Origin of the sequence: Thermococcus sp. CX2 (assembly GCF_012027555.1) — an archaeon.
Lineage (GTDB): Archaea > Methanobacteriota_B > Thermococci > Thermococcales > Thermococcaceae > Thermococcus.
The window spans coordinates 162,974-216,625 of sequence record NZ_SNUQ01000003.1; the positions used below are offsets into that span (position 1 = coordinate 162,974).

Annotated in this window: 63 protein-coding genes, 3 tRNA genes and 1 CRISPR repeat array (2 of these 67 only partly in view); of the genes, 32 read left to right on the plus strand and 34 right to left on the minus strand. The window is 52.1% G+C overall.

The genetic code is table 11. The features are described from left to right. Both E3E23_RS07890 and E3E23_RS07895 read right to left on the minus strand, forming a co-directional pair. A protein-coding gene (locus E3E23_RS07890) for a hypothetical protein (protein WP_167907775.1) crosses the window boundary here: on the minus strand, positions 1-205 show its 5' portion. The gene continues 68 nt to the left of window position 1, outside the view; 205 of the gene's 273 nt are visible here — the first part of the coding sequence; it begins with the start codon at positions 203-205; its stop codon lies beyond the left edge, outside the window. A gap of 158 nt (positions 206-363) precedes the next feature. Further along, entirely contained in the window at positions 364-1,206 is an 843-nt protein-coding gene (locus E3E23_RS07895; RefSeq protein WP_167907900.1) for a M55 family metallopeptidase, read from the minus strand. A gap of 152 nt (positions 1,207-1,358) precedes the next feature. Between E3E23_RS07895 and E3E23_RS07900 the strand changes: the two genes are divergently transcribed. Further along, the gene (locus E3E23_RS07900; RefSeq protein ID WP_167711904.1) at positions 1,359-1,598 is read left to right on the plus strand and encodes a hypothetical protein; all 240 of its coding nucleotides are present in this window, start codon (positions 1,359-1,361) and stop codon (positions 1,596-1,598) included. A gap of 2 nt (positions 1,599-1,600) precedes the next feature. Here E3E23_RS07900 and E3E23_RS07905 read toward each other — a convergent pair whose 3' ends face one another. Further along, positions 1,601-2,362, minus strand: coding sequence for a geranylgeranylglyceryl/heptaprenylglyceryl phosphate synthase (locus E3E23_RS07905; protein WP_167907901.1), 762 nt, complete (start codon positions 2,360-2,362; stop codon positions 1,601-1,603). Then, entirely contained in the window at positions 2,337-2,801 is a 465-nt protein-coding gene (locus E3E23_RS07910) for a DUF123 domain-containing protein (RefSeq protein WP_167907777.1), read from the minus strand. Before E3E23_RS07910 ends, E3E23_RS07905 begins: the two co-directional genes overlap by 26 nt. A 60-nt stretch (positions 2,802-2,861) precedes the next feature. Here E3E23_RS07910 and E3E23_RS07915 point away from each other — a divergent pair, with 60 nt between their 5' ends. Next, positions 2,862-3,254, plus strand: a complete 393-nt coding sequence (locus tag E3E23_RS07915) for a DUF2095 family protein (protein WP_167907778.1) — start codon at positions 2,862-2,864, stop codon at positions 3,252-3,254. Positions 3,255-3,259: 5 nt separating this feature from the next. After that, a CRISPR array of direct repeats spans positions 3,260-4,499; the repeat unit is 30 nt; unit sequence CTTTCAATTCTCCTAGAGTCTTATTGCAAC. 484 nt (positions 4,500-4,983) lie between these two features. Here the strand turns inward: E3E23_RS07915 and E3E23_RS07920 are convergent. The 6 genes from E3E23_RS07920 to E3E23_RS07945 all read right to left on the minus strand — a co-directional run bounded on the left by E3E23_RS07920 (position 4,984) and on the right by E3E23_RS07945 (position 10,300). Continuing rightward, positions 4,984-6,495, minus strand: a complete 1,512-nt coding sequence (locus E3E23_RS07920; RefSeq protein WP_167907779.1) for an AMP phosphorylase — start codon at positions 6,493-6,495, stop codon at positions 4,984-4,986. A gap of 129 nt (positions 6,496-6,624) precedes the next feature. Beyond that, the gene (locus tag E3E23_RS07925) at positions 6,625-6,873 is read right to left on the minus strand and encodes a hypothetical protein (RefSeq protein ID WP_167907780.1); all 249 of its coding nucleotides are present in this window, start codon (positions 6,871-6,873) and stop codon (positions 6,625-6,627) included. A 90-nt stretch (positions 6,874-6,963) separates the two neighbouring features. Continuing rightward, positions 6,964-7,212, minus strand: coding sequence for a hypothetical protein (locus E3E23_RS07930; RefSeq protein ID WP_371807534.1), 249 nt, complete (start codon positions 7,210-7,212; stop codon positions 6,964-6,966). Next, positions 7,212-7,991: a cell division ATPase MinD gene (minD, locus tag E3E23_RS07935; protein WP_167907782.1), complete on the minus strand. Its 780-nt coding sequence runs from the start codon at positions 7,989-7,991 to the stop codon at positions 7,212-7,214. The genes E3E23_RS07930 and minD overlap by 1 nt, the downstream gene beginning before the upstream one ends. Before the next feature lie 175 nt (positions 7,992-8,166). Then, complete coding sequence (locus tag E3E23_RS07940; protein ID WP_167907783.1) at positions 8,167-8,973, minus strand: slipin family protein; 807 nt, start codon at positions 8,971-8,973, stop codon at positions 8,167-8,169. Beyond that, the gene (locus E3E23_RS07945) at positions 8,960-10,300 is read right to left on the minus strand and encodes a nodulation protein NfeD (RefSeq protein ID WP_167907784.1); all 1,341 of its coding nucleotides are present in this window, start codon (positions 10,298-10,300) and stop codon (positions 8,960-8,962) included. Before E3E23_RS07945 ends, E3E23_RS07940 begins: the two co-directional genes overlap by 14 nt. Before the next feature lie 91 nt (positions 10,301-10,391). On the opposite strand from E3E23_RS07945, the gene E3E23_RS07950 reads away from it, so the two are divergent. From E3E23_RS07950 to E3E23_RS07965, 4 genes are read left to right on the plus strand one after another with little or no spacing between them, the layout of a single operon-like run. Then, a complete protein-coding gene (locus E3E23_RS07950; RefSeq protein ID WP_167907785.1) occupies positions 10,392-10,700 on the plus strand; it encodes a hypothetical protein in 309 nt (102 codons plus the stop codon). After that, complete coding sequence (locus tag E3E23_RS07955) at positions 10,673-11,503, plus strand: DNA-3-methyladenine glycosylase (RefSeq protein WP_167907786.1); 831 nt, start codon at positions 10,673-10,675, stop codon at positions 11,501-11,503. Before E3E23_RS07950 ends, E3E23_RS07955 begins: the two co-directional genes overlap by 28 nt. Then, entirely contained in the window at positions 11,500-11,832 is a 333-nt protein-coding gene (locus E3E23_RS07960; protein WP_167907787.1) for a hypothetical protein, read from the plus strand. The genes E3E23_RS07955 and E3E23_RS07960 overlap by 4 nt, the downstream gene beginning before the upstream one ends. A 27-nt stretch (positions 11,833-11,859) precedes the next feature. After that, positions 11,860-12,255 (plus strand): hypothetical protein, encoded by a 396-nt coding sequence (locus tag E3E23_RS07965; RefSeq protein ID WP_167907902.1) that lies wholly within the window; start codon positions 11,860-11,862, stop codon positions 12,253-12,255. A 121-nt stretch (positions 12,256-12,376) separates the two neighbouring features. Here the strand turns inward: E3E23_RS07965 and E3E23_RS07970 are convergent, their stop codons facing one another. Next, entirely contained in the window at positions 12,377-12,868 is a 492-nt protein-coding gene (locus tag E3E23_RS07970) for a type II toxin-antitoxin system VapC family toxin (protein ID WP_167907788.1), read from the minus strand. 59 nt (positions 12,869-12,927) lie between these two features. On the opposite strand from E3E23_RS07970, the gene E3E23_RS07975 reads away from it, so the two are divergent. From E3E23_RS07975 to E3E23_RS07985, 3 genes are read left to right on the plus strand one after another with little or no spacing between them, the layout of a single operon-like run. Then, positions 12,928-13,695: a LamB/YcsF family protein gene (locus E3E23_RS07975; RefSeq protein WP_167907903.1), complete on the plus strand. Its 768-nt coding sequence runs from the start codon at positions 12,928-12,930 to the stop codon at positions 13,693-13,695. Positions 13,696-13,699: 4 nt separating this feature from the next. Then, positions 13,700-14,386 carry a 5-oxoprolinase subunit PxpB gene (gene pxpB / locus E3E23_RS07980; RefSeq protein WP_167907789.1) on the plus strand — a complete coding sequence of 229 codons (687 nt, stop codon included), beginning with the start codon at positions 13,700-13,702 and terminating at the stop codon, positions 14,384-14,386. Continuing rightward, positions 14,379-15,374, plus strand: a complete 996-nt coding sequence (locus E3E23_RS07985) for a biotin-dependent carboxyltransferase family protein (RefSeq protein ID WP_167907790.1) — start codon at positions 14,379-14,381, stop codon at positions 15,372-15,374. Before pxpB ends, E3E23_RS07985 begins: the two co-directional genes overlap by 8 nt. 7 nt (positions 15,375-15,381) lie before the next feature. Here E3E23_RS07985 and E3E23_RS07990 read toward each other — a convergent pair whose 3' ends face one another. Further along, a complete protein-coding gene (locus E3E23_RS07990; protein ID WP_167907791.1) occupies positions 15,382-15,816 on the minus strand; it encodes a UPF0179 family protein in 435 nt (144 codons plus the stop codon). Between the two features lie 27 nt (positions 15,817-15,843). Further along, a complete protein-coding gene (locus E3E23_RS07995) occupies positions 15,844-16,884 on the minus strand; it encodes an NAD(P)-dependent glycerol-1-phosphate dehydrogenase (protein ID WP_167907904.1) in 1,041 nt (346 codons plus the stop codon). Between the two features lie 72 nt (positions 16,885-16,956). Between E3E23_RS07995 and E3E23_RS08000 the strand changes: the two genes are divergently transcribed. The 5 genes from E3E23_RS08000 to E3E23_RS08020 all read left to right on the plus strand — a co-directional run bounded on the left by E3E23_RS08000 (position 16,957) and on the right by E3E23_RS08020 (position 20,601). Then, complete coding sequence (locus E3E23_RS08000; protein WP_167907792.1) at positions 16,957-17,769, plus strand: DUF63 family protein; 813 nt, start codon at positions 16,957-16,959, stop codon at positions 17,767-17,769. A 2-nt stretch (positions 17,770-17,771) separates the two neighbouring features. Then, a complete protein-coding gene (locus tag E3E23_RS08005; protein ID WP_167907793.1) occupies positions 17,772-18,536 on the plus strand; it encodes a bifunctional fructose-bisphosphatase/inositol-phosphate phosphatase in 765 nt (254 codons plus the stop codon). Further along, positions 18,526-19,137: a rhomboid family intramembrane serine protease gene (locus tag E3E23_RS08010; RefSeq protein ID WP_167907794.1), complete on the plus strand. Its 612-nt coding sequence runs from the start codon at positions 18,526-18,528 to the stop codon at positions 19,135-19,137. The genes E3E23_RS08005 and E3E23_RS08010 overlap by 11 nt, the downstream gene beginning before the upstream one ends. 48 nt (positions 19,138-19,185) lie before the next feature. Then, a tRNA-Met gene (locus E3E23_RS08015) sits at positions 19,186-19,293 on the plus strand. A gap of 126 nt (positions 19,294-19,419) precedes the next feature. Further along, complete coding sequence (locus E3E23_RS08020) at positions 19,420-20,601, plus strand: transglutaminase-like domain-containing protein (protein ID WP_167907795.1); 1,182 nt, start codon at positions 19,420-19,422, stop codon at positions 20,599-20,601. Here E3E23_RS08020 and E3E23_RS08025 read toward each other — a convergent pair. After that, complete coding sequence (locus E3E23_RS08025) at positions 20,598-21,815, minus strand: DEAD/DEAH box helicase (protein ID WP_167907796.1); 1,218 nt, start codon at positions 21,813-21,815, stop codon at positions 20,598-20,600. The genes E3E23_RS08020 and E3E23_RS08025 overlap by 4 nt on opposite strands. A 72-nt stretch (positions 21,816-21,887) precedes the next feature. After that, positions 21,888-21,965, minus strand: a tRNA-Lys gene (locus tag E3E23_RS08030). Positions 21,966-22,076: 111 nt separating this feature from the next. Between E3E23_RS08030 and E3E23_RS08035 the strand changes: the two genes are divergently transcribed. Further along, positions 22,077-22,164 (plus strand) — tRNA-Leu (locus E3E23_RS08035). 513 nt (positions 22,165-22,677) lie between these two features. Here the strand turns inward: E3E23_RS08035 and E3E23_RS08040 are convergent. Next, the gene (locus E3E23_RS08040; RefSeq protein ID WP_167907797.1) at positions 22,678-24,627 is read right to left on the minus strand and encodes a helicase C-terminal domain-containing protein; all 1,950 of its coding nucleotides are present in this window, start codon (positions 24,625-24,627) and stop codon (positions 22,678-22,680) included. A 50-nt stretch (positions 24,628-24,677) separates the two neighbouring features. On the opposite strand from E3E23_RS08040, the gene E3E23_RS09990 reads away from it, so the two are divergent. After that, positions 24,678-24,998 carry a hypothetical protein gene (locus E3E23_RS09990; RefSeq protein ID WP_206205681.1) on the plus strand — a complete coding sequence of 107 codons (321 nt, stop codon included), beginning with the start codon at positions 24,678-24,680 and terminating at the stop codon, positions 24,996-24,998. Between the two features lie 3 nt (positions 24,999-25,001). Here the strand turns inward: E3E23_RS09990 and E3E23_RS08050 are convergent, their stop codons facing one another. From E3E23_RS08050 to E3E23_RS08080, 7 genes are all read right to left on the minus strand, one after another. Then, the gene (locus E3E23_RS08050; protein WP_167907798.1) at positions 25,002-25,706 is read right to left on the minus strand and encodes a hypothetical protein; all 705 of its coding nucleotides are present in this window, start codon (positions 25,704-25,706) and stop codon (positions 25,002-25,004) included. Positions 25,707-25,902: 196 nt separating this feature from the next. Beyond that, positions 25,903-26,571 (minus strand): ABC transporter ATP-binding protein, encoded by a 669-nt coding sequence (locus tag E3E23_RS08055; protein WP_167729758.1) that lies wholly within the window; start codon positions 26,569-26,571, stop codon positions 25,903-25,905. Continuing rightward, positions 26,568-27,029: a hypothetical protein gene (locus E3E23_RS08060; protein WP_167729759.1), complete on the minus strand. Its 462-nt coding sequence runs from the start codon at positions 27,027-27,029 to the stop codon at positions 26,568-26,570. The genes E3E23_RS08055 and E3E23_RS08060 overlap by 4 nt, the downstream gene beginning before the upstream one ends. Further along, a complete protein-coding gene (locus E3E23_RS08065) occupies positions 27,026-27,784 on the minus strand; it encodes an ABC transporter permease (protein WP_167907799.1) in 759 nt (252 codons plus the stop codon). The genes E3E23_RS08060 and E3E23_RS08065 overlap by 4 nt, the downstream gene beginning before the upstream one ends. After that, positions 27,768-28,844, minus strand: coding sequence for a hypothetical protein (locus tag E3E23_RS08070; RefSeq protein ID WP_167907800.1), 1,077 nt, complete (start codon positions 28,842-28,844; stop codon positions 27,768-27,770). Before E3E23_RS08070 ends, E3E23_RS08065 begins: the two co-directional genes overlap by 17 nt. A 42-nt stretch (positions 28,845-28,886) precedes the next feature. Beyond that, complete coding sequence (locus E3E23_RS08075) at positions 28,887-29,261, minus strand: hypothetical protein (RefSeq protein ID WP_167907802.1); 375 nt, start codon at positions 29,259-29,261, stop codon at positions 28,887-28,889. Between the two features lie 197 nt (positions 29,262-29,458). Beyond that, complete coding sequence (locus E3E23_RS08080; RefSeq protein ID WP_167907804.1) at positions 29,459-30,505, minus strand: M42 family metallopeptidase; 1,047 nt, start codon at positions 30,503-30,505, stop codon at positions 29,459-29,461. A 196-nt stretch (positions 30,506-30,701) separates the two neighbouring features. Between E3E23_RS08080 and sfsA the strand changes: the two genes are divergently transcribed. The 3 genes from sfsA to xerA are packed head-to-tail and all read left to right on the plus strand — an operon-like array spanning position 30,702 to position 33,208. Next, positions 30,702-31,418, plus strand: coding sequence for a DNA/RNA nuclease SfsA (gene sfsA / locus E3E23_RS08085; RefSeq protein ID WP_167907806.1), 717 nt, complete (start codon positions 30,702-30,704; stop codon positions 31,416-31,418). Positions 31,419-31,467: 49 nt separating this feature from the next. Further along, positions 31,468-32,358, plus strand: coding sequence for a toprim domain-containing protein (locus E3E23_RS08090; protein ID WP_167907905.1), 891 nt, complete (start codon positions 31,468-31,470; stop codon positions 32,356-32,358). A gap of 1 nt (position 32,359) precedes the next feature. Continuing rightward, on the plus strand, positions 32,360-33,208 hold the full coding sequence (gene xerA / locus E3E23_RS08095) for a site-specific tyrosine recombinase/integron integrase (protein ID WP_167907808.1): 849 nt from the start codon (positions 32,360-32,362) through the stop codon (positions 33,206-33,208). Positions 33,209-33,212: 4 nt separating this feature from the next. Here the strand turns inward: xerA and pfkC are convergent, their stop codons facing one another. Then, on the minus strand, positions 33,213-34,592 hold the full coding sequence (gene pfkC, locus E3E23_RS08100; RefSeq protein ID WP_206205682.1) for an ADP-specific phosphofructokinase: 1,380 nt from the start codon (positions 34,590-34,592) through the stop codon (positions 33,213-33,215). 96 nt (positions 34,593-34,688) lie between these two features. After that, positions 34,689-35,402, minus strand: coding sequence for an aspartate/glutamate racemase family protein (locus E3E23_RS08105; protein ID WP_167907810.1), 714 nt, complete (start codon positions 35,400-35,402; stop codon positions 34,689-34,691). Positions 35,403-35,498: 96 nt separating this feature from the next. Here E3E23_RS08105 and E3E23_RS08110 point away from each other — a divergent pair, with 96 nt between their 5' ends. The 5 genes from E3E23_RS08110 to E3E23_RS08130 are packed head-to-tail and all read left to right on the plus strand — an operon-like array spanning position 35,499 to position 38,825. After that, positions 35,499-36,107, plus strand: coding sequence for a nitroreductase family protein (locus tag E3E23_RS08110; RefSeq protein ID WP_167907812.1), 609 nt, complete (start codon positions 35,499-35,501; stop codon positions 36,105-36,107). A gap of 43 nt (positions 36,108-36,150) precedes the next feature. Continuing rightward, positions 36,151-36,477 carry a hypothetical protein gene (locus tag E3E23_RS08115; RefSeq protein WP_167907814.1) on the plus strand — a complete coding sequence of 109 codons (327 nt, stop codon included), beginning with the start codon at positions 36,151-36,153 and terminating at the stop codon, positions 36,475-36,477. 5 nt (positions 36,478-36,482) lie between these two features. Then, on the plus strand, positions 36,483-37,628 hold the full coding sequence (gene thiI / locus E3E23_RS08120) for a tRNA uracil 4-sulfurtransferase ThiI (protein WP_167907907.1): 1,146 nt from the start codon (positions 36,483-36,485) through the stop codon (positions 37,626-37,628). A 9-nt stretch (positions 37,629-37,637) separates the two neighbouring features. Continuing rightward, positions 37,638-38,192: a DUF998 domain-containing protein gene (locus E3E23_RS08125; RefSeq protein ID WP_167907816.1), complete on the plus strand. Its 555-nt coding sequence runs from the start codon at positions 37,638-37,640 to the stop codon at positions 38,190-38,192. Between the two features lie 42 nt (positions 38,193-38,234). Further along, positions 38,235-38,825, plus strand: coding sequence for a 7-cyano-7-deazaguanine synthase (locus E3E23_RS08130; RefSeq protein WP_167900934.1), 591 nt, complete (start codon positions 38,235-38,237; stop codon positions 38,823-38,825). 91 nt (positions 38,826-38,916) lie between these two features. On the opposite strand, the gene E3E23_RS08135 is transcribed toward E3E23_RS08130, so the two are convergent. Beyond that, a complete protein-coding gene (locus E3E23_RS08135) occupies positions 38,917-39,609 on the minus strand; it encodes a hypothetical protein (RefSeq protein ID WP_167907818.1) in 693 nt (230 codons plus the stop codon). A gap of 307 nt (positions 39,610-39,916) precedes the next feature. Continuing rightward, positions 39,917-41,323 (minus strand): hypothetical protein, encoded by a 1,407-nt coding sequence (locus tag E3E23_RS08140; protein WP_167907820.1) that lies wholly within the window; start codon positions 41,321-41,323, stop codon positions 39,917-39,919. Between the two features lie 302 nt (positions 41,324-41,625). Here E3E23_RS08140 and E3E23_RS08145 point away from each other — a divergent pair, with 302 nt between their 5' ends. Next, positions 41,626-42,447, plus strand: a complete 822-nt coding sequence (locus E3E23_RS08145) for a cysteine synthase family protein (RefSeq protein ID WP_167907822.1) — start codon at positions 41,626-41,628, stop codon at positions 42,445-42,447. Next, on the plus strand, positions 42,444-42,773 hold the full coding sequence (locus E3E23_RS08150) for a hypothetical protein (RefSeq protein WP_167907824.1): 330 nt from the start codon (positions 42,444-42,446) through the stop codon (positions 42,771-42,773). The genes E3E23_RS08145 and E3E23_RS08150 overlap by 4 nt, the downstream gene beginning before the upstream one ends. Positions 42,774-42,809: 36 nt before the next feature. Here E3E23_RS08150 and E3E23_RS08155 read toward each other — a convergent pair whose 3' ends face one another. The 4 genes from E3E23_RS08155 to E3E23_RS08170 all read right to left on the minus strand — a co-directional run bounded on the left by E3E23_RS08155 (position 42,810) and on the right by E3E23_RS08170 (position 47,026). Next, positions 42,810-43,538: an acetate--CoA ligase family protein gene (locus E3E23_RS08155; protein WP_167907826.1), complete on the minus strand. Its 729-nt coding sequence runs from the start codon at positions 43,536-43,538 to the stop codon at positions 42,810-42,812. A gap of 30 nt (positions 43,539-43,568) precedes the next feature. After that, positions 43,569-44,987 (minus strand): acetate--CoA ligase family protein, encoded by a 1,419-nt coding sequence (locus E3E23_RS08160; protein WP_167907828.1) that lies wholly within the window; start codon positions 44,985-44,987, stop codon positions 43,569-43,571. 103 nt (positions 44,988-45,090) lie between these two features. Continuing rightward, entirely contained in the window at positions 45,091-45,846 is a 756-nt protein-coding gene (locus tag E3E23_RS08165; RefSeq protein WP_167907830.1) for a sugar phosphate isomerase/epimerase family protein, read from the minus strand. A gap of 1 nt (position 45,847) precedes the next feature. Then, complete coding sequence (locus E3E23_RS08170) at positions 45,848-47,026, minus strand: magnesium transporter (protein ID WP_167907832.1); 1,179 nt, start codon at positions 47,024-47,026, stop codon at positions 45,848-45,850. 109 nt (positions 47,027-47,135) lie between these two features. Here E3E23_RS08170 and E3E23_RS08175 point away from each other — a divergent pair, with 109 nt between their 5' ends. Together E3E23_RS08175 and E3E23_RS08180 are read left to right on the plus strand one after the other, a co-directional pair. Then, positions 47,136-47,744, plus strand: a complete 609-nt coding sequence (locus tag E3E23_RS08175; protein WP_167907834.1) for a potassium channel family protein — start codon at positions 47,136-47,138, stop codon at positions 47,742-47,744. After that, positions 47,737-48,312: a potassium channel family protein gene (locus E3E23_RS08180; protein WP_167907836.1), complete on the plus strand. Its 576-nt coding sequence runs from the start codon at positions 47,737-47,739 to the stop codon at positions 48,310-48,312. The genes E3E23_RS08175 and E3E23_RS08180 overlap by 8 nt, the downstream gene beginning before the upstream one ends. Positions 48,313-48,343: 31 nt before the next feature. On the opposite strand, the gene nth is transcribed toward E3E23_RS08180, so the two are convergent. Further along, complete coding sequence (gene nth, locus E3E23_RS08185; protein ID WP_167907838.1) at positions 48,344-49,087, minus strand: endonuclease III; 744 nt, start codon at positions 49,085-49,087, stop codon at positions 48,344-48,346. Next, the gene (locus tag E3E23_RS08190) at positions 49,053-49,490 is read right to left on the minus strand and encodes an ATPase (RefSeq protein ID WP_371807533.1); all 438 of its coding nucleotides are present in this window, start codon (positions 49,488-49,490) and stop codon (positions 49,053-49,055) included. The genes nth and E3E23_RS08190 overlap by 35 nt, the downstream gene beginning before the upstream one ends. 83 nt (positions 49,491-49,573) lie before the next feature. Between E3E23_RS08190 and E3E23_RS08195 the strand changes: the two genes are divergently transcribed. From E3E23_RS08195 to E3E23_RS08205, 3 genes are read left to right on the plus strand one after another with little or no spacing between them, the layout of a single operon-like run. Beyond that, entirely contained in the window at positions 49,574-50,035 is a 462-nt protein-coding gene (locus E3E23_RS08195) for a PadR family transcriptional regulator (protein ID WP_371807535.1), read from the plus strand. Position 50,036: 1 nt separating this feature from the next. Beyond that, positions 50,037-51,023 carry an ATP-binding cassette domain-containing protein gene (locus tag E3E23_RS08200; RefSeq protein WP_167907840.1) on the plus strand — a complete coding sequence of 329 codons (987 nt, stop codon included), beginning with the start codon at positions 50,037-50,039 and terminating at the stop codon, positions 51,021-51,023. Between the two features lie 4 nt (positions 51,024-51,027). Further along, complete coding sequence (locus tag E3E23_RS08205) at positions 51,028-51,795, plus strand: ABC transporter permease (RefSeq protein WP_167907842.1); 768 nt, start codon at positions 51,028-51,030, stop codon at positions 51,793-51,795. Positions 51,796-51,800: 5 nt separating this feature from the next. Here E3E23_RS08205 and E3E23_RS08210 read toward each other — a convergent pair whose 3' ends face one another. Then, entirely contained in the window at positions 51,801-53,036 is a 1,236-nt protein-coding gene (locus E3E23_RS08210) for a phosphoglycerate kinase (protein ID WP_167907844.1), read from the minus strand. 147 nt (positions 53,037-53,183) lie between these two features. On the opposite strand from E3E23_RS08210, the gene E3E23_RS08215 reads away from it, so the two are divergent. Beyond that, on the plus strand, positions 53,184-53,652 hold the beginning of the coding sequence (locus E3E23_RS08215; RefSeq protein WP_167907846.1) for a restriction endonuclease. Its footprint extends 1,670 nt past the window's final position; the window shows 469 of its 2,139 coding nt (coding positions 1-469); its start codon is at positions 53,184-53,186; the stop codon falls past the right edge of the window.

Sequence of the window (53,652 nt, forward strand, 5' to 3'; positions counted from 1 at the left end):
CTGGCATGTACCCATTGGTCCTGAAGACCAAAACGAGGTAGTTGTTCATCTTAAAGGTTGAAAAGCTCACTTTAATTGGGTTGCCATTCTCTATTTCCCCACTGCTCTCCCTGTAAACCAGCTCCCACTCCGCCGGTGGCTGGAAGCTCAGCCAGTTGATGTTGTTAAGCCCGTTGAGGTCAGATAGGCTTATGAAGAAAACCACCCATTAGAACAGTCAACAACATTCCGCCAGCGCTTGCCGAAGGCAAGGGCTGTTAGTGTGCCCCCGGGGAGCGAAGGGAGGTCACAGCTCGCCGAGGCGCTCTCCTCCCCGCGGTTTCCCGGGGGCGTTATGGTGTTAGCCATCCGGAAACTTAAGCTTTACCTCGTGACGATGGCGTTCACTCCAGCCGCCGCGAGGGTTAGTAGCTCGAAGACCTTGTAGGCTTCCTCCACGGTTTTTGCCTCGAACTCGACAGTCTTTCCGTCCAGTCTCTTGATGAACGGGAGAAGTTCAGCGGTATCTGCCATGTCGCTCCTCAGGAAGCGGACCCTAACGTTCACTGGCTCCTCCGTTTTCAGCGGCTTTGCCTCACCGTTCTTGAGCCTCTCAACGGCCCTGGCAATCCCCTCCTGGAGCTCCCCTCTGAGCCTCACCATGCTTGGACTTTTGGCTGCATAGCGTGAGGGCGATTCCTTGAATGCCACTCCCTCAACCCACGGGGTGAACCTCTTAACGTCCTCCTCGATGAGCCTCCTGTCACCGCCGACGAGGATTACGGGAACTCCCCAGCTCCCGAGGAGGTAGGCGTTCAGGAGGAACTCGCTGACCTCGACGCCGTTTATCTCGAGCCTGTCTATCGAAGCCCCGCTGTAGGTGTGGTCAAAGGTTGCGTAGCTCGTTCCGGCTTTGGCGTGGTAGCCGAGGAAGAGCGCTGCATCGCTTCCCTTGGCGAAGGCCACCATGCTCAGGGGCCTTGGAAAGCCCCTAACAAGCTCTACGTACTCGGGCATTTCCTCTGGGATGACGTTCACCATCGGGCCGTGGCTGTCGGCAACTACGACCTCATCGAAGCCGTTCCTGTGGAGGGCCTCTGCGGTTACCTTAACTATCTCGGTCGCTATCCTTCTGGCCTCGTTGTAGAGGGCCCCTTTAACGAAGAGGTGCTCCCTGCTGACGATGTAGGGGAGCCCCTCAAGATCGACGGAAATAAAAGCGCGCATGGGCATCACCAAGATAAAAATCGAAACGATAAAAGAAAAGTCTTGCGGTGGCTTTTCATAACCTCTGGGAATATTCCTGATAGGATTCGATAATCCACGCTCATGAAAAAGGTTATATAGACCTTCTTTCATAAAATAAAGCGGTGATGGGTATGCAAATTGTTGAACTTGACATAAGATTGCCCTATGAGGGCAGGGGAAAAATTTTAGGCCGGTTGTATGAAAAGGTTAGGGGCAAGATTCGCGACATACACTTCTTCCCGCCCGATGTGGAGGGTATAAGTGAAATTAGAATGGAGATAGTCGAGGACGACGCTCCCAAGCTTCTCTCGGAGCTCAGAAAGATAATTAAGAAAGGAACCGTCACTTTTAAGGTCCTCTCCGAGGCTTGACTTTATCCTTTGATTCCTCTTATTATGCTCTCCAGCCTCTTCTTAGCCTCTTCCAGCGAGCCGGCTTTCTCTATTGCAGTTCCCGTAACGATTATATCTGCCCCCGCCTTTACCGCAGTTCTGGCCTGCTCCCCGCTCCTTATTCCCCCGCCAACTATTAGCGGGACGTCTATAACCTTCTTGACGACGGCTATCATCTCCGGCGGAACTGGCTCGGGGGCACCGCTTCCTGCCTCGAGGTAAACGAGGCGCATCCCTAAGTACTGGCCGGCCAAAGCGTAGGCCGCAGCCAGTTTTGGCTTGTGCCTTGGGATAGGCTTTGCATCGCCGACCCATCCGACGGTTTCTCCAGGCTCGATTATGAGGTAGGCCATTGGAATCGGCTCTATTCCGTAGCGTTTCACCTGGAAGGCCCCAAGAGCCTGGGCACCGGTTATGAAGAAGGGATTCCTCGAGTTAAGCAAGCTCATGAAGAAGATAGCATCTGCGTACTTGTTTATGCCTCCGTGGGAGCCCGGAAAGAGTATGACCGGAAGGCTGGAGCTCTCCTTTATCGCCCTTACAACACCGTCGAGGACGTCCCCCTCGGCCCCAGTTGAGCCCCCTATCATAATCGCATCGACTCCAACTTCCTCGCTCATCTCTGCTATTTTTCCGGCCGTTTCTGGGCCAATGTCGTCTGGATCGAGGAGAACGAAGTGGAGCTTTTCCTTCTCAAGCTTCTCATGAATGTAAGATTCAACCTTTCCGAGTTTGAGATTCATTTTCCTCACCGAATTCCATAATCTCCTCCCCACTTTTAACCCTTTTCCACTTCAGGCCGAGCTTCCTTAGAATTTCCATCAAAATCTCGTCGGGCTCTCTCTCGAAGCGGTAGAGGTTTGTGCTGACCTTAACATCTCCAGCGCCGAAGCCCTCAACGGGTTCACCATGGAGCGAGACCTCCACAGAAAGCTTCTCTTCCAGTTTCTCATCACTCGGTATCAAGTATGCCCTCAGCAACTCGGCATCCTTCAGCAGGAAGTCTATGTGCCAGTGGAGCTTCTTCTCCCTTCTGAAGTGCCTCGCAACGCGTTTTTCCAGGGAGTTCATGGCCGAGCCGACGTAAACGTAGTAGCCCCCCTTCAGAGAAAACGTCCTGCCTTTCGTCGCTATTTCCTTATCCTTGTCGAGCAATATAACCAAAAAGTAAGAGCCCTTCATGTTAGGGGCTCCCACTCAGGGTTTATAAACCCTCGACCCGTAGTCCAGTTAGGTGTTGGTATGGACGAGCAGAAGAAGAAACGCCCCATTGACGAGTTCGCTTGGCAGGAGTACGATAAGGAGGAATTCAAGGAGACCTTTCCTAACCTCTATGAGGAGCTTGAGGGGGGAGGCGTTCCGATAGACGCTTACAGAACCGACGAAAGGGAGGCCATTGTCGAGGAAGACGAGCTCATGGATTTCACCGGCTACAACCCAACCATCATCGATTTTCTGAGGAGGTGCGAGACTGACGAGGAAGCGCTCGAAATCATCAATTGGATGGAGGAGCGCGGTGAGATAACCCACGAGATGGCCAAGGAGCTCAGGATAACCCTCGTCGAGAAGGGTGTTAGGGCCTTCGGTCCCAAGAAGGAGTGGGGTTGGTACGAGCGGCACAGGAAGCGGGAGTGAAGGGTCTTTTTAATTCTCTGGGGCCTTATTGCAACCTTCCACGGCCCCAAACCAGCCTTTGACCGCGGCCGTCTCTTTCAATTCTTCTGGGGTCTTATTGCAACAGGAAGGTGGGGGAATGAAAGGAGACACGCGCGGGTTTCAATTCTCCTAGAGTCTTATTGCAACAGACTATAGCCGGGAACGAAAGACAGCTTAAGAAATACTTTCAATTCTCCTAGAGTCTTATTGCAACACCCTGAAGCCTAAATACTTCAAGAGGCGTCAGCTTACTTTCAATTCTCCTGGAGTCTTATTGCAACGCTCACTGACGACGACCTCTTTGACATCATCAACTACCTCATCTTTCAATTCTCCTAGAGTCTTATTGCAACGTCAATGCCCACATCCGGATTAGCCATCGTAACAATCCTTTCAATTCTCCTAGAGTCTTATTGCAACTATAGCAAATGACGAACCACCACCCTACGCACTACTACTTTCAATTCTCCTAGAGTCTTATTGCAACTGTCATTGTGCATGATGTCAGGGGCCATGACTAGCTTCTTTCAATTCTCCTAGAGTCTTATTGCAACAAGGACTAGACTCTTGTCAGGGCTTTTAACGATCTGCTTTCAATTCTCCTAGAGTCTTATTGCAACTGTACGTCCCAGCCGTGTCGTAGACCCTGATGTAGTCCTTTCAATTCTCCTAGAGTCTTATTGCAACCTTATTTTATTTTTTCTCGTGGAACACTTACTATCACTTTCAATTCTCCTAGAGTCTTATTGCAACAATTATGTCTTGAAGGCGCTTTTTTATGCCCTCAATACTTTCAATTCTCCTAGAGTCTTATTGCAACCATCTACAGAGACAGGAGAGTGATACAATGATAACCGCTTTCAATTCTCCTAGAGTCTTATTGCAACTTGGTGTAGTTGGTTGTGATGTTCGAGACGACAGTCCCGCTTTCAATTCTCCTAGAGTCTTATTGCAACACATCGAAGTCGTTGAGGCCTTTGAGGTATTGGGTGCTTTCAATTCTCCTAGAGTCTTATTGCAACGTTGTTTTTGCGTTTTAGGAAGTCGTTAATGAACTCGACTTTCAATTCTCCTAGAGTCTTATTGCAACAGTTATCACAAGAATTCAACTGAGTCTTTTAAGGTGCTTTCAATTCTCCTAGAGTCTTATTGCAACCGACAAGAACGATGACCGCCTGTGGATCCACGTCCTTGCTTTCAATTCTCCTAGAGTCTTATTGCAACAGGGCGGCTTTTTCCCTCATTTGTCTCTAAAAGCTGTAAGCGACCTTGAATCTTATAAGTCTTTTGATAATGGTGCAGTTTCGGGGGTTGGAGATGCCTCCATTCGGGTACCATTCGTAGGTTAATTTCCGGTTCTCTCCAACGTTGCGACTCTAAAGACTTCATGCACACCCATGTCCATGAGACTTCCAACGGCTTGTGAGGTCTTGAAATTTGAAAACTGGCTCTCCTGCCGGTTTAATGCCTCAAATATTCGCTTTTGTTGGGGAACGGCGCTAAAGCCCTATCCAGATGCCCTTTTGCAGATTTTCGAAAAATATTAGTTACACTTTTCCTGGAAGTTGTTACATTTTGTTCGATTGTTATGAAATGCTCCTGGGGGCTTCCAGCGCTCTCTGATGAACTTAAATGGCAAAAAGCGGACTAAAAACACGGAACTCCAGAAATAGGGTGATAAAAACGAGAAACGAAAATTCTGCGGCCCTCAGATATTGCCGATCCGCTGGAGAACCATTCCCTCAATTCTTATTGGCTCGGCCCTCCTGGCAAAGACTATCGCCTGGTCGAGTCTCACCTCGCTCTCGGCGTAGATGGTGAAGAGCGGGTCTCCTTCCTTGACTTTCTCACCGACCTTGACGTAGAGCTCTATTCCAGCCCCCTTGTCCTCCGGTGCTCCGGCAGCTCTCGCTATACCCGTTATTGCCTTGTTGTCTATCGAGGTGATATAACCGCTCGTCGGCGCGGTAAAGGTGTAGGTCTTGTCACCGATTAGAATGTCGTCGGGCTTGATGTCTGGGTTTCCGCCCTGTTCCTCGATGATTTCACGCATCTTCTGGTATGCCTTACCGCTTTCGAGTATCTCACGTGCCATCTTCTTACCCATTCCCGCTGGTGCAACACCGCCCATCTCAAGGAGGATTCCTGCAAGCCCGGTGGCCTTCTCTATTAGGCTTCCGGGGCCTTTGCCGGTCATCAGAGCCTGAAGGGCCTCTCTTGCCTCAAGAGCCGGGCCGACCGTGTGGCCTATCGGCTGGCCTCCGTAGGTTATGGCAACCTCGACGTACTGGCCGAGCCTCTTTCCAAGCTCTATGAAGTCCCTCGCCAGTGAGCGGGCCTCATCAACGGTCTCGACCTTGACACCCTTGCCGGTGGGGATGTCTATAAGGACGTACTGGCTGCCCATGGCGTATTTCTTTGACATTATGCTCGCCAGCATGAGGCCAGTCGGGTCAATGCTGAGCGCGCGCTCGGACTTTATCGTGATGTCATCGGCTGGGGCGAGGTTCAGAGCCCCTCCCCAGACAAGGCAAGCCCCTATCTTCTCGACTATTCTCTTTATCTCGTCTAGGCTGAAGCTGACCTCCGCAAAGACCTCGACAACGTCGGCCGTCCCTGCAGCGCTGGTGATGGCCCTCGAAGAGGTCTTTGGTATGGTCAGGCCTGCTGCTGCCACTATCGGGACAACCAGGATGTTGGTCTTGTTTCCTGGGACACCACCGATGCTGTGAACGTCCATGATGGGCTTTCTGTCTATGTCGAGCATGTCTCCAGTTTCTGCCATCGCTATTGTTAGGGCAGCTATCTCATCCATGTCGAGGCCGTTTATCTCAAGTGAGGTAACAAACGAGCTTATCTCTATGTCCCTGAGCTTTCTGTCGACGATGTCCTTGACTATTGCCTCTATCTCGACCTTTCTGAGCTTCTCTCCCCTCATCTTTTTCTTTATGTAGCGGACACTCTCCGGGGTTCCCCCGGGCACTACAGTGACGATTTCACCATCGGAGAAGTTGTGGAGCTGAAGTATGTCCTTGCTGACTCCTATCTCCCCCTCTTTTACGAGGTTGCTGATAACAACACTACCATAGACGGTCTTCTTTCCGGCTTCAAGTTTGACGAGGTCATCTGGGTGGAGTTTTACCTTTTTTGCCTCCTTCTCGTTGATAAAGACCGAGTATCTACCGCTGTACATGTCCAATATCCTGACCTTTGCCTTCATTTTTATCCCTCCCGTCTGCTCACGAGTTTCCCATATTGGACAGAAGAGTACTTAAATGTTTTCAACGAAAAATGGGTTAAAATGTGCTCAGTCGTCCATAAAGCTAACAGACAAATGTAAAAAGATGGGTTAGCTGCTGAGGCCATGTCCGTACTCTGCAATAGAAGGAACTTCTCCATGGAATTCCCCAGTGTTCAGGAGAACTCTGATGATGTCCGGCACGAGAGCCTTAATGGCTGGAGGTAAGAGGCCCTCCCCTTTAAGATAGTAGTTCACGACCTCACTCAGTGGGGCGCTTACAAGCTTTCCATTGAAGACGTGAACTACTTTATCATCGATCTCGACTATTCTGTCTGAATAGCCGAGCCTAACCTTCATAGCGCCCCACCTCCACTATGGGATTAGTAGAAGAGGGTTTTTAAAATTTAACGCCACAGAAATGTTTAATAACAAAAGTACCAAAAAGGCTCAGAGGTTTCGAACTTCTTCGTCTATAGACTCCTCGAGGGTTCTTTCCCACTCCTCGATATCAAAGTCAACGAGCTCGCTTTCAAGGTCTTCCTTGAGGCTGGTAACACGTCTCTTGAGGGCGTTCTTGGTCTCTTCGTCGTAGACGACGTAGTATGGGTTGTTCTTGGCGGAGAAGTAGAGCATTGTCAGCACAATGTTGAGGACTATGAGTATGACCACTACCCCATAGAGGATAACATTATCCATCATCTCTTCCCTCCAAACAGTGCTTTGAACACCCTCTTAATAGGACTCTCTGGTTCTGGGGCCTGCCACCTAATGCCAGCAAGCTTTGCTGCGAGCTGTTTGATTGCTATTGCCGCTGGGCTGGTTGGGTTCTTGATAACGAGCGGGACGCCGTAGGCACTCGCCCTTTTGACCTCGGGGTCCTCTGGTATCATGGCCAGCACTGGAACCTCGAGGATCGCCTCTATCTCTTCCTGGGTGAGCTCCGTCTTCTCGTTGGTAACCCTGTTGAGGATGGCACCGAGCGGGAGGGTTCCGAGTTTCTCGGCTATGAGTTTTGTCTTGAGCGAGTCAGTGATAGCTGAGATTTCAGGGTTAGTAACGATTATGAGCTCCTTACCTATGAGGAGAGCCGTAACAGATGTCATCTCAAGTCCTGCCGGAGCATCGATGAGAACAAAATCCGCCATCTGGCCTATCTCTCTGATGAGCTGCCTGAGTTTCTCCGGCTTGGCCTTCTTTATCTTCTCAAGGCTGAGACCGCCGGGAATTACTTTAACACCAGCGGGGCCCTCATATATCGCGTCCTTAAGGTCCGCCTCTCCAGCCAAGACGTCGTGGAGCGTTATTGGAATGTCCTCCATGCCGAGGACGAGGCTCAGGTTTGCCATTGTGATATCCGCGTCCAGCAGGATAACCTCCTTCCCGAACTGAGCCAGTGCAACACCCAGATTTGCAACCGTCGTTGTTTTACCGGTTCCACCCTTTCCTGACGCAAAAACAATTGAACGGCCTTCCAAAGTTAACACCTCCAGTATAAGCGGTAACTGCGCCCGTTCCTATTAAGCCTTTCTGGGTTTCCAATTTTATATGGAGTACAGTTTTTGCGTGTATGGAGTAGGATAACAATACTTTTATTTTTTGCGGTTCATCCAGCCGAGGAAAAGAAAAGATGGAAGAAAAGCCATTCGTTCCTTACTCTTTCTCAGCTTCTTTTTCGAGTTTTGCTCTGGCAACATCTGCGGTCTCAGCTAGACTCCTGAAGAGCTTGAGCATCTCCATTGGCAGCGTTAGTACTATTATATTGCTCTTGTCACTGGAGACGTCGCTTATCGTCTGGAGCGTCCTGAGCTGGAGTGCCATCGGATGTTCGGAGATTATCTCGGCAGCTTCTCTAAGCTTCTCGGCGGCCTGCCTCTCGGCCTCTGCCAGAAGGATTCTTGCTCTCCTCTCCCTCTCGGCTTCTGCCTGCCTTGCCATGGCCCTCTGCATTCCACTCGGCAGTTCGACATCCTTGATCTCGACGGTGCTGACCTTTATTCCCCACGGATCAGTTGCCTCGTCGATGATCTTTTGGAGCTGAATGTTGAGCTTATCCCTCTCACTGAGGAGCTCGTCGAGGTGGGCCTGGCCGATCACGCTCCTCAGCGTCGTCTGGGCAATCTGGCTGGTGGCCATTATGTAGTTGCGGACCTGGGTGACGGCCTTGATCGGGTCAATAACACGGAAGTAAACGACCGCGTTGACCCTGACCGGGACGTTGTCCCTGGTTATGGTTTCCTGAACCGGAACGTCGAGGACGCGCGTTCTGAGGTCCACTATAATGGCCTTTTCGAATATTGGTATGATGAAGAACAGACCTGGGCCTCTTGCTCCGACGATCCTACCAAGCCTGAAGATAACGGCCCTTTCGTACTCCTTGACTATCTTTATGGCGGAGGCCACAATAATCAAAACAAACAATAAAACAACGCCCAAAACCATTGTACTAACTGCCACCATCTAAATCTCCCTCCTTCGATACTATAAGTGTGAGTCCTTTAACCTCAACAACCCTGACCTTCTCCCCCGCTGGAATCCTGCTTCCGTCCTTGCTGATGGCCTTCCAGATCTCCCCGTGGATCCTGACTAGGCCTTCGGGGTTAAGCTCCTGGATGACTTTCCCTTCGGCTCCAACTAGCTCCTCCTTGCCTGCTTCCGGTTTTTTCCTCTGGGCCCTCACAACTGCTGCAGCGCCAAAGGCAAAGAAAAGCCCCAGCAGTATTGCCATGACGATGATGATTATCCTGAGCGTTTCATAAAGGGCGCCGCTCACCAAGTACTCACCCCCTCCTTTGCCAAAGAGCATTGTACCTCCAAGGATGAACGTAATAGTCCCTGCCACAGTGAAAAGGCCAAAGGTTGGCGTCAGGGCTTCGGCTATGAAGAATATCATCGCGAGGGCTATCAGAAGAAGCCCGGCGCTACTGTAGCCGAAGTATCCGAGGCCTATCAACCCAAGCACCAGCATTATGGCACCGATGGTCTCGGGCACATGCCATCCTGGAGTAAGAAAGCCGAATATTAGTCCTATGAAGCCGAGGTTCAGCAGTACGTAAGCTATCGTCGGGTCGGTTATGTATTTGATAACAGTATCCTTGAAGGACGGCTCCAGGTATACGACACGGGCGTCCCTGAGGTGCAGAACCACCTTTCCTCTGTCTTTAACTGGAATCTTCGTCTCCATTCCATCCGCCTTCTGGAGAAGGTCGTTAACGTCCGTTGCTATGACCTCTATGACACCATACTTAAGGGCCTCTTGCGATGTAACACTTCTGTCTTCAGTTATGAACTGTTCTGCAAGGGTAGCGTTCCTTCCGCTCATCTCGGCCAGCTCGCGCAGGTACGCTATGTAGAAGTTGACTATCTTGGGGGGTGCCTCTACTATGCTTCCGTTTGCACCGTAGCCGAGTATTGGCCTGCAGGCCCCAATGACGGTTCCGGGAGCCATGGCTATCAGGTGAGAGCCCAGGGCTATATACGTCCCCGCGGAAGCGGCCATTCCCCCTGAGGGATAGACGTAGATTATAACTGGAACCTTGGCGTTCTGTATCCTCATCACTATCTCCTGCATGGCGTCGGCCCTTCCTCCGGGAGTGTTGAGCTCGATGATGATCGCCGATGCATTGGCCTTCTCCGCCTCGGTGATGTACCTGTCGAACTGATCCACGGTGTAGCCGGTTATCATGCCGTCTATTTTGGCAACATAAACCGTGTTGCCCTGAGCGTGTGCAGTGGGGAGAAGCATTGCAAACAAGATGAGTACTATCAGTGCAGTTTTGAACCTCATCCCAACCGCCTATTATTAATACCACTACATAGTTTAAATCTTTTGCCTATCTTCCAAAAGTGATTTATAGGTTCAAGGCCAACCCCAGACCATGAGCCTGAGAACGCTCGTCAAACTTTACAGGGTCTCCAAGGGCGGGGAGAAAATAAGGAAAGCCTGGGAGCTCGTCCGTGAAGCGGCCAAATACTCTCACAACGAGCCCTACTGGGACTTTCTGAGGGAGACCTTCGACGTCCGCGCCGAGGAAATTAAGGATGCGATGCGCTTTCTGGAAGAATCCGGCGAGCTTGAAATCAAACGCTCCGTCGACGGCAAGAGGCTCTATGTTTCGACGCTAAAGGATATAAAGGAGAATCCAGTAAGGCTCGACCGATGGCTGAGGTTGACCTCAAAAAAGTAACCCACGAGATGATAAGGAACGGCACGTGGAAGTACGAGAGTGGAGTATTTTGGCAGGCCTTAGAGATAGGCATGGTCGGCTTCGATGGGGAGAACGTCATATTTCCAGACGAGTGGGGTAGAAAAGAGCGGAAAGATGCAAGGAAAAAGCTGGTCTTCATCCTCGGCCTTGATACTGACTTGGACTCCTTCTACAATGAAATAGCCGACTCAAAGTTCGCCTTTCTCATCGAGGAATTTTATGGCCTAACCGTTCCGGCGGCGCCGAGCCCTTACCAGGCCTTGGTTGAGGTCATAGCCCAGCAGCAGGTTAACTTCGAATTTGCCCAAAGGACTATAGCGAACCTCGTTCAGCTGGCCGGCAAAAGGATTGGTGACCTTTACGCCTTCCCGAGCGCTGAAAAGATAACGTCGCTGAGTGAAGAGGAGCTTAAGAAGGCAAAGCTCGGCTACCGCGCGGGATACATAAAGTCCCTCACGGAGCTCTACCTCAATGGCGAGCTGAACCTCGAGCTGTGGGACTGGAGCGAGGAGGACGCTATTAAATACCTCACGAAGTTCCGCGGAATCGGGAGGTGGAGCGCCGAGCTGTTCTTAGCCTATGGGCTGAGGAAGAACACATATCCCGCGGGCGACCTGGGGCTGAGAAGGGGGATAGCAAAGATTTTTGGAATGAGGGTAAAAGAGGTCAAGGAGAAGGACGTGAGAGAGCTCATCGAACCCCACGGTAAGTGGAAAGGGTTGCTGGCTTTCTACGTTCTCTGCTACGACAGGAAGACGGAGATGGAGCGGAAGAGAAAATGAACGAAATTCGGATAGTCTTACCCCGTGAGAAGTTCAAATCTCTGAAGGGCAAAGACATTGAAGCCCTTATCAAAGAACACCTTCCAAAAGTTGAGGAAACGTTGAAAGCCGAGCGCGAAGAGATTTTGGGGGAGAAAGTTAAAGCGCTGGAGGAGAAGCTCCGCGAGATGGAGAGCGAGCTTGAGGAGCTGAGAGAGTTTTACGAGAAGGCTTTGAAGGACAAAGAGCTCATGATGGCCGAGAGGGACAAGCTAAGGAAGGAGAACAAGGAGCTGAGGAAGCAGCTTGAAGAGAAAAAGAAAGAACTGGAGAAAGTTCACAAATCGTGAACGATTCGTTTATGGAGTGTGAACGAGGTGAAGCTCGTCATTAAACCCGAGAAGGGCTTCGGCAAAATCGAAATCGAGCTTGGCGAGGAGCTCTGGAGTGGAATTAAGAAGCTGAGCGAGAAGTATGCTGTCCCGCCGGAGAGGGTAATTGAAATCGCTCTCCTTGGTGAGTTTAAGATGCCCAAAGGGGAGCTTGAGGAGCTTGAGAAGAAGGTTGAGGAGCTTGAGGAGAAGGTGTGGGAGCTGGAGAAGGAGTACGCTCCGCTGCGCTTCAAGGCTTACGGCGTGAGCGAGGACAACAAAATCCTGGCAATCGAGCTATCCGGCCTTATCGCCGAGAACAACCAGCTCAAGCGCTTTTTGAGGCTCAAGCCAGAGCGCAACCTCGAGCTGAGAAAGCTTATATCCTACTACCTCCAATGAACGACCGCGGATGATGACAGCGAATTGCACCGAGCTTAGTGATGACGAGGACTGGCCCTGACGCCGCCCGGGGAGGCGGGTGACGAATCCAAGACGGGATGAGGAGAACCGATGATATACCCTATGAGCGCCGACGCCTCCTCGGGCGCTTTCTTGGAATGAGCCTCACGGGGCTTCCGCAGTCTGGGCAGATTCCGTCAGGAGGCTCACTTGTGAACTTCCTCCCGCAGCCGATGCAGACGTAGCTCCATCTTATAACGCGCTTTATGCCCCTTTTGAGCGTTTTGAACTCGATGCCAAGCGTTTTGGCGATGTTCTGCAGGTTGTAGTCGTCGGTGAAGAGGACAGCCCTGAGCTCATAGGCCAAGGCGAGGATTTCTACATCTGCCTCGCTCAGCTCCCCGAGCTCGCCGGTTCTTTTGGCCGCTTCCTTAACTGCCTCGATGCTCTCACGCGAAGGCATCAGCACTCTAACCTTCCCCGCGTTGATCAGGCCCTCCAAGAAGAGCTTCGACTCGGGGTCTTTGACCTCCTCCACCACCTTGGGGGTAGTTACACCTTCGACGTCAATCCCCTGGATGAATATCGCGGCATCGATGACCTGAACCTTCATGGTCAAAACTCGGAGAAACCCTTTTTTAGATTTCTGTCGAAATGAACCCGGTGATGGAAATGAGGGTCGACCTTAACTCAGACCTGGGTGAGAGCTTCGGCCGCTACAAACTCGGCCTCGACGAGGAGGTCATGAACCACATAACCAGCGCCAACGTTGCCACCGGCTGGCACGCTGGAGACCCAATCGTCATGAGGAAGACCGTCAGACTTGCGAAGGAGAAAGGCATTGCCGTCGGTGCCCATCCGGGTTATCCAGACCTCATGGGCTTCGGGAGGAGGTACATGAAGCTTGCCCCCGAGGAGGCCAGGAACTATATCCTGTACCAGATCGGCGCGCTTTATGCCTTCATAAAGGCTGAAGGAATGGAACTCCAGCACGTCAAGCCCCACGGCGCGCTCTACAACGCCCTCGTGAAGGACGAGGAACTCGCTAGGGCGGTCATGGAGGGAATAGCGGACTTCGACAAAGGGCTGATCTTCGTAACGCTCTCGGGTTCAAGGGCGGCCGAAATAGCTGAAGAGATTGGACTAAAGGTTGCGCACGAGGTTTTCGCAGACAGGGCCTACAACCCGGACGGCACGCTTGTTCCAAGGGGGAAACCAGGGGCGGTGATACACGACAAAGAGCTCATAGCCGAGCGCGTTATCTCTATGGTGAAGGACGGCGGCGTTAAGGCCATCAACGGGGAGTGGATTGAGCTCAGAGCCGACACAATCTGCGTCCATGGGGACAACCCGAAGGCTGTGGAGATAGCAGCTTATATCAGGCGCATCCTCGAAGAGGAAGGCGTCAAGGTAGTACCGATGGGTGAGTTCATAAGGTGAGAGCATGGTGGAGTTTAAACCGGCCGGCGACTCAGCGCTCGTTATTTCCTTCGGCGAGGTCATAGATGAGGAAATAAACAAAAAAGCCCACGCCGTGGCGAGAGCCATTGAAAAGGCCAGTCCGGAGTGGCTCGTTGAGGTAGTCCCGACGTACTCAACCGTTTACGTATACTACGATCCGCTCATGGTGAGCTATACAGAGGTCGTCGAGGCAGTGAAACCTTTCCTCTCCGCTGAGCCGGATGATGAGAAGTCGAGAATAGTCGAGATTCCAACGGTTTACGGCGGTGACTTCGGGCCCGACATCGAGTTCGTCGCTCAATACAATGGCCTCAGCGTGGATGATGTCATCGAGATTCACTCGAGGCCACTCTACAGGGTCTACATGCTCGGCTTCACTCCGGGCTTTGCCTACCTGGGTGGAATGGACGAGAGGATAGCCACTCCCCGCCTAGAAAAACCGAGGCTGAAGGTTCCCGCCGGGAGCGTGGGCATAGCTGGAAAGCAGACGGGCATATATCCCCTCGAAAGTCCCGGCGGCTGGCGGCTTATCGGCAGAACTCCCCTGAAGCTTTTCGATCCGAGGAAAGACCCACCAACGCTTCTCCAGCCTGGCGACTACGTGAAGTTCGTACCGATAAGTGAGGAGGAGTTCTGGGAGCTATACAGCGGAGGGATGATAAATGATTGAGCTCCTTAATGTCCCATCACTCCTAACTATTCAGGATCTCGGTAGATTCGGCTATAGAAAGCTCGGTGTCTCCACGAGCGGCGTCATGGACGAGGTGAGCGCGAGGTTAGCTAACTACATAGTTGGTAATCCGGATAACGCCCCGGTTCTCGAGTTTCTTCTGGCCGGGCCGACCATCCGCTTCAACGCCTCAGCCGTCTTTGCCGTCGCTGGGGACGTGGAGGTTAAGCTCAACGGCGTTCCCATAGAACCCTGGAGGAGTTACTGGGCAAAGCGCGGCGACGTTCTGGAAGTTGGAACGCTGAGGAGCGGTCTATACGGCTATATCGCTTTCGCTGGAGGGATTAAGTGCGAAAGGCTCCTCGGCAGCTGCTCGACCTATACGCGGGCAGGCCTTGGCAGGCCTTTAAAGGCAGGCGATAGGCTAACGCTCGGATACGCCCTTCTAACGGGTAAGGAAGGTAGAGTTCTTCCCCGGGAGCTGAGGCCCGATTATTCGGCAAAGGAGAAAGTTATCCGAGTGATCCTCGGACCGAACCTCGACCACTTCACTGGGGAGGGAATAGAAACTTTCCTGAGCGGGTCCTACGCCGTAACGCCCGAATCGGATCGGATGGGTTACCGCCTCGACGGGCCTCAAATAGAGCACTCGGAGAAAGGCGCCGACATTGTGACAGACGCCGTTCCAATCGGCTCAATTCAGGTTCCAGCAAACGGAAAGCCGATAATCATGATGGCCGACTGCCAGACCACTGGCGGCTACGCGAAGATAGGGGTGGTTGCCCGCGTTGATGTCCCCCTCGTCGCCCAGAGCAGGCCAGGTGAGAGGCTGAGGTTCAAAGCGGTGAGCGTTGAGGAGGCACAGGAGCTCTTGAGGAGACGTGAGAGAACCATGAAGGCAATCAGAAAGGCCTTTGAAGGAGAGGCAAGGGTCTACAAAGTTTTGGCTGGTGGAAAAGAGTTCGTGGCTTTTGTGGAAAAAGATTAAAGGAGGGTTAGTCCTTTTTCCTCATGACCTTGACGATCTTGTAGTGCTTCCCATTGCACTCGATGTCGCCTAAGACTTCGATTATCTTGACGCTGTCCCCCTCAAAGAGCCCCTCTGGCCTGAAGAGATCCTGCTTTTCTGGGTCGTCGCAGTCGGCGAAGCCGAGCTTTATCACCGAGCCTGCTATGGCCAGCCTCGGCTCTATCGCTATCTCCACCGATGGTTCCACCACTTCAACGACCCTTACCTTGCCCTCGTGGAGCGGACAGGAGTGCGAGGGCATGCTCCTTACGCGCAGAATCTTGTAGCGCCTTCCTGGCTCAAGGTTTCCAACGCAGACCCCTGCGAGCTTACAGGTCCTGCACGGTTCTGCTGGGCCGTAATATATGAATTCAACACCAGGCCTTGCCAGCTTTTCTCCGACTAACGTGATTATTGCCATTCCAAACACCTCCGTGAGTGATGATCGTCAGATGACTCCAGTGATTTTAGCGGCTTTCTCGGCCGCCTCTCTGGTAAGACCCTCTTTTCCGAGTATCGTGTAGCGCTCGGGCCTTATGGTGTGTGCAATCGTGAGCGCCTCGATGATATACTCGGGGTCGATTCCCAACTCGTATGCGTTAGTTGGCGCCCCCACCTTCTTTAAGGTTTCCCTAATTGTCTCCCACTTGAGGCCGTGGAGGTAGGCCATTATTATCGTCCCGACGCCACACTGCTCGCCGTGGAGTGCTGGTTTAGGTGCTATCATGTCGAGCGCGTGGCTGAATAGGTGCTCGGCACCACTCGCTGGCCTTGAGGAGCCCGCTATGCTCATCGCAACGCCGCTTGAGATTAGCCCCTTTATGACCTTCCTCACGCTCTCCTCGTTGCCGAGCCTTATTATGTCGGCGTTTTTTATCACCATCTTGGCGCTCATCAAAGAGAGAGACGCCGCATACTCGCTGTAGTATTCCCCCCTGAGCCTGTGGGCCAGCTGCCAGTCCTTCACTGCGGTCAGGTTAGAGATTATGTCGCCAACCCCCGCGGCCAGGTAGCGGTAGGGGGCCGTTTTGATGACCTTCACGTCCGCTATGACCGCTACGGGCGGAACGGCCTTGATGGACGTCTTTGTCTCTAGGTCCTTTATTGATGCGTTCGCGCTCGCTATTCCGTCGTGGGAAGCGGTGGTCGGAAAGCTGATAAAGGGAATCCCAGCCTTGAAGGAGGCGAGCTTGGCGACGTCGATTATGCTTCCGCCGCCAACGGCTATGAGCCAGTCAATACCCTCATCCCTTATTCTATCCAGCGTCCTCTTGACTTCCTCCATGCTGGCCTCTTTCACCGTGAGCGCACACACCTCGAACTCTCCACGGAGGTTCTTCTCTACGTCCTTCCCCGCTATTTCCCTCGTCTTGGACCCATAAAGAACAAGGACTCTCCGCCCCAATTTGAGCCTTCTCGCGACGTTAACAACTTCTCCCTTGAGGTTCTCGCCCAGCAATACTTCCCTCGGCAGCTGCATCAGGTGCATCCTCATCACCGTCCGTAGAAATTATGTGGGAAAAGCTTTAAGGCTATCGGAACAACCGTCTATGGTGGTCAAATGGGTCTCTGGGAGTTCTTTTACAGGTACTTCATCGAACCCATCGTGAACAACGAGGGCTACAACGTAGTGAACACGCTCACCTACGCGGTAATCCTTGGTATAGGTGTGGTGGTCGTGTACAGGGCACTGAAGAGAGCTGGAATCAGTACCGACAGGCAGTTCTTCAAGGCGCTCCTTCCGTATATAGCACTTGGCGCGTTGATGAGGGCCATGACCGACGCGACCATCTATCCGAGAACTTATCTAACGGTAACTCCCGGCATCTATTTCGTGGTTACCGCCTTCACGTCGCTCGCCCTCTACGTGAGCCACAGGCATTGCAGGGGGTGTGACTGGCAGAGGGCTTTCTTCGGGTTCGGGATGGTGCTGCTGCTCTTCAACGTCTTCGTGCTTGGGATAAGCTACTCCAAAGTTTCTTTCAACTGGGAGGTTCTGAAGTACTTCATCCCTGCCCTGGTAGTGGCCGAGACTTCCATCTGGCTGCTCACGAAGAAGGTCAAGATTATAGCGGATAACAGCTGGCTTTTCTACGCCCACTTCTACGACGCGACAACGACCTTCGTCGGCGTTGACTTCATGGGTTACTGGGAGCAGCATGTCCTGCCCCGCTTCCTCATCGAGCATACTGGAACGGCGGCCACGATGTACCTCCTCAAGTTCGTCATGCTCCTGCTCGTCGTTTACCTAATTGACTACGTAGTTGAGAACGAGGATGAGCGGGACATGGGAGAGTTCGTGAAGCTTGTGATATTCCTCCTCGGGTTTGCTCCCGGAACGAGGAACCTGTTGAGAATGCTTATGGGGGTTTGACTATGGAATGGAACGAAGTGGCCATAGAGATGGCCAAGGAAGTTGAGAAGGTTGTGATGCCCCTCTTCGGGACCCCGAAGGCTGGAGAAACGGTTGGAACCAACGTGAGCGGCGACGTCACGAAATACGTCGATAAGGTGGCTGAGGAGATAGTGCTGAGCAGGCTCCAGCCGCTTGGCGTTAATATCGTCAGCGAGGAGATAGGCGTCATCGACAACGGGAGCGACTATACGGTGGTCATTGACCCGATAGACGGTTCCTACAACTTTGCCGCTGGAATACCCATCTTCGCCTTCAGCTTCGCTGTTTTCGAGGGTAAAAAGCCCCTCTACGGCGCAATATATGAGTTCGTCACGGGACACTTCTACGAGGGAATTCCAGGTACTGGAGCGTTCATGAACGGGAGGCAAATCCACGTCAGGAAGCCCGAGCGCGGGAAAGAAGCGCTGAGCTTCTACACGAGGGGAGAATATTCGGGGCTGATCAAAAAGGTAAAGCGTGTCCGCGTCCTCGGGGCTATAGCAGTTGAGCTCACCTATCTTGCCAAGGGCGCCCTTGATGGAGTGCTTGACATCAGGAACTACGTCCGCCCCACGGACATAGCGGCTGGGGTTATAATAGCGAGGGAAGCTGGGGCAATAGTCACGGACGAGAGGGGGAAGGAGCTCAAGCTTGACTTGAGTGCGACCAAAAAGACCAACATCATAGCCGTGAATGAACGCTACCTGCTCGAGTTAATCTTGGAGGAGCTGGCCAATGAGCCTTAAAGGCTTCACGATGAAATACGGCAGGGTAACGACTCTGCTCTTTGGCATCAACGTGCTCGTTTACATCTTCGAGGCCGTACTGAGCGGTAACCCGATAGACATAAGCATCGAGGTTCTTGCAAGGCTCGGCCAGTGGAACTACGCGGTCATAAACGGCGCCTGGTGGCAGCTCCTCACTGCCATGTTCGTTCACGTGGGAATACTCCACATAGCCTTCAACATGTACTTCCTCCTTATGCTCGGCAGTCAGCTCGAACGCCTCTTCGGTGGCAGGGTTCTCGTCTTTACTTACCTGGTCGCTGGTCTCGTCGGCAACCTGGTCACGCTCTTCCTCCTCCCGCCTAACTCCGTGAGCGCTGGGGCAAGTGGTGCCCTCTTTGGGATAGTGGGCCTTTTGATAATGACCTCTGGAATAATCGGGGGTAATATTGGAAGGGCCCTCACAAACGCTTTCGTCCTCTTCCTCATAAACAGCCTGTTCCCTGGTGTGAACGCCTTCGCCCACCTCGGCGGGCTTATAACAGGCATCCTGCTCGGTCTCTACTATGGCAAGAAGCTCAGAAGAAAGCTCATGGCAATGACCTATGGCTATGCCTGGTGAACGAAAGATTTAAAAATGGACTTTGGGAGGTATAACGCGGGCGCTTGTGCCGGGGTAGCTTAGCCTGGTCAGAGCGCTCGGCTCATAGGGCTGCTCCCCTTCGGGGGAGCCTGAGAAACCGAGAGGTCCGGGGTTCAAAGCCCCGCCCCGGCACCACATTCTAACAAACTTCGCCTTCTTGCAGTTGGAAAGCTTTGGTCAAACTTTGCCCTGCAAAATTTACTGGCGCAAAGGTTGCTCCATGGAGGTTTCCTTTATAACTCCCACTGACGATTTAATGTCATGATGAGAAGGGCAGTCTTCGCGCTGGTAATCGCACTCATGATGTTCGTCTCAGGATGTATCACTGTAGTTCAGCAAACTGAAACTTCATCCACTACTTCCCACTCAACGTACCCTTCAACGTCCCCAACACCACAGACTACAACTACCACAACAACCACAACCCCGCCCGCAACTTGGACAAACCCGGAGGTTCAGTGGAACAACTTGACGGTTTTCCTGCCCAGCCAGGATGCCCAGTTGAACTGCAGCGGCGTTCTATGGCGCTACATACTCAAGGACGCCCTTCCTTGCATGCTGAGCGGGCCGGAGCTTGAGGTCATCTCGCCCCTCGCCGCTGAGCTGAAGGGCGCGACTCTCGAAGAGAGCGCCTGGAACGTTCTTGACTGGGAAGGGCAGTGGGTAACATACGACCGGGAGAAGGCGAAAGAGCCTTTTGCCAAGATTATCATTTACCCCGACGGAAGACAGGAAGTAGTTGAGGGGCAGAACAACACGATACAGACGCCCTACGAGACTATTATGCGAGGAAAGGGCATATGCACCGACTACACGGTTCTCACCGACGCCCTGCTCTTGGCCATGAACTACTCGCCAGTTTACGCGATGGGGATAAACCTCACCGACCTTGGCCACGCAGCGGCACTCGTCAGGATAGACGGCTGGTTCTTCGTCCTCGACCAGCGCCTGCCTCCGATGGATCTCGGCTCCTACTACCGCTACTGGGAGAGGCAGGGGAGTAGGGTCATCAACGCGACTCTCTACGAGATTCGACCGGGCAACGATTTGGCCTCCGTGAAGACCCTCGGTATTTTAAGGGGAGAGGACTTCCTCAAGCAAGACTATAATATGACGGAGAACGACGCAACAGCGCTCGCCTACAGAATGGTTGGGCTGCTTTCCAAGGAGTTCAACCTGGCGGTTGACAATTCCCTCTCGCTGCTCTCCGACGGAAAGCTTCCCGAGGGCTACAAATCGGGCAAAGCCTGGGTCATAACCTACCAGAATCTTGCGGATTACTACCACCCAATATTCCACGAACAGTATGCAGAATGGCTTGTTGGGCGGATAACTTCCGACGAGGAACTCCTCGGCGATATTGAGAAGAGCGACGCAGTATGGATCGAGGTGAAAGCCGAGGGAAACGACCTGGCCGTAACCCTCTACCTCGGAGAACGCTAATAGCGCCTCGAATAGCCGCGGTGATACCTGCCGTTCCTTCTCCCGTTTTTCCTGTACTCCCTTTGCTTCTCCTCGCGTTCGTACCTTTCACGGTATTCCCTTGGTATCTCCTCGCTCAGCTCGGACTTCTTGATTTCGACACCTGCGACGCTTGCTATGTAGCGGAGCCTCCTGTACTCCCCAGGCATTATGAAGGTGACGGCCTTTCCTCGCTTACCCATCCTTCCGGTTCTGCCTATCCTGTGGACGTAGTCTTCGGCCGTCATGGGCAGGGAGTAGTTTACGATGTGGCTTATGTCCTGAACGTCCAGCCCCCTAGCGGCGACGTCCGTCGCCACTAAAATTCTTGTCCTCTTGGTCTTGAAGCGCCAGAAGGTTCTCTCCCTTGCGCTCTGGCTCATGTCCCCGTTGAGGGCTTCGGCGCTGTAGCCCTGCCTTCTGAGCTTCTCGCTCAGTTCCCTCGTTTCCCTCTTCGTCGCGCAGAAGACTATGCCGTAGAAGTCGTCGCTCAGGATTTTCTTCAGCATCGTGAACTTCCTCGCCGGAACGACCTCAACATATTCCTGCTCGACCATTTCAGGAACGAGCTCGTCGCTGCTTACCTTCACGACTTCATAGTTCCCCATGTAGCGCTGGGCAAGTCTGAGGATTTCACGCGGCATCGTTGCTGAGAACATCAGCACTCGCTTGTTCCTCGGCGTCTGCCTGAAAATGGCCTCTATGTCGTCTATGAAGCCCATGTCGAGCATTCTATCGGCCTCGTCGAGAATGAAGAACTTCACCCCGCTTAAATCGAGGGTCCCGCGCCTTATGTGGTCGAGCACCCTTCCCGGGGTTCCAACGACGACGTGAGTACCTCTCTCAAGGGCCCTTATCTGGGGCCCTATCGGCTGGCCACCGTAAACGGCATAGATATAGACCCTCTTCCTCCCTCTGAGGCTCTTCATCTCGTCCGCCACCTGAAGGGCGAGCTCCCTCGTGGGCGTCAGGACGATTGCTTGAACGCTCTTTTCCTTCTCATCAATTGCCTCGATTATGGGTAAGGCAAAAGCGGCCGTCTTTCCGGTTCCGGTCTGGGACTGCCCAATTATATCTGCATCGCCAGATAAAAGACGTGGAATGACCTCCCTCTGGATGTCAGTGGGCTGTGAGAAGCCCTTCCTTCTAACGGCAACTAACGTCGCCTCAGATAAGCCTAAGCTTTCAAAACTCATTTTTCTTGACTCCTTTTCAACGATTAACACGCGCTCCTTCAAGACTCGAACGCGTCGAGAAGAACCGCGATTTGGCGGGCCGGGGGGGATTCGAACCCCCGACCACGGGATTAAGAGTCCCGCGCTCTAACCATGCTGAGCTACCGGCCCTCAACCCGAAGACATAGACGGGAGGTGGCTTTATAAATTTTTTGGTCAGGGTCGGGAAGGGCTCCACAGAAAACTTTATAAAGTCCCCCTGAGCGTTATAGTTTGGCTTGCGCGGGGGTTGCCGAGCCTGGTCAAAGGCGCGGGATTGAGGGTCCCGTCCCGTAGGGGTTCCGGGGTTCAAATCCCCGCCCCCGCACCATAAGAAACTTTTCTGAGGAGAAGTTTCATCAAAAGTTTCTGACTGTTCTAACAGGCTGTTTTGAAGTTGCATTCGACACAATAATAGCTCTATTTTGCGGTGAATTCCTTTTAATCGGCCCTTTAAACAGTGAGTTCACCCAAAACTGATGTCCTTAGGGCGTCTAAAGGAAAAGGACTCGGACTGAGATTGCTTTTCTCATTAGTGAATTCCCTGCTAAATACTCAGGATAGCTAGGAATGCACTCTAAACTCGCCACTTCTGCAGTGTCTAACTTTTCGCCCGCCTTTCATAAAGGCTGTTTGCCGAGCAAAGGTTTGATCGGAGCTCGTCCATCTTCTTGAAGTGCCTCCTTTGAGAGTGAGCTCACCTTCAGTGGGCAGTTTTAGAGTGTTCAACTCCAAGTGAGCGCCCGAAGGACGTCAAAAAGAAAGGGAATCCACATTAAGCGCTTCTTCATTTAAGAAATCCTCTCTAGAAAGACCCCAGAGAGTCGCACACTGATAAAAGGGATCATCTAAAAGCAGTCCCTTCTTTGGTCGCTTTGCCTTGCAAAGGTTGCTGCCAGAACCGCCTCAGATACAGTCTCATTCTTCCCAGGTCAACGGGCCTCATCGTCTCCCGCATCCAGTCCGGCAGGTCCTTCTTTATGCTGTTCCACAGCAGGCGGTAGTCAAGGACTATTATCGACCCTTTCTCCTCGGTCGAGCGGTGCACCCTCCCCGCGGCCTGGACGAGCTTCCTGTGGGCGGGCAAATAATAACCGTAGTATCTGCCTTTGCCAGGGAACTTCCTCTCGAAATACCTTATCTGTGCCTGAACCCTTGGCGTGGGCCTCGCGTAGGGGATGCCAACTAAAACGACTCCGTTCATCTCGTCACCGCTGTAGTCCTGCCCCTCGCTGTTCCTACCTCCCATCACTCCAAGGAGAACCGCCCCCCTATCTCTCGCGTGGGCCTTGAACTTGGCAACGAGGAGGTCGTTCTCCTTCGAGCTTGCGCCCTGCTTCTCGATGAAGATGGCCTTTCCGGTCTCCTCCAAGCGAACTTCAAGGTTGGCCGAGAGCAGGCCCTGCAGAACCTCGTAGGAAGCTGCAAAAACTCCGACGTTTTTCGGTATGAGCTTGACGGCCTCGACTATGTAGTCCACCATCTTCCTGTAGGACTCCATCGAGCGCTCGTCTCCGCGCGTCGAGACGTCCCTTGCAACTAAAACCTGCGCGTTTTCCCTCTTGACCATGCGCGGGAACTTCTTCAGCCTGGCGTTCTCGATTCCCATGACGTCGTGGAAGGCTTCGAGAGGCGTTAATGTTCCAGACATGAATATCGCCGACTGCACATTCTTGATGAAGCTCAATGCCTTGGCCGGATCGAGGGCGACCAGCTCAAGGCTGAGGCCCTTCTCCCTGCTCATGAGGAAGAGATAGTCTTCCCGCCCGATGAGCGAGAGCCAGAAGAGGAGGAACTCGCCGACCCTTCCGACATAGCTCCTCGGCGGTTTGCCCTTCTCTATTCTGTCTTCCCTTATGGAATCGCCCACCTCGACCATCTCGTTGAGGGTCTTCACGAGGTAGCGGCCGTCGAGGTTGAGTATATCAACGACGTGGGCAAAGATTAGTTCGGGCTGAATCGGAACCTCCTGGACGTCCCTCTCCCTGAGCTTCTCCTCGTAGAGAATCTCCAGGCCCCTGGCAAAGATGCTCAGGAAGTTGGCTATCTCGTGCTCCCTGTACTCGTCGGCCTCCTTTATGGCCCTGCTGATGGTGTGTATACTCAGCCTGTCGCTGAGAGCGCTTATGGCCTGGTCTGGAAGGTTGTGGGCCTCGTCGAAGACCACTATCAAGTCCGAATACTCGATGTCGAGCGAGCTGAGGAAGTTTTCCCTTATCGTTGGGCTGAGAAGATAGAGGTAGCTCGCGACTATGACGTTAGCTTTCTCCGCTATCCTTCTCGTCATATCGTAAGGGCAGAGCTCCAGCGTTTGAGCGTAGTCGAGTATCTCCATTGGGTGACTCGGCTCCTGCAGAAAGAACCTCACTACCTCATTGAACTCCTCTCGCTTCTTCTTTTCGTTCTCGTAATAGGGGCACTTTCCGAGCTTCTTGAGGTTCTTGCAGACTACCATGGCGTTATAGGCGTCAGTGGTGTAGTTCACAAGGTATGTGTGGAGGCACAGATCCTTTCTGCTCCTCAGCTCGACGCCAGAAACGGGCGTTTTCCTGTTTATGGCCTTCAACTCCTCTATAACGCGGTCCATCTGCTTGTGAGTTCTGGCTAGGTAAATCACCTTGTAGCCCATTTCTATCGCGTGGGGCAGAATTCCAGCTAAAACGCTTACCGTCTTTCCAAAGCCTGTTGGGGCTTCAATTATAACGTTTTCACCCTTTCGGACGGCTTCATTAACGAGATTTATGAATTCCTGCTGATGAGGTCTGAGCTTATTGTAGGGGAAGTATTCACTCATGGGAAAGAGTTTTAACGGCTCGCTTTTAACCTTTCCCCAGGTGGAAAGGGATGGAAGATAAGGACAAGAGGCTCATTGAATACACCATTGAGGCAATGCTGATGGCCTGGCTCGGCTATCTGTTCTTCTACCAGAACTACCTCCTCTACACGTGGCACCGCGGTCTGCCGCTCCCATCCAAGTGGCCTTTCGTCCTGCTGGGCATCGGCCTCGGTGCGCTGTTTTTCTGGTACGAGTTGAGGAAATTAGAAAGAGAGCTTTTAGAAAAAGAGAAGAGAGAATCAGGGTTTGCTGGGGTTCCAGTCGTTGCCGAGAATGAGCCGCCGTCTAAAGAGGGCCTTGAAAAAGCCTCTGTGAACGAGGAGTCCTGACCCTCACAGCGCCTCGATTTTAATTATATACTCACCGTTCAAGTCCATCTCGGAGAAGTCCTCCTCCGAAACATCGAGGAGGTCTTTTTTGATCTCCAGTATAGAGGTTCCAGAGAACGTCTCGTATTCGATTTTCTCGACTATTCCATCTGTGACATCCGCAATGAACCCATCTTCCTTAGCTTTCCCTATCACCCTAAAGGAGCGCTTGGACGTCTTTAGCAGGATGTAGCGGAGCAGATGTGCCAGCAGTGGGCCTTCGAATCTCCTTAAGATGAACTCCTCCCCTGAACCGAAGATCAGCGGGGCCAGCACGTAATGGCTCTCAGCCATTCGAGCAAGAGCCTTTCCAGAGCCTTCTGCGAGCAACTGGAGCTTCTTCCCGAGCAACTTCTCCCCGGGGATATCCGCCGAAGCCCTCGCCACCAGGTTTCCATCTCCGGCCCTGAAGGAGAGAATCAGGAGGCCCCTTTGGCCTTTCATCACATAGGTGACGTGGGGCTCGTTGAATGCCATCTCCAAAAAGCCTTCGAACTCGAACTTCCAGGGAAAACGCCTGAGGGAAAGCCTTGCGACGGACCTTTCATTCATCCTGGTGACCTCTGCTCGATAGGGAAACGTTGGGAAGAGCTCCTCAGGATTCACCGCGACGCTTATTAGAGCTTCCCATCCTCCTGAGAAGGGCACCTCTGTCATCCTTGACTCCATGCCGAGCACCCTTGTACATTGTCCCTCTAAGAGATGCTCGGACCGGTTTTTAAAGTTGGCGGAAGAGAGGGGAGTATAAACTAGTTGCCCGCTGAGTGGACATACTTCTATATGAAGCCTGTCTGTTCCAACTTGGGGGTGCATGAGTATCGAACCATGTACGTTGCTGGTCTTTGTCTGAAAGTGGGGAAATTCACTATCCTTTGAGTCCATAGTAGAGCCGCCGAAGGGTCTCCTCTATCTCTCCTGCATCCCCCTGGGCCACAAGCCTGCCGTCGGCTATCACATAGACCCTATCCACCACTGGGAGCAGAGGCTCCCACATGTGGCTGATTATCAGAAAGCTTTTTTCTTCCCTCAGTTCCTTGATAGTTCCAATGATGTCCCTTATTCCACTGAAGTCTAAGTTTGCCAGTGGTTCGTCGAGCATCACCAGATCTGGATTTCCCACTAATGCCTGAGCCAAGCTGAGCCTCTTGAGCATTCCGGAGGAGTACGAAACTATCCTCCTGTCAAGGTAGTCTATCCCGAGTATTTCTGCAACCTCTTCCACGTCGTCTTTTCCACGCGCCCGTGCGAAGATAGAGAGCCATTCTCGTCCCGTGACGAATGTGGGAAACCTTGGTGGGTCAAAAGCGACGCCAATACGTTTTCTCACGGCGCCATCTGACCAAGGGTTCTTTCCGAAAACTTTGATGTCTCCTGAAGTAGGCCGATAGACTCCTGCTGCTATCTTCAAGAATGTGCTCTTTCCACCTCCGTTTGGACCTACGATAAGGTTGGTTCCTTTGGGGATCTTGACCGTGACGCCGTTGAGGGCCGTGATGCTCCTGAATCTCTTCGTCAGTTTTTCGGCGGTTATCACTTGGACCACCTCATCCTCATTAAGGTCATAGAAAGGATTACACTTACGAGAATTCCAAGGCCATAGTAAGCATCCTGGACCCTTTTGGGAGGGTGCAGATCTCTCATAAGGAGGGCACAGGTTGGCATTCCGGAGCCACTGAACTGCAGGAGGTAGTCCCCTTCATACGGAATTGGAAACTCGACCGTGAGCTGTTGGCTCATGTTTTCCTCGAAGATGATCGAGTTTGCAAAGACGTTCTTGATATAAACAATTCCAGTGCCTCCCGAACAGGTTAGTCTTGCTTTCATCCATCCAGGAACGTAGAAGACAAATGAATCGTATTCTCCATCTTCCGTGCTCTTTAGAGCGACAGGGGGCGTGTTTATTTCAACGTTTGATTTGATTGAATAAGCGGCCATTAACCCAAAGGAAGACATGAGCAGGGCAACAAGGAGTGTTATTATGAGTCTCTTCACAGCACATCCCTCCTGTCCATCATGACTATGCCGGCGAGGAGAAGGATCCCCGGCACAACTACTCCTGCAAAGAACTCCATTCTGACAATGTCTAGCGTACTGGGGCCAATCAGCGCCAACATTGTCATTCTGTTAACAAACCTAAATGGGGGAACGCTCAGACCAATGAAATTGGGAACGGCAAGGAGGAAAAAGGAAACAAGGAAGTCTAGGAAGGCGTTTCTGAAGGCAAGGGACACCACTATGGAAACAGCCACGGAGTAGAGAACGAAGTAAAGGACAAGAATCATAGCCGAAGCGAAATTCCCACTGCCCAATATTATGGGAAGGGCAGTCCAGTTATCGGCCTGGGTTATCAGGATGACAAGAAAGATTGAAATGTAAGTAACCAGCAAAGAGAGCAGATAAACGGTAGCAGTCTTCACGAAGAAAAACTCCCTCTTTGACAGTGGAAGTGTGTAGAGAGAAAGCGCATATCCCATGTCCCTCTCCTGCCTGAAAACTAAAATGGACAACACGGATATTATAGACACCAGAATCACCCACATTTCGGAGGAGCCCAAAGTGGAGATGATGGCTGATCCAGTAAGGATCCGTATTGTTTCCTGGCCAAATCCTGACGCCCGGAACCAGCTGCGTGCCTCGAAGAGTTGAGAGGCAAAGATGAGAACGAGGGTTGGAATGCTGATTGTCAAAACAAACAGGCGCATGTGCTCGCTTAACTCCCAAGTGAAAGCTTCACGCAGATTTCCCACGCAGGACACCCCCTTTCAGAAGGATTATCACAACGAGGACAGATAATGAAATGAAAAATCCAATTTTAAGTCCGCTTTTTGGGGGATTACTCTCGACAACCTGATTGTTATTCTGAATGTTTGTCTTGAAAAGGGAAACCCCATGCATCCACAGTTCCTTGGGTTCTTTCGTGTTGACTAAATCCTTCATGTGCTCACGGGCGTAACTTATTGCCCTTTCATCTGCCACTGAAACGTCCAGGATTCCTATCGCCTGGAGATCAGCGATGGGCCCCATAAAAGTCAGCATAATGTCCAGTTGGGGATTGTACGAAACAATACTGGCACCTTTTGTCTCATAGAACAGCAAATCAATCGCCGAAGGTTCGGTTATAAGAATTCCATTGGGTTTCTCAATGGGACCATAGTACGTCAATATGGTCGTGTTGATGATTTGGTTTGAACGAATCCTTATTGGAGTGCCGTTGTGTATTAGGAAGGTGTCATTCACATTTAGGTCTCTTAATCCCCACAGTGCGGTGTGGCCGTAATACCTGCCCTCTAAATCGTAAACGCTTCCATTCTCCAAGAATATCAAGTATTTGCCCCTTATTGTTATCGGCCGAAGAGACGTCACTTTCACCTGTAAGACGTCCTTGTTACCTATCTGTATGGAGTTGTTGGCCACATATACCGTCTCATCCCAGAAGGGATTTCTAGGGAGATTTGGAGCGTTGTCCTGAGGGACGAATACTATGTTTATTCCATTAGACGTGTCATTTCTCTCGATATCGTTGGAGTTCGGAGTGAGAACTACCTCAACGCCCACTGTTGCAATTCCTTTTTGAGAGTCCACGGATATGATTGTGAAATTTATCAGAATTGCTTTGACTGACTTTACAAGATAATACGTCCCGTTAAACCAATAGACTAACATTGCATTGCTGAAATTGTCAACGGCGTGGTATGCAGTATACGTTCCCGGTTCAAACCAAAACGGGCTGTAAGTGGTGCCCTTTGCTGCGGGCGTCACGAGGCAGGTACCAAATAAAAAGAGGAAAAGGAAGACACTCTTTTTCACTCCTCACCACCTCTATCTGAGCTATTAGAGGTCCATGGATCATTACCCTACTGGCGCTGGTACAAGGGCTACGATCCAGTCACCATATGAACCGACGGTTCCATAAACTCTGGTTCCTACCTCGTCTGCTGAGTGCCACCTCTCAATTCTCCAAACCAGGCCATCCCCCCATGACGTTGCGGCGTGATCCCAGAGGACAAGTGCTAGAGTGTATTGAGGCGGTACTTCCCACTGCCCCATCGCATAGGCACTGAATCCCCCACTGGCAAAGAAGTAGTTGACATCTCTGTACTCATAGTCCTCCCCTGCAATGACCCCTGGCTTCACTGTGGTGTAGTGGAGTGCTGCCACGCTCCCTACCATCAGGAAGATGGCCAGAACAACCAATCCAACAGCCCCTACTTTCCTTCTATCCATCGTCTCCCCCCATTTGTGGTGAGGGCATTCTTATTATCTGCTAGGATAATAAAAACTTTTCGATTTGTAGATGTTTTAAAGAGCTTTTATGCATGATTATAGCATTAAACTCCAATAGTATTATCTAGCAATTCTGGATAGTTGATAATGTGGACGGAAATAGAGAAGAATATTATTTTAAATTTAGGGAAATAAAGTTAGAGCTTAAGTCCCGGAATCTCCTCGAGAACCTTGACCATCAGCTTAACTCCCGCATCGACGTCGCGTCCGTCCACAACTTCCGCGTTGGAGTGGATGTATCTCGCTGGAACGCTTATCGCTCCCGTTGGAACGCCGGCCTTGTTGAGGTGTATTGCGCCAGCATCGGTTCCTCCACCGAGGAGGATGTCCCACTGGTAGGGTATCTCGTACTTCTTGGCGAGCTCCTCCATCCACCTGACGATGGTCGGGTGGCAGATGACGGAGCGGTCCATTATCTTTATTGCGGTTCCCTTTCCGAGCTGGGTGACCTGCTTGTGTTCAGGAGTGCCGGGAACGTCAGCAGCTATTGTAACGTCAATGGCGAAGCCGTAGTCAGGGTCAATGCCAAAGGCTGAAACCTTCGCACCGCGGAGGCCGACCTCCTCCTGGACGGTGGCCACGAAGTATATGTCCGCATCGGTCTCGCCGAGCTCCTGGGCGGCCTTGACGAGGGTGTAGACTGCTATCCTGTCGTCGAAGGCGATGCTGACCAGGCGGTGCTTTCCTAACTTCTCAAGCCTTCCGTCCCAGGTTATTATGGTGCCGATCTTGACGCCCAACTCCTCTGCCTCTTCCTTGCTCTCTGCTCCAATGTCGATGAAAACCTGGTCCCAGGTCGGAGCTTTGCTCCTCTCCTCGGGCTTCTGTATGTGCGGCGGAACGCTTCCACCGACACCGTAGATGAACTCGTCCTTGCCAATCCAGACCTTGAAGCGCTGGGCTATGAGAGTCCTTGGGTCAATGCCTCCAACTGGAGCAACCCTAAGGAAGCCGTTCTTCTCTATGTGGGTAACCATAAGGCCTATCTGATCCATATGTGCAGCCAGCATGACCTTTGGCCCGTTGCCCTTTTTATGGGCTATGACGTTGCCGAGCTTGTCAACCTTTATCTCGTCAACGTACGGCTTGAAGGCCTCCACAACGACGTCCCTTACGCCTAAGAACTCGTACCCAGAAACGCCTGGGGCTTCGACTATCTTCTTCAGGAGTTCGTAGTCAACCATTTCGATCACCTCTTTCGTTAAGATTTCCATCTAAATGCTCGATCGGGAGATATTTAAGGTTTTAGGTGGGCTGGGAGTTCATTGTACTCAAGTGCCTCAGAACAGACCGCGGGAAATCTTATCCCCCGGAATTATCCAGTTTCTGGACATAAATTTCCAGAGCAACGCTTTTATCCCGAGACGGGGAGGTCAATCCATGGAGTTGCTCAGGCTCAACGTTGTACCATGCATGTTCCTCAAAAGGCTCAACCGCTTCGTTGCCCTTGTAGAGGTTGACGGAGAGGAAAGAAGGGCATTGGTCACCAACACGGGCAGATTGGATGAGTTCATGGTTGAGGGCAGAAAGGCCTTCTGCGTTCCCAAGAGCGGGGGGAAGACGGATTTTGTACTGGTGGCCTTTGAAGACCTAGGCGGAAAGGGAGCCATCATAGACACGAGAACTCAAGCTAAAGCCTTTGAGAAAGCCTTGGAGCTTGGCCTGGTTCCCTGGCTTAAGGACTGCAGGATAAAGAGGAAGGAGGTAACCGTTGGGAAGTCCCGCCTGGATTACCTCTTTGAGTGTCCGGGTGGAGAGGTTTACGCTGAGATGAAGAGCGCGGTTCTGAGGGGCGGTGAAAGCGGGGAATACGCGATGTACCCCGATTGCCCGACGCTCCGCGGCCAGAAGCACATAAGGGAGCTGATAGAGCTGCAGAAGGCTGGAAAGAGGGCGATGATATTCTTCATTGGGGCTATGCCGGGGGTTGAAAAGTTCAGACCTTACAAAGAAGGCGACCCTGAGATAGCACACCTTCTGAGTGAGGCCAAGAAAACAGGCGTTGAAATCCACGCGCTGAGCATTTCACTCCTTCCGGATGGCAGGGTGGTTCTTGAAAGGCCGAGCCTTGAGATTGAGCTGAGGGAGGATTTTTAAAGAGCCCGCCTTATTTTCAAAGGGGTAACGACCCCGTGAGGTGATGGGAATGGCCATAGTCGATGTTAGAATTTTAGTTGAAGGTGCGAGTGACGTTGAAGTGGTAAGTAAGGCTCTCCAGGGCCTGGCTTTGGGAAGTGAGTACAACATAACAATTTCCTCCATAATCCCGACGACCAACGTCGAGATAGCCAAGAGCGCAGCTGCTGGAGCTGATTTGCTAATCATAGCGACGGACGCGGACAGGGTTGGAAGGGATTTGGCTGAAAGGCTCTTCAGCGAACTGAGCGAGATGGTCGGCCACGTCGAGAGGATGAAGCTCCCCCTCGGCCACGACCTCGAGCATGTAGATGTGGAGCTCGTCAGAAAGGAGCTCAAGAACACCCTGGTTAGGGCCGGTCTCAAGAGCCTCCAGATTCTCCCGGAGTACATGGCACTGAGGAACCAGCTTCTCGACCTCAAGGGCCGTTACGATGGCCTGGCCGAGGAGTACAAGAGGCTCCACGAGGAGTACGAGAAGCTCACCAAGGCTTATGAGGAGATTAAAGCCGAAAACGACAGGCTTAGGGAAGAGAATGAGGGGCTGAAGGCCCTTCTTGAGAACGCCAAGAACATCTTCCGCATTGACGAAGCCTGGAAGTCCCTCTTCCCGGCTGAGCCGGTTCCAGATGAGGCCTATATAGGGAAGGCCGTCGAAAAGCTCGGACTGGCTGGCAGGGTTGTCGTTGGTCAGGGCTACATCTTCGCCGAGGACAAGGCTCTTGTTGAGGAGCTCCTCAAGACCGTTTACCTCAGCCTCGCCATACGGGAAGAACCACCGAAACCGCCCGAGTCCCCTAAAGAGGAGCCACTACCACCGAAGCCATCTGAAGAGCCTGAGGTCGCCGCTGACCCGGAGGTTAAGCCCGACGACATCGAGGGGCTCCTGAAGGGGCTGTGACATGGAAGAGCTAAACGGCCTCATCGAGGAGTACGAGACCTACCTTGATTTGGAGGGCAAGAGCCCGAACACGATTAGGATGTACTCCTACTACGTTAGGCGTTACCTTGAATGGGGTGGGGAACTTAGCGCCCGCTCCGCCCTTCGTTTTCTTGCCCGGCTGAGAAAGGAGGGTTACTCCAACAGGAGCCTTAACCTTGTTGTTCAAGCGCTCCGCTCCTATTTCCGTTTTGAGGGCTACGATGAGGAGGCCGAGAAGCTCAAACCTCCCAAAGTGCCTAAGAGCCTGCCCAAGAGCCTCACAAGGGAGGAAGTTAGAAGGCTCCTTTCGGTGATTCCTCCGACGAGGAAGAGAGACAGACTTATATTTCTTCTTCTCTACGGCGCTGGTCTGCGCGTTAGCGAGCTGTGCAATCTGAAAAAATCCGATGTGGATTTTGAGCGCTCGCTCCTTGTCGTTCGCGGTGGAAAGGGTGCGAAGGATAGAATAGTCCCGATTTCCCGCTCCTTGCTGGAGGAGATAAGGGCTTACCTCAAGGGCAGGAACGACGACAGCGAGTACCTCCTCGTGGAGGAGAGGCGCGAGAGGAAAGACAAGCTTTCGCCAAAGACGATCTGGTATCTCCTCAGGAAGTACGGTGAGAGGGCGGGCGTTAGGGCTACTCCTCACATGCTCCGCCACAGCTTCGCCACCCACATGCTCGAGAACGGTGTGGACATAAGGGCGATTCAAGAGCTACTCGGTCACTCGAACCTCTCGACGACCCAGATTTACACGAAAGTCACCGTGGAGCACCTCAGAAAGGCTCAGGAGAAGGCGAGACTGATAGACTCGATTCTGGAAGAATAAAAATTCAGAGTTCCCCTTTCTTCTTTAGCAGTGCCAAGTAGCTCGTGAAGGCCCCGGCGGAAATCGTGTCGCCCAACCCAACCGTCGAGACGGGGTTCTGCGCGAGCCTCGTCGGGATTATGACCACTCTGTACTCTTTTGTCCTCAGTCTTCTTTTTGCCTCCTCAAAACGGAGCTTGACGTATTCACCGCGCTCGTTGTATGGGACTTTGAGGCCTACCCTGTAGTCCTCGGGCGATTTAATCTCGCCGAGTGAAGCCCTCGCTGCAGCAAGGGCTGTGGCCAGCTCAAGGCTTTTCCTCAGCTCTTCTTCACTTAATGGGTTGTCCGTGTGGGTGATGTACATGATGTAATAAATCGTATGAATCTGAAGGATCTCGAGGTTCATCTCGTCGATGAGTATCTTCCCTCCGAGCACGGTATCTTCGATGCGGTTGTAGGTGAATATCCTGTCCGAGAGCTTTGAGTATCCCAGAGCGTTCAGGATGTGAGCTATCTCCGACTCGTCCATGCCTACGCTGTCGACGAGCGGGAATAAGTTGTAGATGACCTTCTTTCTGAGCTCCCTGTTTTGGATCGAGGCGAACTCGAGATGAACCTTGACGTTTTTCTCTCTCTTGAGGAGCATTATGTCCTCCTTGGCCTTTTTGAGATAATAGTTGGCGTCCTTGCCGTCAGAATAGCGGAGCTTTATTCCCTGATAGCCCGAGAGAATGGCACCATCCACTTCCATGCCTATCTCCGGGAGGAACGGTCTGAGCTCCGGCTCGGTGTGTACTTTGATGCGCTCAAAGCGGGCCGAGACTATGAATCTGCCTGAGAATGGAACCTCTACCGTCTCGTTTCCCAGCTTGAAGGTAGTTCCCGCGCGGAACTCGAAGATGCGGTTAACCTTTATCGGGTCGCCCTCGCGGTAGGCCTCGCGCGGGTGCTTGAAGGCCAGCCTCCCGTCCTCGACAACGGGATAGAATAGGTTGGGCCTATCAACGAACATCATGGCCTGCTTTTTAGCCAGATGGGGCGTGTATACTATAACGCGCCTGAAGTCGAGGTTGGCCAGGAGGTTGGCTATTATCCCAGCCTGACCGCCCATTCTCTCAACGTCGTATTTGAAGTGAGAATCGAACCATGAGTGAAGCTCCTCGTTCACGAGCGGAACGGCCATCGGCTTGCCTGTCTTGAGGGCATGGACGAGCCTCGCAACGAAGTCTAGGGGCTCGTTTATCTCTCTCGGATACTCCTCCATCCTTCTTCTAACCGCCTCCGCCCCGAACTCGTCTATGAGCCTCTGGACGGTCTCTCCCCTGAGGAAAACTATGGCATCGACGTTCGTGTTGTAAGCGGTGTATATCGAAAGTTCCCTTGCCGCGTTGAGGAGCTCCATATGTATCACCCTCAGTGACTAACACTTGAGAAAACGGCATGCCCTCTTAAAAGGGTTTCGGAGGGGTGGACATAAAAATGTTGGAGGGAGGCAGGCTTAGAACTCCACAAAGAGCCTTCCAAGCCAGGGAATCTTCTCCATGACGTCGAGCTCCCTCAGGGCAAGCCAAAGAGAAGCCTGGTTGCTGGTGACGACCGGCACTCCAAGGTCTTCCTCGAGTGCCTCGATTATCTCGAAGGTCCTGAGGTTGGTGCAGCTTATGAATATCGCGTCTGCCTCATCAACGAAGGTCGCTTTGGCCAGGCGGTAGGCCTCATAGGGTTCGAGCTTCCCTATCTGGGTGTTGTCCTCTATACCGAGGCCCCTTATGTCGAGAACCTCGAAGTCGTTGGCCTCCAAGAACTCCCTCTCGCGCTCGTTTATTTCGTCCGTATAGGGAGTAACCACGAGTATTGACTGGGCGTCGAGCATCCGCAGTGCCTCGATCACGGCGGTGCTCGTGCTGACAACGGGGACGTTTACTTCATTCTCCATCTTCGCCTCGAGCTCCTTCTCGAAGTCCTTGCCGCCGATGAATGAACCACTCGTGCAGCCGTAGAGTATAAGCTCGACCCCCGCATCGCGGAGCAGCTTGGCGCTCTCAACCGCTAAAGCGTTCATCTTGATGAGCTCTTCTTCTGTAACGTTCCTGAGCGGAACCCTTGAGGTATGGAGCGAGACCCCCTCAGGGAGCGCCGAGTGGAGCTCCATCTCCATTGTTGTGTTTGATGAGGGAACGATAAGACCCAGCCTGCCTCTCCATCCGTACATACTTTCACCTTGTAGAGACTATCCGTCCTTTTTCTTAAACCTTTGGTTTTGGAAAGGCTGATTAATATTGCCGTTGAAGTTCTCTGGGGTGATGTCATGGAGCTCAATGAAGCTATATCAAAGAGGGTCTCTGTCAGGTATTTTGACGAGAGGGACGTTCCGGGAGAGGCCATCAGAAGTATGATTGAGGCCGCAGTAAGGGCCCCCACTGCCAGCGGACTTGAAAACTGGATTTTCGTCGTGTTTACGAGCGAAGACTCTCGGGAAAAGATCTATCGCCTCATAACAAGGGGCATGGAGGAGTACTACCGCGCTGTTAATATCCCCGAGGAAAAGATGAAAAAGCTCCAGGAGAGGATGTACAAGGAAGGCATGTACAAAGCCCCAGTTTACATCGCCGTCTTCATAGATAAGAGGGTTCGCTTCCTCGAGGGGAGCGAATTCGACGATTTGGAGTTCATCTGGAGCGTTGAGAGCGCGGCGATGGCCATACAAAACCTCATGCTGAAGGCAGTAGAGCTGGGACTCGGGACGGTCTATATAGGCGTCACTAACTTCCGGGGGATAGAGGAGGAGGTCAGAAAACTCGCTGGACTCGATGAAAACTACTACCTCGTCGGGGTGATTCCCGTTGGTTATCCCCGGCGGGAACAGAAACCTCACGGGAGGCGTCGTATCCTTGGGGAAATAACCCGCTTCATTTAGCAACTTTTTTATTCCCAATCCCTCAACCTTTTCTGATGGAAGGATGATAGAGTTCGTCATACTCCTCGGGGTCATAGGCGGCTGGATAATAGTTGCGTCCACTCTGTTCCTCATGCTGGCGCTCGGTAAGATGTGGGGGGTAGCTGGGGTTCTGCTCCTTGTCCTGGCCGTTCAAATAAATCACTGGCTCAAGGCCAAGTACATGCGCGCCATAGTTGACGCCACCCCGAGGGCAAAGGAAATAGCCGCCCATATCTTCGAGATGAACGAGCTGATACTGCTGTCCTCGTACCTCATCTCGATAGTTCTCTACGTGGTCATCCAGAAGTACGTAGAGATAGTGATAAAGTTCCCCCACGTGGTGAGGTGATGCACATGTTCAACGTTGTCATCGTGCGCTACGGTGAGATAGGCACAAAGTCGAGGCAGACGAGGAGATGGTTCGAGAACATCCTCATGAACAACATCCGCGAGGCCCTGGTGAGCGAGGGTGTGGAGTTCAAGAAGATTGAGGCCAAGCACGGTAGAATTCTGGTGAAGACGAACAGGGCTGGAGAGGCCGTTGAGGTTCTTAAGCGGGTCTTCGGTATAGTCTCGCTCTCCCCGGCCATGGAAGTCGAGGCCGAAATGGAGAAAATCAATAAGACGGCCCTCAAGCTCTTCCGCAGAAAGAAGAGGGAGCTAGGCTTAGAAAAGCCCCGCTTTAGGGTAACCGCGAGACGTATAACCAAAGAGTTTCCGCTGAAGAGTCCGGAGATCCAGGCCAAGGTCGGCGAATACATCCTCGAGAACGAGGAGAGCGAGGTTAATCTTCATGAGTACGACATAGAGGTTGGCGTTGAGCTGATGGAGGGCAAAGCTTACATCTTCGTCGACAAAATCCGCACCTGGGGCGGCCTTCCCATCGGCACCCAGGGCAAGGTCGTGGCTCTGCTCAGCGGCGGCATTGATTCACCGGTTGCCGCTTTCCTCATGATGAAGCGCGGTGTAGAGGTAATACCTGTGCACATTTACATGGGCGAGAAGACCCTCGAAAAGGTCAGGAAGATATGGAACCAGCTCAAGAAGTACGGCTACGGCGGCAAGGGCGAGCTGATTGTGGTTAAACCCAAAGAGCGCGAGAGAATTCTCCAGAAGCTCAAGGAGCTTAAAAAGGAGAACTACACCTGTGTCTTCTGCAAGTTCATGATGGTTCGCCACGCCGATAGAATCGCGAGGGACTTCGGGGCAAAGGGCATCGTGATGGGTGACTCCCTCGGCCAGGTGGCCTCTCAAACCCTGGAGAACATGTACATCGTCAGCCAGGCGAGCGATCTGCCGATTTACCGCCCGCTCGTAGGCATGGACAAGGAGGAAATCGTCAAAATAGCAAAGGAGATAGGCACCTTTGAGCTGTCCACTCTCCCTGAGGACGAGATTCCCTTTATACCGAGGCATCCAGTGATAAGGGGTTCTTGGGAGGAGTTCAAAAAGCTCTACAAGGCCGTCTTCGGCGAAGAACCGAAAAATAGGGCATGTTGAGGTGAGGTTATGGAGCCGACAAAACTCCCGACCTACATTGCTCTCCTCCTCCCACTCTTATTTCTCATTGGGCTGACCGTTGTCGTTTACCAGAACCCCTGGTTCTCATTCACCGACAACGCCCTCAGCGACATGGGGTCGGTAAAAAACCCCAACAATTATCTCTTCAACGATTTCATAATGCTCTTCGCGGTTCTCGGTTTCGTGGCTTCAATCGGTGCCTTCAGGAGCGGGCTTGCTTATTTGATGCCCCTCGCGATGGTCTCCCTCTTCCTCGTTGGGGTCTTTCCGGAGGAATATTCCCCACATGCCCCTTCGGCGATTCTCTTCTACGTCCTGGCTCTTGGAGATATAGCCATCGTTGGCCTCAAGCTCGCCCGCTCTGGCCTTTCCATTGGGATGCTCTGGGCGGTTCTTTCGGTCGTTACTTTTGTAGTGGTTGTCTACATGGTGAGGGCCCGCGTTTTCAAAGGCCTCGCCATCCCAGAGCTGGTGGGAGCTAGCTTAATACTTGCATGGCTCCCCTACAACAGTCTGCTCCAGCTGAGAGGTTTGGAACTCTAAGTTGCGGAAAACTTCATATATCCTTTTTTCCTTCCCTCAGACATGAAGGCCGTTGCACTGCTCAGCTCGGGCATTGATTCCCCCGTGGCGATATACCTTATGCTCAGAAAGGGCATGGAGATAACGCCGGTCCACTTCAAGCAGAGCGATAAGAAGGAGTCAAAGGTTCTGGAGCTCTGCGAGATTCTGAGTAAGTACGGGAAGCTCAATGAGCCCGTAATCGTTGATGCTTACGAGGAACAGGCGCCGATCTTTTCCAAGCTGGTCGAGATTGGAAAGGCCAAGTGGACGTGTCTTTTCTGCAAGTACACGATGCTGAGGAAGGCCTGCAGGGTTGGACATGAAATCGGGGCAAAAGCTATAGTTACGGGCGATTCCCTCGGGCAGGTGGCATCGCAGACCCTTGACAACCTGCTGATAATAAGTCAGGCGAGTGATCTGCCTATTTTGAGGCCCCTCATCGGCCTCGACAAGGAGGAGATAGTCAAAATAGCAAAGGAGATAGGCACGTTCGAAATAAGCATAGAACCTGAAGAGCCCTGTCCGTTCGTGCCGAAGTATCCGGTGGTGCGCGGCTCCCTTGGGGAGTTCGAGAAGATAAGGGAGAAACTCGTGAGGGAAGGTGTGCTTTAAAGCATCTCATTCCTCTCATGAGATTCTCCCAAGCTCACATCGGGGATGCTGGTGCAGTTCCTTATACAGGCATCCCTGGGTACACCATTGGTCACCACGGACTGAGTATCTTGTAAGCTTTCACCCCCTTTGTTGTCTGGACATAAACGATGTTTCCTTCGAGTTTGATGTTCACAGGCCTTTCGCCGTCCTCAAACTCCCTACAGGCGATTTTCCTTAAGCTCCCCGCTGTGAAGACGCAAACGCCGTCCTTCTCGTTCCTGAGCTCGTCCCGAAGGTAGTAAGCCACCGCTACATATTCATCGTTAGCGTCAATCAGCAGTCTAACACCAAGGGGGTGCCCTTCAATTGTGGCGATTTCACTCTTTTTCACTTCCTTGTCCCTCACAAGGTATATCAACGCCCTCGTTTTCCACAGATTAATGTCATAGTAGCCCACTGTATAGTACACCGTCTCACCCAAAATCCTTATGTGTGAGATGTATGACCTCCTGACGTCGGGGCATATCTTCCTGCTTACGTTCCCGTCAGAAGTGTTCACAAAGTAAATGCACGAATCCACGAGGATTATGCTCCCATTGTGGTACATTTCCGGAAAGGCCTGGTATTTTTCCTTCCATACGGGGGTTAAGTTGTAGTCAAACAGCGCCATGGAGCTTCTCCGCTCTCCTGGATAGTATGAATACACGACTACCCCCTCAGGAATGCAGAAATACTCCCCTTCCACACCTTCTAAGGTCATGTTCGCCTTCAGCGTTCCGTTAAGGAAGAGGGTGAAGTTCACAAGATGCTTAAGTCCGCTCTGATAGTACTGAGATTTAACTTGGATTGCCGATAAACATTGAATGAAACCAGTAGTCTCTCCCTCGAAATTAATCCCATCAGTTGCTATCGGAACGAGTGTCTTATCATCACATGTTTCGTTGACACTTATTGAGATGTTGGACTTGTTTTGTAAATGTAATCCTTCACCCTCATTAGGAATGGGTGAGTTATCTTGTTGGATTTGGATAATAAATAAAGAAACAGCAAAAATAAAAATTAAAAATCCTACCAAAACCTTTTTATCGTTCTTCATGATACTTCACCATTTACCACCTTAGTACCCAGTCCCATCCACATTGGTTTCCGTATTCTTCTCTAGTACAGATTGCAAAGTTTTGAGATCTCGCGCTGTCTGGGGCAAAACATCCGTTACAATGCCTGTTCGCCCATTTACAAGAACTTCCAACGTCTCCTCCACCACAACACACTAGATAGGGTGTGTTAAGGTACAGTTTGTAGAATCCATTATAATGAGTAACATCCGGATCCTGAAGAGGTTTTAGGCAGTTTGTGACAACCCAACAACCTCCATTGTTGCACTCAACCTGCCAGATTATGTTGCTCTCTTGGTAGCTAAGTGTCTCAGGATTGTACGCAGATCCACTATAGAACAGTTTAATTTGAATTGATCCGCCAATATATGGAAGAGCTGGATGTAACCATACTGCTTGATCCCAGTATTTTTTAAAGTCCGTTCCCGTATCAGGGAAGTCATAAGTACAGTAATCTCCCCAAAATGTTGCCCTGTTCGGAGTTGAGCTTTCGTATATTCCTACCCAAACTGCTGCTGGAGAGAAGTATAGATATCGAACGTAAGGCGCCTGATCAGCATCATACTGGCTATATACTCCAGGTAGTGCAGGGGCAGGTTCGGAACATAACCCACAGTTATACCCTTCCGCAATTCCTCCGAAGTGAATTGCTAGCGGTTCTAATCCGGTGGTGCTTGCGATTAGTGTCTGCTTTCGCCCGGTTTCTTTGAGTGTTTGCAGGGTTTGTAGTTTTTCTTTCTCTTCTGCGAATTTGTAGATTTCTTCCCAGAGTTTTTCTCTCCTGTCCAGCAGGGTGAAAATCTCCTCGATGGTCTCTTCAGTGTAGTTTCCGGCTTTGACTTTCTTCAGCAGTTCTTTCATTTTTATGTCTGTTTGAACTACTACCGTAAACGTCAGTTCGGCCGCTTGCCTGTAGTAGGCTATGAACCACGCCAAGTCCACGTCAGTTCTTACTGGGTGAACCTTTTTAATGTGCTCTTGGACGATGGCGCTCTCTGAGGGCAGTTTGTAGTTCAGGACTTTTCTCCCGTAAGGCGTCTCCACAGTGTAGTTCTGGACGAGTTCGAGGCTGAGCCTCTGGCGCTCCAGGTACTTCAGCTCGTTGGTGAGAAGTCTAATCTCATCTTTCAGCCTCACGATCTCGAAGAGGATGCTCGTGTTCTTGGTGGCCTCCCATTCGCGGTGCAGGTTCTCAAGCTTGGACTCCTTTTGCCCGATGGTGAGACTCAAGTTCGTGATGTTTGCTGCAAGTTGGTTTAGAAGAACGTTAACATCAATGCAGGAGCAGTCTTGACAGGTTGTTTGAGATGGCGTAGGAGTCTGTGTTACTTCTGCTTTGACACTCTGAAAACTGCTCAGGAGGAGAAGTCCACGGAGGAGCATTGTTACCCACTTTCGCATTCGCCCCCCTCAACAAGGTTGTCAATTATAATTATCAAAAGTTGTATATAACACTTTTGCTTTTAAAATACGAGAATTAAAACTCACATTGGATAATATGCAACTGTTGGAGTTATGTCCAAGCATTTAAAACGCAAATTCATTACCCAATTCTGTCCATAACTGTTCGTTTTAGGAAAGCTTTTAAAGGCTTTATCGGAGCCCTTTATGGTGATGGCAAATGAACGTGTTTAACAACACACTGGAACTGTTCGAAAAGTACAAGCCGACCCCCCTGGTTAGGCTTTCTACTGAGAGGGGGGATGTATTTTGCCAAGCTAGAGTTCTTTAACCCCTTCAGCAGGAGCATTAAGGACAGGGCCGTTTTTAACATGCTTATGAAGGCCATCGAGCGCGGGGACATCAACGGCACCAGAAAGCTTTTTGAGGCAACTTCCGGCAACGTCGGGATTTCTCTTGCGGCGCTCAGCAACGTTCTCGGTATTGAGTTCAGGGCATACCTGCCAAAGCCGACACCAAAGGCCACCCAGGTTCTGCTCAGAGTACTCGGTGCGGATGTCGTCATGACGGACTTCGAGACCATAGATCCCGCCATGGTTCAGTACGTCGTCGAAGAGGCGAAGAAGGCCGGAGCAGCTAACCTCAACCAGTTCGAGAACGACGACAACTTCGAGGCCCACTACCGCTTTACCGCCAGGGAGATAGACGAGCAGCTGAAGAGCATCGGCAAAAAGCCCGACGTTGTGATAGCGGGCATAGGCACTTCAGGCCACATAGCGGGTCTGGCAAAGTACTTCAAGGAGCGCTACGATACAACCGTTGTGGGCGTCGTCCCAGCGAAGGGTGAGAAGATCCCCGGCATAAAGCGCCTTGAAACGAAGCCCAAGTGGTACTTCCAGGTAGACATAGACAGGGTCGTGGAGATAACCCGGAACGAGGCCATTGAAGGGGCCATTGGAGTGGCCCGCAGGGACGGTCTCCTGATAGGGCTCAGCTCGGGAGCGGTGGTCAAGGCGTACGAGAAGATCTCCAGCGAATTCGGGGAGAAAACCTACGTCCTAGTCTTCCCGGACGATGGGTTTAAATACGTGGAGATCTTTGAGGGTTACCTGGGGATTACATGAAACGGCTAACCCTTGCCACCTATCTTCTTTTTCTCAACGGCTTTCTGCTTCTGTACTACGCCTACTCCTTCGGCTCGGTTGTCTACCTTGCCTTCGGCCTTCTGAGCATGGGGCTCGCTTATGGCCTCGTGAGGAAGAACAGAACCGCCATAAAAATCGCCCTCATCTATGCTGCAATAGAGTTCTTCTTCGCGCTGCTGTTCCTCATCGCTGGCAATCTTTTGTCTGCCGTTGATGCCACGATAAGCTTCCTCATCCTCCACGACATTTTGGGCTACATCCAGGAAGTCACGAGGGAAGAAATAGATGGGAAAGAAAAAGCCTGAGGCTCAGGCGCACCTCTCCTTGTACTCGGAGCTTATCTACTCTTTCTTCTCTGCCGGCTCTTTGACGATTATCCTTGCATCGACGATAACTGCACCCTTGCCCTGCTCGTAGACGAAGACCGGGTTGAGGTCCATTTCCTTGATGTAGTCCCTGAGCTCATCCACGAGCTGGCTGACCCTGAGGAGGAGGTCAACTATTGCATCAATGTCCGCTGGTTCTTCTCCGCGCGCTCCGGCGAGAATCGGGTAGCTCTTGATTTCCCTGATCATCTTCCTGGCGTCATTTTCGGTAATCGGCACCAGCCTAAAGGTGACGTCCTTGAGAACCTCGACGAAGATTCCACCGAGGCCGAACATTATTGCATGGCCGAACTGCGGGTCTTCGGTAACGCCTATGATGATCTCCCTTCCTGGCTTGAGCATTGGAGCTATGAGGACGCCGAGTATCTCAGCATCTGGTCTGTACTTTCTCGCATTCTCGTGTATGAGCTCCCACTTCTCCCTGAGCTCCTCGGGGGTCTTTATGTTGAGGAGAACTACTTTAGCGTCGCTCTTGTGGAGTATCTGCGGCGACATCAGCTTCATGGCAACCGGGTAGCCTATCTCCTCCGCGTACTTGAGAGCCTCGTCGAGGGTCCTGGCAAGTTTTTCATCAGGAACGGGAAGGCCGTACGCTTTGAGGACCTGCTTGGCCTCGTACTCAACGAGTGCAGTCCTCCCGGACTTCAAAACCTCTTCAATAACTTTCAGGGCCTCTTCCTTCATAATATCACCACCGCAAATGGAATAAGGGGGTCAGTCCCCCCTCCTGAGGTATTTGGCATATTTGACAAGGCCCGCCAGGGCCCTAACTCCCCTCTCGGGGGTTGGATAGACGGGGACGCCCTTTTCTTCGAGCATCTTGGCGTAGTAGTCAGTCTTCTTACCGCCCATCGCTACAGCAACTATTGGCTTGTTGCTCTTCTTCTGGTACTCGGCTAGGATGTCGATTATCTTCTCCTCCTCAAGGAGCGGAACCTGGAAGAGGACTATTACAAGTATCGCATCTACGTTCGGGTCGTTGACGAATCCCTCAATTGCTATCCTGTAACGCTCGGCATCGGTGTCGCCGACGACATCGGTTGGGTTGCCAGCGACAGCGTGCGGTGGGAAGTTCTCCTTGAGGAACTTGAGCGTTTCCTCGCTCAGCTCGGCCATCCTGAGGCCGAATTTAGCTACCGCGTCGCTCGCCATGACTCCGGCTCCACCGCCGTCGGTGATTATGCCTATCCTGTCGCCCTTCGGAAGCTTGTCCTTGAGAGCCGCAAAGGCCTTCGCAAGGTCGAACATGTGCTCGAAGTCCTCGGCACGGATTACACCCGTCTGCTTGAAGACGGCGTCGTAGATTGTGTCGGCTCCAGCTAGGGAACCGGTGTGCGATGACGCTGCCTTGGCACCGTACTCGGTTCTTCCGCTCTTGAGGGCTATGACCGGCTTGACCTTGGTTATCCTTTTAGCCGCTTCCATGAACTTCCTTCCATCCTTCACGCCCTCGATGTAGAAGGTGACGACGTTTATGCTGTCATCGTGGATGAAGTAGTCCATAAGGTCGGCATCGTCGACGTCGAGCTTGTTGCCATAGCTGACCATCTTGCCTATGCCTATTCCAGCCATTGCCGCCCAGTCGAGCATGGCAGCGGCAAAAGCACCGCTCTGGCTGACGAAAGCAATCGGCCCGCTCTTTGGCCTGTCCATTTTGCTCTCGGGCAGAAAGACGGTGTCAACTCCTGTATCTGGCACGTAAACACCGACGCAGTTTGGACCGATGATCCTTATGCCGTTCTCCTTGGCAATCTCATAGATCTCGCGCTCGAGCTTCTTTCCTTCTTCACCGAGCTCACCGAAGCCACCTGTAATGATGATAACTGCCTTAATGCCCTTCTTCGCTATCTGCCTCATCGTGTCCGGAACGAACGGGGCAGGAATCGAGATGACGGCCAAATCGGTGTCATCAGGGAGCTCCTCAACGCTCTTGTAGACCTTGTAACCGTCTATCTCATCGAGCTTTGGGTTTACCGGGTAGATGTTGCCCTTAAAGATACCGCGCTCCTTGTTTATCTTGAAGTTCTCAAAAATGACGTTTCCGACTTTCCCTTTCTTGTTGGTTGCGCCGATGATAGCGACCGCCGTTGGGTCAAAAAAGGGCCTCATTTCCTCAACTATCCTTGGCTCCATTGCTCATCCCTCCAACAGAAAATAACCTCCCTTTTTCTTCTCATTCTGGATGTATAAAAGCCTTATGTTTACCAAAGGGAGCTCTAATGAATTAAAAGGTTCATCAATGCAGGCTTTTCAAAAATTTGAGGCTTTTTCCCGCTGATTTTATGTCCGCCACCTCGAGTGCTTTGGTCACCTTCGGCAGTTTGGGAAGTAGTTTTTCCCATGGTACCACACCATCACCAAGGGGCAGGTGTTCGTCCCTCTCTCCTAGGTTGTCGTGGAGGTGAATATGGACTACTCTGTCCCCTAGAAGTTCCAGGAAGCGGTCGAAATTAGCCGTCGTCGTGTTCAGATGGCCGACGTCAAAAGTGACTCCTATGTCGATGCCCTCCACCAGCTCTGCGAGTCTGTCGCAGCTCTGGGCGTCCAGAATGGGAAAGCGGGGCATGTTCTCTACGCCGATTCTAATGCCCAGCTCCTCGCCCCAGTGAGCTATCCTGCGGAGCGATTCCCTGTGTATCTCGAGGTACCTATCGCGGTGTTTCATGCTGAGCGGTGAGCAGTGGCCTGGGTGGATGGTAACTACAGTGGCATTCATCTGAGCCGCGACCTCAAGGGTCTCCCTGAGAACCTCGAGGGAAGCTCTTCTTATGCGTTCGTTAAACGCCCCGATGTTCACGTCGCTGAAGGGGGCATGGATGCTGAGCTTCAGGCCGGAAGATTCTATGACTTCTGCGAAATGGCGGTAGTTCTCATGCGTCAGATAGTGCGGCCACTCACTCACGAATTCTATGAACTCAAAGCCGAGGTTTTTGACCTTCTCAATCCAGGCCTCAAACTCCCTATCAAGGGCCGTGGTTGAAAGCCCGAGCACCTCAACCACCCACTATGAGCTTGGCTATCAGGACGACATAAATCGTCCCGAATATATCGCTGTTGTTGGAGATGAGCGGAATTGCAACGTTGTCTGGGTCGATGTTCTTCTGGAAAAGGAAGTAGGAGATGGTGTAGGAGTAGAGCATGATAAAGAGGGCCATGAAGGGGTAGCTGAGCGCGAGCTCGTATACGACCCTCGGTTCAACGCCAAGCATGATGTAAGCTATAAGGATCCCAAAGGCGTTTATCAGCAGGCCGACAATTGGCGTCGTGAGGAAGAGTGAGAATATCTCCAAAAAGGGCTCCCTCGAGAAGTAACCGTCTATTTCACCGAGGTGGAGCGCTGTTGAAGTCTTGGCGGCTATTATAGAGCCGTAGTTTCCGAAGCTGCTCAGGATTGAAGGGTAGGCAAAACCGAGGATTATAGACGCCTGGATCAGCCCGCTGAAGCGCTGAAGTGTGAAGCCGGATATGAGTGAGAGGAGAGCGAGGGCCGTAATTATTGTAAAGAGCTCTCTGAGCTCCAGGAGCTCGGCCTTTCTAACCCTTGAAACTCCAATCAGGAACAGGAGGAGGACGATCAGAACCAAGTTGCTTCCCCAGAAGGTCTCCTTTGACCTTTCCAGGAGGAGTATGAACGCTATCAGCGCCGGAATCGTGAGCAAATCGCCCATAGAGGCGACGAGTGGAGCTGCCATGCTGTCCGGGTCTATCTCCTTCTTGAACGCGAATATCGTGACAAAGGCCGTGAAGTAGCCGAGGATAAGGGATACGAGTATGGTCGAGCCCACCACTACGAGGAGGATTTCAAGGGCATGGTACCGTATCCCCCTGAAGACTCCAACGGCCCATAGAATTGTGACGGGAATCAGAGAGAGGAGCATGGCTATGACGAGGTTCTTGAGGACCTTCTTATCCCTGAGGGATGGTTCGAGGTCACCGAGATACAGCATCGTGGAGAAGCGTGAGGCCATGGAGCCAAAAACGTTGCCGCGGAGACCCATCATGCCGGGGAGAATGACGAGGAGACCCGGGTAATCACGATTTATCTTGTCAAGGTACGTACCGAGGAAGGTTCCGCCGAAGAACCCAATTATCAGAGAGACGACTAACGACGGCAACGAGACTCTGTAAGCGTTCTTTACCTTCCCTTTGAGTTCCTGGACTATCACTGGCATCACTCTCCATCCCTCTCACCCCCTAAACGTTGACCTCGGTGGGTATTAAACTTTTCGCGGGCGAAAACTAAATAAGATTCCCCTCGATTCCCCTATCGGTGAGAGTCTGGTGGAAGAGTGGGACGAAATCGAGGTTCCCAAAAACGTTAAGGACATCTTCGTTGAGATGAAGAACACCGCCGAGCTGATGGTTGACCTGGCTTATTCCTCCGTTCTCTTCAAGGAGGATGAAATAGCGGAGGAGGTCCTTGAACTGGAGGAATATCTGGACCTGCTCAATTACCACCTCATGGTGCACGCCGTTCTGGCCGCGAGGAACCCCAAAGAGGCCGAGCAGATAACGTCGATACTCCACATGGCCCACGCTATAGACGATATGTCAAACGCAGCCGCAGACTTGGCCAAGATGGTTCTCGAGGGCGTCGAGCTCCACCCCGTTATCACTGAGGCCATCCTCGGCAGCGAGGAGATAATAGGGAAAATCTACATCTCGACAGACTCGCTTCTTGTCGGCAAGACCCTCGAGGAGCTTGACCTTGCAACTAACACCGGAGTTTGGATTATAGCGGTCAGACGCGGGAAGCGCTGGATATTTGACCCCGATGGGGACTTCAAGGTATTCCCCGGGGACATACTAATAGGCAGGGGCACGAGGACCTCGATAGAGTACCTCAAGGAGATAGCAAGGGGCAACATAAAGGTGATGAGCAATGAATGAGCTCGATGAGATTAGGAACTGCCTCATCGAGATGAAGGATCTCTCGTCCCTCATGGTTGACCTCGCCTTTTCCGCGGTCATGTACAACAGCGAGGATATAGCTGAGGAGGTCTACCTCTTAGAGGAGAGGATGGACGAGCTTACTTTGAAGGTCAAGCGCCTTGCCCTGTTGGTGGCGAAAAAGGAGGAAGACCCAGTTAAGCTTCTGAGCGTCATCGACATGGCCGATATAAACGAGCAGATTTCAGATGCCGCCTACAAGATTTCGGATCTCATCCTCAGAGACGTCGAGCCCCACCCGATAATTAAGAAGATTATGGAGGACACCGAGGAGGAGCTTGGAAGGGTAACGGTTCATCCTGGTTCTCTCCTCATAGGCAAGACCCTCAAACAGCTCAAGCTTCCGAGCAAGATTGGAACGAGAATTCTCGCGATAAAGCGCGGAACGCGCTACATCTACAACCCGGGAAAGGACGATAAGATAGAGGAGGGTGACGTCCTCATAGCGGTTGGCTCGGACCTTGACAAGCTCAGGAAGTTAGCGGGGGAAGAGGTAGAAGAGGAATGATTTCCCATATTAATTCCCGTTTCTTCCCCCGTTAATTACTTTCCAGCCTTCTTGAGTTCCCCTTTATGTCCTCGTCCGTGACGAGGCCTTTAGCGTAGGGGCAGAGCTCCCTGAGCGGACAGCTCTCGCACTTCGGCTTCACCGGCTTGCATATCGCCCTTCCGTGGTCAACCATGGCGTGGTTCACGTATATCCACTTCTCCCTTGGGATGAGCTCCCTCAGGTAGTCCTCGACCCTCTCCGGCTGAACCCTCGGAGGAGCCAGGCCCAGGCGCTTGCTTATCCTGTTCACGTGGGTATCAACTGGAATCGCCTGCCTGCCGAAGCCATACGCTAAAACTATGTTGGCGCACTTCCGCCCTATGCCCGGAAGCTTCATAAGCTCTTCAAGACTGTCGGGGACCTTTCCTCCATACTTCTCCAGGATTATTTGGGACGCCTTCACTATCCACTCACCCTTGGTCTTCCAGAGGCCGACACCGCTCTTCCTCAAGAACTCCTGCATCTCCTCAACCGGCGTTGCCGCTATCGTCTCAATGTCTCCGTATCTTCTGAATAGCTCCTCCCACACCTTATAGGTAACTTCATCACGCATCCTCTGGGAGATTATGCAGTGAATCAGCGTCCTGTACGGGTCGCCGATGAGGAGCTTATCCCTCGGGTGGGTCTTCGTCAGTATCTCCACGATTTTTTCGGCCCTCTTCCTTTTCTTCTCCCAGCTCTCGGAAAAGGTGAAGCCCTCAAGGCTTAACGAGCCTGACTTTTCGCTTGCCATGGACTATCACCACTGTGTCTTTGGAGGTGCTAACTTTATTAACTTCCTCGAACTCGTCGCTATAAATCTTTTGCCCGTTTTGGTTCAGAATTAGAACCTTTCTCGGGAAGACGAGAACGAAGCCGTTCTCGAAGGAAATCACATCTCTAATAGGCTCGTCGAACTCGAGGTCAATAACGAGCGTTTCTCCACTGGCTAACTCTACCCTTGTCCCCCTGCTGACCTTGAGGACTTCGGGCTCCGCGTAGATAACCTTGAAGAGGAGCGGCTTCCCGAGCAAATCAACTTCGATTTCCTGGCCTGCTTTAATTTCCCTGCCCATGAGCTTGGCTTTCAGTATTTCTTCGAAACCCGCTGGAAGTTCAGCATCGAATAACGGTTTCAAAATGAGCTTCATGACCATCCCCGAAACGTTATTCCCCGTAACGTAATAAGCCTTCCGAACCAAAATCTTTTTAAACGATATATCGTTCGATATATCTGGTGATGTATTTGGAGAGGCCAAAATTTAAGGGGCATCTGAAGCTTCTCATCCTGAGCCTTCTGGAAGAAGAGCCCATGCATGGTTACGCGATAATGCAGAAGCTCAGCGAGAGATTCGGGATTCCAACTCCAAGTGCTGGGGCGATATATCCTATACTCGCAAGCCTCAGGAGGAGTAGACTCATAGAGGTCGCGGGAGAGGGTGAGAGAGATAAGAAAGTTTACCGAATAACGGAGAAGGGGCTTGAGTATCTCGAACTTCACGAGGAAGAACTCCAGGAGGCCATAACCAAGGCCGAGCTTTTCAAAGAGTTCGTCGAACTTGGCGGGAGGGAAGTTGGAAGCGCTCTGCACCTTGTTTTGGAGAGCCTTCCTGAGCTCAGTGATGAGCAGAAAAAGGAGTTAAGCCACGCCATGAGGGAGTTCGCAAGGAGAGTTAAGCTCATTCTTCTCGGAGGTGATTGAAATGCACGCCATTGAGGTTGAGAATCTCGTGAAAAAATATGGCGACTTCGAGGCCGTTAAGGGGATTTCATTCAAAGTGAAGAAGGGCGAAATATTTGCCTTCCTCGGGCCGAACGGGGCTGGAAAGACCACCACCGTTCATGTTTTAACGACCCTTCTCAGGCCGACCGCCGGAAGGGCCATTGTGGCTGGCCACGACGTTGTGAAGGAGCCGATGGAGGTCAGGAAGAAGATAGGCATAGTCTTCCAGGACCCAAGCGTTGATAGAGATCTCACAGCTTACGAGAACATGCTCATCCACGGCAGGATTTACGGCCTGAGTGGAAACGAGCTCAAGGAAAAGATAGAGATGCTTTTGAAGTTCGTTGAGCTCTGGGAGTTCAGGGACAGACCTGTTAAGTTCTTCTCGGGTGGAATGCAGCGCAGGCTTGAGATTGCCCGTGCTCTGCTCCACGAGCCCGAGATACTGTTCCTCGATGAGCCGACCATAGGCCTTGACCCCCAGACGAGGGCGCACATCTGGGAGTACATCAAGGCCATGAAGGAGGAGCACGACATGACGATTTTTCTCACCACGCACTATATGGACGAGGCGGAGCAGTTGGCCGACAGGATAGCCATTATGGACCACGGAAAGATAATTGCCGAAGGAACGGCTGATGAGCTAAAGAGGCTCGTCGGGAACGACATAATCTACCTCAGGCTCGAGAGCCCGAAGGAGGAGCTCAAGTGCATAAAGGCGGACTTCATCAAGGGCTGCAGGCTCCTGCCAGACGGCAGGGTTCGGCTCGACGTTGAAAACGCGGCTGAGGCACTGCCGAAGCTCTTCGAGCTTGCCAGCGAGAGCGGAGTTAAGATACTCGAGGTTACCTACCACAGGCCAACGCTGAACGACGTCTTCCTCCACCTCACCGGCAGGGAAATACGCGACGAGGGCGGTGAGAGCAACGCGATGAAAATGGTCATGCGCGCAAGGATGAGGAGGTGAGAGCATGAGGGTCTTTACTACCATGATATACCGCGAGATAAAGCGCTTCATCCGCTCGAAAGCAAGGGTTATAGGCTCCCTCTTAAACCCGCTCATCTGGCTGATATTCTTCGGCAAGGGCTGGGCTGGGGCATTTAGCTTCCCTGGCGCGAGCATGATATTCGGTGGAGTTGACTACATGACCTTCATGGTGCCTGGAATAGTGGCAATGACAGTCTTCAACATGGGCTTCATGCAGGGCATAACGCTCATCTGGGACAGGCAGTTCGGCTTCCTCAAGGAGCTCCTCGTTGCCCCTGCATCGAGAGTCGAGGCGATAATAGGCAGGAGCGTCGGCGGAGCGTTGATGGCCATGATCCAGGGGACGATAATCCTCGCGCTGAGCTTCCTCATCGTTGATGGGCTGAAGCTTTCGGGGGTCATTCCAACGCTGATGATGGCTTTCCTCGTCGGCGTAGCCGTCTCAGGTCTCGGCATGGCCATAGGCATGAGGATGACAAGCATGGAGGGCTTCCAGATAATCATCACCATGCTGATGCTTCCAATGACCTTCCTGAGCGGTGCGTTCTTCCCAATAAGCAGCATGCCCAACTGGATGCAGTTCCTGGCCAAGCTCAATCCGCTGACCTACGCGGTCGATGGGGCGCGCTATTACCTTGCCGGAATAGAGCCGACGTTCAGCATAGCCACCGACTGGACGGTGCTTACAGTGCTCGCGGTGGTCTTCGTCGGAATAGCCGCTCTGGAGTTCAGGAAGGCCACCATTGACTGAGCCTTCTACCTTTTTGTCTTTTCTTTGAACCGCTCGTAGCTTATCCTGAACGCCTCCAGCACCGGCAGCTTTTCGCCCGCGAAGAAGCTCAGCATAGCCCCGCCGCCGGTCGAGACGTGGCTTATTCCTTTTATCCCGTACTGGTAGATGCTCGCTATCGAGTGCCCGCCACCGACAACGCTGAAGGCTTTACTTTCCCCTATTGCCCTGAAGACCCCAACCGTGCCGAGTGCAAACTCCTCACGCTCGAACACTCCCATCGGACCGTTGGCGACTATGATTTCCGCCTTGGCGAGCACGTCGCGGTACTTCTCTATCGTCCTAGAGCCTATGTCAAGTATCGGGTATTCATCGAAGAGCGCCTTCTGGTCGCTGAGCAGATCAACCTCGAGGCGTTCGCCCTTGTAGTCAACGGCAAAATCTACGGGCGTCTTGATGAATGGGTAGAAGTCGTCTAGTATTTCCTCCGCCCAGTCCACAAGGTCGAGAAGACCTTTTCTGGCCATAAACTCCAGGTTGGCATCTCCCAGATGGAACCCCTTGGCCAAGGTGAAGACGTGCCCCACCAATCCACCTGTGAGTATAAGGTCGGCCCTACCTTTTTTGAGGACGTTTTCAGCCACGCGGAGGGAATCGTCTACCTTCGCTCCCCCAAGAACGTAAACCCTCTGCCCATCATTGGTTTCGTATGCCCTGGTGAGCGCTTCTACCTCCTTCTCCATGAGGAAGCCCATTATCATCGGCTTTAAGCGGGCAAAGCCGACCAGCGAAGGCTGGCTTCTATGCGCAGCAGCGAAGGCGTCGTTCACGACGTAGTCAATTAGTGGAGCGAGCTTCCTCACGAAGTGGGTTCTCTCGCACTCTTCGAGGGACTTGTACTTGACTTCTTCTGCGGCGAATCTGAGGTTCTCAAGGATTACTGCCTCTCCTGGTTTGAGAGCTTTGATCTTCTCGCGTGCGTACTTTCCGAAGATGTCCTCGACGTATTCAATTTCCTGGCCGAGCAGCTTGCTCAAAATCTCGGCATGCTCCTCCGTGGTGATGTAGTCTCCCTTGTAGGGCTTGCTTTGGTGGGTTCCTATGACGAGCTTTGCCCCCTGTTCAAGGAGGTAGACGATGGTAGGCAGAACCGCCTGGAAGCGGGCGTCGCTGATTATCCTTCCATCCTTGACAGGGGAGTTCAAATCGACCCTCAGAAAAACGGTTTTGCCATGATAGTTGAAGTCGATGAGCTTGAACATCCCATCACCGTGGAGATGTTAAAGGGAGGACATTAAAAACCTTATTTTGAACACCTGCAGTGATAATGAACTCCGGGGAAAGTGATTTATAAAATAACTTCCAAATAATGATATTCAGTGGTGGATTCTTGCTCATGGGTGAGAATGATGGTGTGGACCTTGGATTTGATAATGCTTGCATCGGAGGAAACGCTTATTGAGAACGTCATCGAGCTATTGAAGAGAATGGGCTTTAGGAACTACGAGAAGGTTGCAAGCAAGAAAGAGTGGGGAATTGATGTAGTTGCCATACGCGATGATCCCATCTCTGGAACGGAAAAGCTCGTTATAGCGATTCACCCCAAGGGGCTCGCCGCTTCTCGAGACGTTAACGTCTTTGCCGGCCTCGTGGATAAATACAAGGCCGACAAGGGGATACTTATCTCGATCATGGGGTTTACAAAGGACGCTAAGGTTCTAATTTCGAGGGAATACAGGGGAAGGGTAATCCCGTGGGACGGTGAGAAGCTCGTCTCGCTCTTCAACAACTACTCCATCGAGCCTCCCTCTGAGCTTATCAGAATGGCAGAGACTAAGAAAGAGAAGAAAGTTGAGGAGAGTCCGCTCGAGGAGTTCG

What these genes read in the sequence shown, in the direction of transcription:
- E3E23_RS07895 (WP_167907900.1), bottom strand. Translation starts at nt 1,206, where the DNA reads ATGCGCGCTTTTATTTCCGTCGATCTTGAGGGGCTCCCCTACATCGTC.
- E3E23_RS07900 (WP_167711904.1), top strand. Translation starts at nt 1,359, where the DNA reads ATGCAAATTGTTGAACTTGACATAAGATTGCCCTATGAGGGCAGGGGA.
- E3E23_RS07905 (WP_167907901.1), bottom strand. Translation starts at nt 2,362, where the DNA reads ATGAATCTCAAACTCGGAAAGGTTGAATCTTACATTCATGAGAAGCTT.
- E3E23_RS07910 (WP_167907777.1), bottom strand. Translation starts at nt 2,801, where the DNA reads ATGAAGGGCTCTTACTTTTTGGTTATATTGCTCGACAAGGATAAGGAA.
- E3E23_RS07915 (WP_167907778.1), top strand. Translation starts at nt 2,862, where the DNA reads ATGGACGAGCAGAAGAAGAAACGCCCCATTGACGAGTTCGCTTGGCAG.
- E3E23_RS07920 (WP_167907779.1), bottom strand. Translation starts at nt 6,495, where the DNA reads ATGAAGGCAAAGGTCAGGATATTGGACATGTACAGCGGTAGATACTCG.
- E3E23_RS07925 (WP_167907780.1), bottom strand. Translation starts at nt 6,873, where the DNA reads ATGAAGGTTAGGCTCGGCTATTCAGACAGAATAGTCGAGATCGATGAT.
- E3E23_RS07930 (WP_371807534.1), bottom strand. Translation starts at nt 7,212, where the DNA reads ATGGATAATGTTATCCTCTATGGGGTAGTGGTCATACTCATAGTCCTC.
- E3E23_RS07940 (WP_167907783.1), bottom strand. Translation starts at nt 8,973, where the DNA reads ATGGTGGCAGTTAGTACAATGGTTTTGGGCGTTGTTTTATTGTTTGTT.
- E3E23_RS07945 (WP_167907784.1), bottom strand. Translation starts at nt 10,300, where the DNA reads ATGAGGTTCAAAACTGCACTGATAGTACTCATCTTGTTTGCAATGCTT.
- E3E23_RS07950 (WP_167907785.1), top strand. Translation starts at nt 10,392, where the DNA reads ATGAGCCTGAGAACGCTCGTCAAACTTTACAGGGTCTCCAAGGGCGGG.
- E3E23_RS07955 (WP_167907786.1), top strand. Translation starts at nt 10,673, where the DNA reads ATGGCTGAGGTTGACCTCAAAAAAGTAACCCACGAGATGATAAGGAAC.
- E3E23_RS07960 (WP_167907787.1), top strand. Translation starts at nt 11,500, where the DNA reads ATGAACGAAATTCGGATAGTCTTACCCCGTGAGAAGTTCAAATCTCTG.
- E3E23_RS07970 (WP_167907788.1), bottom strand. Translation starts at nt 12,868, where the DNA reads ATGAAGGTTCAGGTCATCGATGCCGCGATATTCATCCAGGGGATTGAC.
- E3E23_RS07975 (WP_167907903.1), top strand. Translation starts at nt 12,928, where the DNA reads ATGAGGGTCGACCTTAACTCAGACCTGGGTGAGAGCTTCGGCCGCTAC.
- pxpB (WP_167907789.1), top strand. Translation starts at nt 13,700, where the DNA reads ATGGTGGAGTTTAAACCGGCCGGCGACTCAGCGCTCGTTATTTCCTTC.
- E3E23_RS07985 (WP_167907790.1), top strand. Translation starts at nt 14,379, where the DNA reads ATGATTGAGCTCCTTAATGTCCCATCACTCCTAACTATTCAGGATCTC.
- E3E23_RS07990 (WP_167907791.1), bottom strand. Translation starts at nt 15,816, where the DNA reads ATGGCAATAATCACGTTAGTCGGAGAAAAGCTGGCAAGGCCTGGTGTT.
- E3E23_RS07995 (WP_167907904.1), bottom strand. Translation starts at nt 16,884, where the DNA reads ATGCACCTGATGCAGCTGCCGAGGGAAGTATTGCTGGGCGAGAACCTC.
- E3E23_RS08000 (WP_167907792.1), top strand. Translation starts at nt 16,957, where the DNA reads ATGGGTCTCTGGGAGTTCTTTTACAGGTACTTCATCGAACCCATCGTG.
- E3E23_RS08005 (WP_167907793.1), top strand. Translation starts at nt 17,772, where the DNA reads ATGGAATGGAACGAAGTGGCCATAGAGATGGCCAAGGAAGTTGAGAAG.
- E3E23_RS08010 (WP_167907794.1), top strand. Translation starts at nt 18,526, where the DNA reads ATGAGCCTTAAAGGCTTCACGATGAAATACGGCAGGGTAACGACTCTG.
- E3E23_RS08020 (WP_167907795.1), top strand. Translation starts at nt 19,420, where the DNA reads ATGATGAGAAGGGCAGTCTTCGCGCTGGTAATCGCACTCATGATGTTC.
- E3E23_RS08025 (WP_167907796.1), bottom strand. Translation starts at nt 21,815, where the DNA reads ATGAGTTTTGAAAGCTTAGGCTTATCTGAGGCGACGTTAGTTGCCGTT.
- E3E23_RS08040 (WP_167907797.1), bottom strand. Translation starts at nt 24,627, where the DNA reads ATGAGTGAATACTTCCCCTACAATAAGCTCAGACCTCATCAGCAGGAA.
- E3E23_RS09990 (WP_206205681.1), top strand. Translation starts at nt 24,678, where the DNA reads ATGGAAGATAAGGACAAGAGGCTCATTGAATACACCATTGAGGCAATG.
- E3E23_RS08050 (WP_167907798.1), bottom strand. Translation starts at nt 25,706, where the DNA reads ATGGAGTCAAGGATGACAGAGGTGCCCTTCTCAGGAGGATGGGAAGCT.
- E3E23_RS08075 (WP_167907802.1), bottom strand. Translation starts at nt 29,261, where the DNA reads ATGGATAGAAGGAAAGTAGGGGCTGTTGGATTGGTTGTTCTGGCCATC.
- E3E23_RS08080 (WP_167907804.1), bottom strand. Translation starts at nt 30,505, where the DNA reads ATGGTTGACTACGAACTCCTGAAGAAGATAGTCGAAGCCCCAGGCGTT.
- sfsA (WP_167907806.1), top strand. Translation starts at nt 30,702, where the DNA reads ATGGAGTTGCTCAGGCTCAACGTTGTACCATGCATGTTCCTCAAAAGG.
- E3E23_RS08090 (WP_167907905.1), top strand. Translation starts at nt 31,468, where the DNA reads ATGGCCATAGTCGATGTTAGAATTTTAGTTGAAGGTGCGAGTGACGTT.
- xerA (WP_167907808.1), top strand. Translation starts at nt 32,360, where the DNA reads ATGGAAGAGCTAAACGGCCTCATCGAGGAGTACGAGACCTACCTTGAT.
- pfkC (WP_206205682.1), bottom strand. Translation starts at nt 34,592, where the DNA reads ATGGAGCTCCTCAACGCGGCAAGGGAACTTTCGATATACACCGCTTAC.
- E3E23_RS08105 (WP_167907810.1), bottom strand. Translation starts at nt 35,402, where the DNA reads ATGTACGGATGGAGAGGCAGGCTGGGTCTTATCGTTCCCTCATCAAAC.
- E3E23_RS08110 (WP_167907812.1), top strand. Translation starts at nt 35,499, where the DNA reads ATGGAGCTCAATGAAGCTATATCAAAGAGGGTCTCTGTCAGGTATTTT.
- E3E23_RS08115 (WP_167907814.1), top strand. Translation starts at nt 36,151, where the DNA reads ATGATAGAGTTCGTCATACTCCTCGGGGTCATAGGCGGCTGGATAATA.
- thiI (WP_167907907.1), top strand. Translation starts at nt 36,483, where the DNA reads ATGTTCAACGTTGTCATCGTGCGCTACGGTGAGATAGGCACAAAGTCG.
- E3E23_RS08125 (WP_167907816.1), top strand. Translation starts at nt 37,638, where the DNA reads ATGGAGCCGACAAAACTCCCGACCTACATTGCTCTCCTCCTCCCACTC.
- E3E23_RS08130 (WP_167900934.1), top strand. Translation starts at nt 38,235, where the DNA reads ATGAAGGCCGTTGCACTGCTCAGCTCGGGCATTGATTCCCCCGTGGCG.
- E3E23_RS08140 (WP_167907820.1), bottom strand. Translation starts at nt 41,323, where the DNA reads ATGCGAAAGTGGGTAACAATGCTCCTCCGTGGACTTCTCCTCCTGAGC.
- E3E23_RS08145 (WP_167907822.1), top strand. Translation starts at nt 41,626, where the DNA reads ATGTATTTTGCCAAGCTAGAGTTCTTTAACCCCTTCAGCAGGAGCATT.
- E3E23_RS08150 (WP_167907824.1), top strand. Translation starts at nt 42,444, where the DNA reads ATGAAACGGCTAACCCTTGCCACCTATCTTCTTTTTCTCAACGGCTTT.
- E3E23_RS08155 (WP_167907826.1), bottom strand. Translation starts at nt 43,538, where the DNA reads ATGAAGGAAGAGGCCCTGAAAGTTATTGAAGAGGTTTTGAAGTCCGGG.
- E3E23_RS08160 (WP_167907828.1), bottom strand. Translation starts at nt 44,987, where the DNA reads ATGGAGCCAAGGATAGTTGAGGAAATGAGGCCCTTTTTTGACCCAACG.
- E3E23_RS08170 (WP_167907832.1), bottom strand. Translation starts at nt 47,026, where the DNA reads ATGCCAGTGATAGTCCAGGAACTCAAAGGGAAGGTAAAGAACGCTTAC.
- E3E23_RS08180 (WP_167907836.1), top strand. Translation starts at nt 47,737, where the DNA reads ATGAATGAGCTCGATGAGATTAGGAACTGCCTCATCGAGATGAAGGAT.
- nth (WP_167907838.1), bottom strand. Translation starts at nt 49,087, where the DNA reads ATGGCAAGCGAAAAGTCAGGCTCGTTAAGCCTTGAGGGCTTCACCTTT.
- E3E23_RS08190 (WP_371807533.1), bottom strand. Translation starts at nt 49,490, where the DNA reads ATGGTCATGAAGCTCATTTTGAAACCGTTATTCGATGCTGAACTTCCA.
- E3E23_RS08195 (WP_371807535.1), top strand. Translation starts at nt 49,574, where the DNA reads ATGTATTTGGAGAGGCCAAAATTTAAGGGGCATCTGAAGCTTCTCATC.
- E3E23_RS08200 (WP_167907840.1), top strand. Translation starts at nt 50,037, where the DNA reads ATGCACGCCATTGAGGTTGAGAATCTCGTGAAAAAATATGGCGACTTC.
- E3E23_RS08205 (WP_167907842.1), top strand. Translation starts at nt 51,028, where the DNA reads ATGAGGGTCTTTACTACCATGATATACCGCGAGATAAAGCGCTTCATC.
- E3E23_RS08210 (WP_167907844.1), bottom strand. Translation starts at nt 53,036, where the DNA reads ATGTTCAAGCTCATCGACTTCAACTATCATGGCAAAACCGTTTTTCTG.